This window comes from Sulfitobacter litoralis (assembly GCF_900103185.1).
GTDB lineage: Bacteria > Pseudomonadota > Alphaproteobacteria > Rhodobacterales > Rhodobacteraceae > Sulfitobacter > Sulfitobacter litoralis.
Window position 1 is genome coordinate 1 of record NZ_FNJD01000025.1, and the last position, 55,931, is coordinate 55,931.

The 55,931-nt window shown below is 59.7% G+C and carries 53 protein-coding genes; 27 read left to right on the forward strand and 26 right to left on the reverse strand.

The features are described 5' to 3' along the window. On the forward strand, nt 1–305 hold a 305-nt coding region (locus BLQ98_RS15700; protein ID WP_141135354.1), incomplete at its 5' end, for an IS30 family transposase. 50 nt (nt 306–355) lie between these two features. Continuing rightward, the gene (locus tag BLQ98_RS15705) at nt 356–1,243 is read left to right on the forward strand and encodes a LysR family transcriptional regulator (protein WP_093734198.1); all 888 of its coding nucleotides are present in this window, start codon (nt 356–358) and stop codon (nt 1,241–1,243) included. On the opposite strand, the gene ccoS is transcribed toward BLQ98_RS15705, so the two are convergent. The 13 genes from ccoS to BLQ98_RS15770 form a co-directional block, all read right to left on the reverse strand. Beyond that, on the reverse strand, nt 1,240–1,401 hold the full coding sequence (ccoS, locus tag BLQ98_RS15710; protein WP_093734199.1) for a cbb3-type cytochrome oxidase assembly protein CcoS: 162 nt from the start codon (nt 1,399–1,401) through the stop codon (nt 1,240–1,242). The genes BLQ98_RS15705 and ccoS overlap by 4 nt on opposite strands. A gap of 10 nt (nt 1,402–1,411) precedes the next feature. Then, nucleotides 1,412–3,562 carry a heavy metal translocating P-type ATPase gene (locus BLQ98_RS15715; protein WP_093734200.1) on the reverse strand — a complete coding sequence of 717 codons (2,151 nt, stop codon included), beginning with the start codon at nt 3,560–3,562 and terminating at the stop codon, nt 1,412–1,414. Then, complete coding sequence (locus BLQ98_RS15720; RefSeq protein ID WP_093734201.1) at nt 3,559–4,011, reverse strand: FixH family protein; 453 nt, start codon at nt 4,009–4,011, stop codon at nt 3,559–3,561. The genes BLQ98_RS15715 and BLQ98_RS15720 overlap by 4 nt, the downstream gene beginning before the upstream one ends. A gap of 1 nt (nt 4,012) precedes the next feature. After that, entirely contained in the window at nt 4,013–5,563 is a 1,551-nt protein-coding gene (gene ccoG / locus BLQ98_RS15725) for a cytochrome c oxidase accessory protein CcoG (RefSeq protein ID WP_093734202.1), read from the reverse strand. 159 nt (nt 5,564–5,722) lie between these two features. After that, on the reverse strand, nt 5,723–6,586 hold the full coding sequence (ccoP, locus tag BLQ98_RS15730; protein WP_093734203.1) for a cytochrome-c oxidase, cbb3-type subunit III: 864 nt from the start codon (nt 6,584–6,586) through the stop codon (nt 5,723–5,725). Then, the gene (locus tag BLQ98_RS15735) at nt 6,579–6,797 is read right to left on the reverse strand and encodes a cbb3-type cytochrome c oxidase subunit 3 (RefSeq protein WP_093734204.1); all 219 of its coding nucleotides are present in this window, start codon (nt 6,795–6,797) and stop codon (nt 6,579–6,581) included. The genes ccoP and BLQ98_RS15735 overlap by 8 nt, the downstream gene beginning before the upstream one ends. Before the next feature lie 12 nt (nt 6,798–6,809). Then, on the reverse strand, nt 6,810–7,634 hold the full coding sequence (ccoO, locus tag BLQ98_RS15740) for a cytochrome-c oxidase, cbb3-type subunit II (protein WP_093734205.1): 825 nt from the start codon (nt 7,632–7,634) through the stop codon (nt 6,810–6,812). An 11-nt stretch (nt 7,635–7,645) separates the two neighbouring features. Continuing rightward, nucleotides 7,646–9,244, reverse strand: coding sequence for a cytochrome-c oxidase, cbb3-type subunit I (ccoN, locus tag BLQ98_RS15745; protein ID WP_093734206.1), 1,599 nt, complete (start codon nt 9,242–9,244; stop codon nt 7,646–7,648). Nucleotides 9,245–9,367: 123 nt separating this feature from the next. After that, complete coding sequence (locus tag BLQ98_RS15750) at nt 9,368–9,775, reverse strand: universal stress protein (RefSeq protein WP_093734207.1); 408 nt, start codon at nt 9,773–9,775, stop codon at nt 9,368–9,370. Nucleotides 9,776–9,862: 87 nt separating this feature from the next. Further along, nucleotides 9,863–10,615, reverse strand: a complete 753-nt coding sequence (gene fnrL, locus BLQ98_RS15755) for a transcriptional regulator FnrL (protein ID WP_093734243.1) — start codon at nt 10,613–10,615, stop codon at nt 9,863–9,865. 71 nt (nt 10,616–10,686) lie between these two features. Beyond that, nucleotides 10,687–11,862, reverse strand: a complete 1,176-nt coding sequence (gene kynU, locus BLQ98_RS15760) for a kynureninase (RefSeq protein WP_093734244.1) — start codon at nt 11,860–11,862, stop codon at nt 10,687–10,689. Nucleotides 11,863–11,873: 11 nt separating this feature from the next. Continuing rightward, complete coding sequence (locus BLQ98_RS15765; protein ID WP_093734208.1) at nt 11,874–12,704, reverse strand: tryptophan 2,3-dioxygenase; 831 nt, start codon at nt 12,702–12,704, stop codon at nt 11,874–11,876. Continuing rightward, complete coding sequence (locus BLQ98_RS15770; RefSeq protein ID WP_093734209.1) at nt 12,701–13,471, reverse strand: GntR family transcriptional regulator; 771 nt, start codon at nt 13,469–13,471, stop codon at nt 12,701–12,703. The genes BLQ98_RS15765 and BLQ98_RS15770 overlap by 4 nt, the downstream gene beginning before the upstream one ends. Nucleotides 13,472–13,651: 180 nt before the next feature. Here BLQ98_RS15770 and BLQ98_RS15775 point away from each other — a divergent pair, with 180 nt between their 5' ends. The 5 genes from BLQ98_RS15775 (at nt 13,652) to BLQ98_RS15795 (ending at nt 19,238) form a co-directional block, all read left to right on the forward strand. After that, on the forward strand, nt 13,652–14,602 hold the full coding sequence (locus BLQ98_RS15775; RefSeq protein WP_093734210.1) for a class II glutamine amidotransferase: 951 nt from the start codon (nt 13,652–13,654) through the stop codon (nt 14,600–14,602). A gap of 32 nt (nt 14,603–14,634) precedes the next feature. Beyond that, the gene (locus BLQ98_RS15780) at nt 14,635–15,228 is read left to right on the forward strand and encodes a poly-gamma-glutamate hydrolase family protein (RefSeq protein WP_093734211.1); all 594 of its coding nucleotides are present in this window, start codon (nt 14,635–14,637) and stop codon (nt 15,226–15,228) included. Between the two features lie 150 nt (nt 15,229–15,378). Continuing rightward, entirely contained in the window at nt 15,379–16,329 is a 951-nt protein-coding gene (locus BLQ98_RS15785) for an asparaginase (RefSeq protein ID WP_093734212.1), read from the forward strand. Between the two features lie 162 nt (nt 16,330–16,491). Further along, nucleotides 16,492–17,919: an alanine/glycine:cation symporter family protein gene (locus BLQ98_RS15790; protein WP_093734213.1), complete on the forward strand. Its 1,428-nt coding sequence runs from the start codon at nt 16,492–16,494 to the stop codon at nt 17,917–17,919. 161 nt (nt 17,920–18,080) lie between these two features. Continuing rightward, a complete protein-coding gene (locus BLQ98_RS15795; RefSeq protein WP_093734214.1) occupies nt 18,081–19,238 on the forward strand; it encodes a saccharopine dehydrogenase family protein in 1,158 nt (385 codons plus the stop codon). Between the two features lie 303 nt (nt 19,239–19,541). Here the strand turns inward: BLQ98_RS15795 and BLQ98_RS15800 are convergent, their stop codons facing one another. After that, nucleotides 19,542–20,015, reverse strand: a complete 474-nt coding sequence (locus tag BLQ98_RS15800) for a MarR family winged helix-turn-helix transcriptional regulator (RefSeq protein WP_093734215.1) — start codon at nt 20,013–20,015, stop codon at nt 19,542–19,544. A 96-nt stretch (nt 20,016–20,111) separates the two neighbouring features. Here BLQ98_RS15800 and BLQ98_RS15805 point away from each other — a divergent pair, with 96 nt between their 5' ends. The 5 genes from BLQ98_RS15805 (at nt 20,112) to BLQ98_RS15825 (ending at nt 26,882) form a co-directional block, all read left to right on the forward strand. Further along, complete coding sequence (locus BLQ98_RS15805) at nt 20,112–23,258, forward strand: 4Fe-4S double cluster binding domain-containing protein (protein WP_093734216.1); 3,147 nt, start codon at nt 20,112–20,114, stop codon at nt 23,256–23,258. Nucleotides 23,259–23,376: 118 nt separating this feature from the next. Next, nucleotides 23,377–24,432 carry a methionine ABC transporter ATP-binding protein gene (locus BLQ98_RS15810; RefSeq protein ID WP_093734217.1) on the forward strand — a complete coding sequence of 352 codons (1,056 nt, stop codon included), beginning with the start codon at nt 23,377–23,379 and terminating at the stop codon, nt 24,430–24,432. Continuing rightward, nucleotides 24,422–25,096 carry a methionine ABC transporter permease gene (locus BLQ98_RS15815; RefSeq protein WP_093734218.1) on the forward strand — a complete coding sequence of 225 codons (675 nt, stop codon included), beginning with the start codon at nt 24,422–24,424 and terminating at the stop codon, nt 25,094–25,096. Before BLQ98_RS15810 ends, BLQ98_RS15815 begins: the two co-directional genes overlap by 11 nt. Before the next feature lie 52 nt (nt 25,097–25,148). Further along, entirely contained in the window at nt 25,149–25,925 is a 777-nt protein-coding gene (locus BLQ98_RS15820; protein ID WP_093734219.1) for a MetQ/NlpA family ABC transporter substrate-binding protein, read from the forward strand. 177 nt (nt 25,926–26,102) lie between these two features. Beyond that, nucleotides 26,103–26,882 carry a potassium channel family protein gene (locus BLQ98_RS15825; protein WP_093734220.1) on the forward strand — a complete coding sequence of 260 codons (780 nt, stop codon included), beginning with the start codon at nt 26,103–26,105 and terminating at the stop codon, nt 26,880–26,882. 62 nt (nt 26,883–26,944) lie between these two features. Here BLQ98_RS15825 and rlmF read toward each other — a convergent pair whose 3' ends face one another. Continuing rightward, the gene (gene rlmF / locus BLQ98_RS15830; RefSeq protein WP_093734221.1) at nt 26,945–27,862 is read right to left on the reverse strand and encodes a 23S rRNA (adenine(1618)-N(6))-methyltransferase RlmF; all 918 of its coding nucleotides are present in this window, start codon (nt 27,860–27,862) and stop codon (nt 26,945–26,947) included. Between the two features lie 207 nt (nt 27,863–28,069). On the opposite strand from rlmF, the gene hmgA reads away from it, so the two are divergent. The 9 genes from hmgA (at nt 28,070) to BLQ98_RS15875 (ending at nt 36,985) form a co-directional block, all read left to right on the forward strand. Further along, nucleotides 28,070–29,431: a homogentisate 1,2-dioxygenase gene (gene hmgA / locus BLQ98_RS15835; protein WP_093734245.1), complete on the forward strand. Its 1,362-nt coding sequence runs from the start codon at nt 28,070–28,072 to the stop codon at nt 29,429–29,431. Next, nucleotides 29,428–30,081 carry a maleylacetoacetate isomerase gene (gene maiA / locus BLQ98_RS15840; protein WP_093734222.1) on the forward strand — a complete coding sequence of 218 codons (654 nt, stop codon included), beginning with the start codon at nt 29,428–29,430 and terminating at the stop codon, nt 30,079–30,081. Before hmgA ends, maiA begins: the two co-directional genes overlap by 4 nt. Further along, nucleotides 30,078–31,334, forward strand: coding sequence for a fumarylacetoacetase (fahA, locus tag BLQ98_RS15845; RefSeq protein ID WP_093734223.1), 1,257 nt, complete (start codon nt 30,078–30,080; stop codon nt 31,332–31,334). Before maiA ends, fahA begins: the two co-directional genes overlap by 4 nt. 12 nt (nt 31,335–31,346) lie before the next feature. Further along, nucleotides 31,347–32,297 carry an MBL fold metallo-hydrolase gene (locus BLQ98_RS15850; protein ID WP_093734224.1) on the forward strand — a complete coding sequence of 317 codons (951 nt, stop codon included), beginning with the start codon at nt 31,347–31,349 and terminating at the stop codon, nt 32,295–32,297. A 23-nt stretch (nt 32,298–32,320) separates the two neighbouring features. After that, entirely contained in the window at nt 32,321–33,946 is a 1,626-nt protein-coding gene (locus tag BLQ98_RS15855) for an FAD-dependent oxidoreductase (RefSeq protein WP_093734225.1), read from the forward strand. A 2-nt stretch (nt 33,947–33,948) separates the two neighbouring features. After that, nucleotides 33,949–34,131, forward strand: a complete 183-nt coding sequence (locus BLQ98_RS15860; RefSeq protein WP_093734226.1) for a DUF2783 domain-containing protein — start codon at nt 33,949–33,951, stop codon at nt 34,129–34,131. A gap of 76 nt (nt 34,132–34,207) precedes the next feature. Continuing rightward, nucleotides 34,208–35,227, forward strand: a complete 1,020-nt coding sequence (locus BLQ98_RS15865; protein ID WP_093734227.1) for a TRAP transporter substrate-binding protein — start codon at nt 34,208–34,210, stop codon at nt 35,225–35,227. A 59-nt stretch (nt 35,228–35,286) separates the two neighbouring features. After that, nucleotides 35,287–35,682, forward strand: a complete 396-nt coding sequence (locus tag BLQ98_RS15870) for a TRAP transporter small permease (protein ID WP_237273479.1) — start codon at nt 35,287–35,289, stop codon at nt 35,680–35,682. Then, nucleotides 35,675–36,985, forward strand: coding sequence for a TRAP transporter large permease (locus BLQ98_RS15875; protein WP_093734229.1), 1,311 nt, complete (start codon nt 35,675–35,677; stop codon nt 36,983–36,985). Before BLQ98_RS15870 ends, BLQ98_RS15875 begins: the two co-directional genes overlap by 8 nt. Nucleotides 36,986–37,023: 38 nt before the next feature. On the opposite strand, the gene BLQ98_RS15880 is transcribed toward BLQ98_RS15875, so the two are convergent. The 3 genes from BLQ98_RS15880 to BLQ98_RS15890 form a co-directional block, all read right to left on the reverse strand. Continuing rightward, nucleotides 37,024–38,154, reverse strand: a complete 1,131-nt coding sequence (locus BLQ98_RS15880) for an aminodeoxychorismate synthase component I (RefSeq protein WP_093734230.1) — start codon at nt 38,152–38,154, stop codon at nt 37,024–37,026. Further along, complete coding sequence (locus BLQ98_RS15885; RefSeq protein ID WP_208596082.1) at nt 38,155–38,460, reverse strand: Dabb family protein; 306 nt, start codon at nt 38,458–38,460, stop codon at nt 38,155–38,157. Between the two features lie 301 nt (nt 38,461–38,761). Then, complete coding sequence (locus BLQ98_RS15890) at nt 38,762–39,757, reverse strand: zinc-binding alcohol dehydrogenase family protein (RefSeq protein WP_093734231.1); 996 nt, start codon at nt 39,755–39,757, stop codon at nt 38,762–38,764. A gap of 100 nt (nt 39,758–39,857) precedes the next feature. On the opposite strand from BLQ98_RS15890, the gene BLQ98_RS15895 reads away from it, so the two are divergent. Beyond that, nucleotides 39,858–40,763 carry a LysR family transcriptional regulator gene (locus tag BLQ98_RS15895; protein ID WP_093734232.1) on the forward strand — a complete coding sequence of 302 codons (906 nt, stop codon included), beginning with the start codon at nt 39,858–39,860 and terminating at the stop codon, nt 40,761–40,763. A gap of 16 nt (nt 40,764–40,779) precedes the next feature. Here the strand turns inward: BLQ98_RS15895 and BLQ98_RS15900 are convergent, their stop codons facing one another. Beyond that, nucleotides 40,780–42,186: a dihydrolipoyl dehydrogenase gene (locus tag BLQ98_RS15900; RefSeq protein WP_093734233.1), complete on the reverse strand. Its 1,407-nt coding sequence runs from the start codon at nt 42,184–42,186 to the stop codon at nt 40,780–40,782. After that, nucleotides 42,186–43,574: an NAD-dependent succinate-semialdehyde dehydrogenase gene (locus tag BLQ98_RS15905; protein WP_093734234.1), complete on the reverse strand. Its 1,389-nt coding sequence runs from the start codon at nt 43,572–43,574 to the stop codon at nt 42,186–42,188. Before BLQ98_RS15905 ends, BLQ98_RS15900 begins: the two co-directional genes overlap by 1 nt. Before the next feature lie 201 nt (nt 43,575–43,775). Between BLQ98_RS15905 and speB the strand changes: the two genes are divergently transcribed. Then, on the forward strand, nt 43,776–44,753 hold the full coding sequence (gene speB, locus BLQ98_RS15910) for an agmatinase (protein WP_093734235.1): 978 nt from the start codon (nt 43,776–43,778) through the stop codon (nt 44,751–44,753). 325 nt (nt 44,754–45,078) lie between these two features. Next, nucleotides 45,079–46,533, forward strand: coding sequence for a sensor histidine kinase (locus BLQ98_RS15915; protein WP_093734236.1), 1,455 nt, complete (start codon nt 45,079–45,081; stop codon nt 46,531–46,533). A 146-nt stretch (nt 46,534–46,679) separates the two neighbouring features. Here the strand turns inward: BLQ98_RS15915 and BLQ98_RS15920 are convergent, their stop codons facing one another. From BLQ98_RS15920 to BLQ98_RS15945, 6 genes are all read right to left on the reverse strand, one after another. Beyond that, complete coding sequence (locus BLQ98_RS15920) at nt 46,680–47,327, reverse strand: DUF3726 domain-containing protein (RefSeq protein WP_093734237.1); 648 nt, start codon at nt 47,325–47,327, stop codon at nt 46,680–46,682. Continuing rightward, complete coding sequence (locus tag BLQ98_RS15925) at nt 47,324–49,027, reverse strand: hypothetical protein (protein WP_093734238.1); 1,704 nt, start codon at nt 49,025–49,027, stop codon at nt 47,324–47,326. The genes BLQ98_RS15920 and BLQ98_RS15925 overlap by 4 nt, the downstream gene beginning before the upstream one ends. Nucleotides 49,028–49,098: 71 nt before the next feature. Further along, on the reverse strand, nt 49,099–50,658 hold the full coding sequence (locus BLQ98_RS15930; RefSeq protein ID WP_093734239.1) for a BCCT family transporter: 1,560 nt from the start codon (nt 50,656–50,658) through the stop codon (nt 49,099–49,101). Between the two features lie 47 nt (nt 50,659–50,705). Next, the gene (locus tag BLQ98_RS15935; RefSeq protein ID WP_093734240.1) at nt 50,706–51,713 is read right to left on the reverse strand and encodes a membrane dipeptidase; all 1,008 of its coding nucleotides are present in this window, start codon (nt 51,711–51,713) and stop codon (nt 50,706–50,708) included. After that, nucleotides 51,710–53,170: an aldehyde dehydrogenase family protein gene (locus tag BLQ98_RS15940; protein WP_093734247.1), complete on the reverse strand. Its 1,461-nt coding sequence runs from the start codon at nt 53,168–53,170 to the stop codon at nt 51,710–51,712. The genes BLQ98_RS15935 and BLQ98_RS15940 overlap by 4 nt, the downstream gene beginning before the upstream one ends. 123 nt (nt 53,171–53,293) lie before the next feature. After that, nucleotides 53,294–54,163, reverse strand: a complete 870-nt coding sequence (locus BLQ98_RS15945) for a LysR family transcriptional regulator (protein WP_093734241.1) — start codon at nt 54,161–54,163, stop codon at nt 53,294–53,296. Nucleotides 54,164–54,257: 94 nt separating this feature from the next. Between BLQ98_RS15945 and BLQ98_RS15950 the strand changes: the two genes are divergently transcribed. The 3 genes from BLQ98_RS15950 to BLQ98_RS15960 form a co-directional block, all read left to right on the forward strand. Further along, nucleotides 54,258–54,614, forward strand: a complete 357-nt coding sequence (locus BLQ98_RS15950; RefSeq protein WP_093734242.1) for a RidA family protein — start codon at nt 54,258–54,260, stop codon at nt 54,612–54,614. A gap of 270 nt (nt 54,615–54,884) precedes the next feature. Further along, nucleotides 54,885–55,640, forward strand: a complete 756-nt coding sequence (locus BLQ98_RS15955) for a hypothetical protein (protein WP_208596083.1) — start codon at nt 54,885–54,887, stop codon at nt 55,638–55,640. Nucleotides 55,641–55,654: 14 nt separating this feature from the next. Further along, on the forward strand, nt 55,655–55,931 hold a 277-nt coding region (locus BLQ98_RS15960; RefSeq protein ID WP_208596011.1), incomplete at its 3' end, for a transposase.

A 55,931-nucleotide genomic window follows, 5' to 3' on the forward strand; every position in this document is an offset into this window, starting at 1 on the left:
CCCAAACGGCCCGTAAATCGATCACCTTTGATAGAGGTATTGAGTTTAGGAATTGGCGCAAGCTGGAACCTGGAATCGGAACCGAGGCATGGTTCTGTGATCCGCAAGCCCCGTGGCAAAAGGGTTCCGTCGAAAACCTGAACAAGCGTGCGCGGCGCTACCTACCAAGAGATGCGCCTGTGGCCGCGCTCTCAAATCGAGATATGAAGTCGATTTGCGACCGCTTGAACGGCACGCCCAGAAAGTGTCTGGGATGGCGCACACCAACGGAAGCATTCAGGGAAGAACTCATGAAACTAAGATAGCGGTAACCGTCGCAACGACCCTTGAGAATCCAAACATTTTGGAATGAACCATGTTGAATGCTTCGTGGCTGGAGACTTTCACGACCTTTTGCGACATCGGTCATTTCACGCGCACTGCAGATCGGCTCGCCATGACGCAACCGGGGGTGTCGCAGCATCTGCGCAAACTTGAACAGCAGGTGGGTCAGCCCTTGATCTTGCGGGACGGCAAGTCTTTTACCCTGACCCCTGCAGGAGAGGAACTACTTTCCATCGGCCGCGCGCGCCGGTCAGAGGAACGCGCGCTGCGCGACAGGATGCAGCGCGATGACCCTTTGATAGGCACCGTGAGGATCGGCTGTTCGGGGAGCTTTGCGCTTTGGCTTTATCCGCAACTGATCGCGCGGATGTTGCAGGCACCAAAGCTCGTGATCGACCTAAACGCGGCACCGCAGTCGCAAATCATGGCCGAGGTGGCGGCGGGCAGACTGGATCTGGGCGTGGTGACCCGTGCCCCTGATATGCCGCGTATCACGGCGACCCCCCTGTGCCGAGAAGAGCTGTGTCTGGTTCTGCCAGCCGCTTTCGATACCACTGACCTGACCCTACAGCGTCTTGATGCGTTGGGGTTCATCGCGCACCCCGACGGCAACGCCTATGCGGACGACCTTTTGGCGCGTAATTTCGATGATTACCGTGGGGCAGAACAACTGCGGGTCCGCAGCTCGATCAACCAGATCGGGCAAATTCCCCTGCCCGTCGCCCAAGGGCTGGGCTATACGATCTTGCCACGTTCTGGGGTGGAGGCGTTCCCCAAGCGCGATGCGCTATCGGTGCATGCGCTGCCCGACCGGCGGTTTCATGATCTGTGGCTGATCGCCCGTAAAGACCGCGTCGCGTTCGCCCGCGTCGCCGCCACTGCGGAAGGGATCACCGCGGCCGTTGAAACGCGTGGCTAAGGCCGGCTCTCGGGCGGGGCATCATCATCCAACAAAACCCGCGCCGATGCGCCCTGCGGATCGTCATACTGGCCGGACTTCAACGTCCAGAGAAACGCACAAAGCCCGAGACCGCCAAGGATCACGGACACGGGGATCAGGATGAAAAGCACGTTCATTGCAGATGCCTCATTTCACATATTTCACGCGCATCGCGTTGGCCAGAACGGTCAATGACGACGCCGACATCGCAATCGCGGCCAGCAGCGGGGTGGCATATCCCAGCAGCGCGACCGGAATGGCGATGGCATTATAACCCGCCGCGATGGCAAAGTTCTGACGTGACAAACGGGTCAGAGCGCGCGCGATTACGATCAGCAGCGGGAACCGGTCCAACCCTTCGCGCAGCATCACCACATCAGCCGCATTGCGCGACGCATCCAGCGCCGAGGACGGCGCGACAGAAGCATGCGCCAGCGCCAAGGCAGCCGTATCATTCAACCCGTCGCCGACCATCAACACGCGGTGCCCCTGCGCCTGAAGCTGCGCCAGTCGATCATGTTTTTGCGGTGCGCTTACATCGCCACAGGCCGACTGCACGCCAAGCCTTGCGGCAAACGCCTGTACAATAGCTTGTTGATCGCCACTTAGAATCTGCGGCGTGATCCCTTGGGAGGAGAGCCATGCCAACGTATCTGCGGCCCCCTCTCGCGGGGTCTCTGTCACGGCCAGCGGGACGGCAGGTGCGCTCCCGATGCGCAGACCGGTGCCGGAGAACGCAGCCCCCAGCCATTCGCCACGTCCCAACCGCACAGTCACATCGTCGATGTCCCCCTGCATACCTTGCCCGGCGACTTCGGTGACATCGGCCAGCTCAGCGGGCGTATGAACGGGCAAGGCTGCCAGAATAGCCTGCGCCACCGGATGCGCCGATGCTTGGGCCAAGGCTCCTGCGATGGCAGCTTCCTGGACCGGAAGCTCTGCCAGTGGCGCGGGTTTCCCCTGCCGCGTCAGCGTGCCGGTTTTGTCGAACACGGCCATGTCCACCTCTGCCAGCCGTTCAAGGGCGGTACCTGATTTGACCAGAAACCCCATATCGAACAGTCGTGCAATGGCCGTGGTTGCCACCGCAGGCACGGCCAACCCCAACGCGCAGGGACAGGTGATGATCAGCACGGCAACCGCCACGTTGAGCGCGTGGCGCAGGTCGCCATCATAGGCCACCCACCCGACAAAGGCCGCCAGCGCCAGCAGATGTACCATCGGCGCATAGATGCGCGCGGCACGGTCGGCCAGATTGGTATAGCTGTTGCGGCTGTTCTCGGCCATTTCAACCAACGCGGCAACGCGGCGCAGGGTTGTATCTTCGCCCACGGCAGTCGCTGTCATCTCGAAGGGCGCGCCCAGATTGATCTCTCCGGCCTGAACCACATCGCCAAGGGTCAAGGCGACAGCCGCGCTTTCGCCGGTCAGAAATGACCGGTCGGCCTGCGCCGCGGCACTGTTCAGCACCCCGTCAACAGGCACGCGCATGCCTGTCGGCACCAGCACCGTGTCCCCGACGCGCAAAAGGCCGACCGCAACCCTTTCGACACCGGTTCCATGAATGCGCTGCGCAGTCTGCACCTCGAGCGCAGCCAGTTCCTTTGCGGCGGAATGGACAGAGCTACGGGTCCGGTGATCCAGATAGCGGCCAACCAGCAAGAAAAATGTCAACGACAATGCCGCGTCAAAATAGGCGTGATGCCCGCCGTTCAGAACCTCATACAATGACATCCCCGCAGCCAGCAGGATCGCAAGCGAGATCGGCACGTCCATGTTTAGCCCGCCCCTGCGCACCGCCCGCATCCCATTGGCAAAGAACGGCTGGCCGCAAAACAGCACCGCAGGCAGGGTGATCACGGCAGAGATCAGGTGGAACAATGCGCGGGTTGCATCTGACGCCCCTGACCAGATCGCAACGGAAAACAGCATGACGTTCATCATCGCGAAACCGGCGATGGCAAGCCGGATCAGCAGCCCACGCCCGATGTCGTCTTGCCGGCTTTCCAGCAGGCTTTGGTCCAGCGGATGCGCCTCAATTCCTGCGCGATCCAGCGCGGCGACCGCCTGTTCGGCGTCAAGATCGCTGGCGTGGATCGAGACACGCTTGAGCGACAGGTTGACCCGCGCCGACCGGACCTGCGGCAAGGCGCGCAGGCTGCGTTCAACCGTGTTGATGCAAGTGGCGCAGTGGATTGCGGGCAGTGACAGCACCAGATCCGGCGGGCCCGATTGCGGTGCCGTCTGCGCGATTGCCGGTGCTACAACGCAGCCGGGGCATGCGGCGATGGCGCTCATTCCTTTACCTTTACGATTACACGTTGCTGAAAGAGCGTGCCTTCGGCGTCGCGCAGTTTCAGGCGCAGGTTCCAGTTGCCCGGTCCCGCCACAACAGGCGCGACCAGTGCTTGACCGTCAAAGACGAAAACCGGGGTCTGGTCATTCGCAACGCTGGTCGCCCGTCCGAAAACGGCGCTTGTGACCTGCGGTTCTTGCGGCTCTCCCTCGCGCAGCACCGCGACCCGCAACACGCCCTGCGTGACGGTTGCCGACACCTCCCAGCCAAGCGCCTCTTGCGCCTTGCGGTCCACGTCAAAGCTTTGCGATGCAACGTAAGAGTTCTTGACCTCCAGCCCCGGAAAACTGTGCACGGCATTAAATGCCAACGTCAGGTTCACCGCGATGATCACGCTAAACGCCGCGGCAAAGACGCCGAACACATGCCAGCCTTTGATTTCCTGTACCATTCTAGCGGTCCTTTCCATTGAAACTGGTGGCTTTCGACGCGCGATCGCCGGTGCCGGTATCCTCGACCCACAGCCGCAACTGCGTCATATCAGCGGTCGACGCTTCGGTTTGCGGCGCGGCGGTGACATAGACCCGTTGCAGGATCGTCTGGTTGGCAGGCAGCACGACGGTTGCGCCCGCGTTTCCCTGCCCTTCGAGCGTGACAGTCAGCGCGCTGTCGCTCGTGATCCCAATTTGAACGGTGGCATCACGCCCCTGTTTGTTGCGCAGGCGTACGTCATAGATGTTGCGCACTGCGCCGTCCGACAGGGTGACATAGGTCGGGTTGCGCACGGGGCTGACGGTCAGTTCAATCGCACTGCGGATGAACAGCGCATAGACCAGCGCGACCCCGATCAACGCCCACGCGGCGGTATAAAGCAGCGTGCGCGGTCGCAGAATATGACGCCACAGCGGCTTGGGCGGCTGGCCGGCGCGTTCGGCTGTCTCGTCCGACAGCGCCAGATAGTCGATCAATCCGCGCGGCTTGCCAATCTTGGCCATCACATCGTCACAGGCGTCGATGCACAGGGCGCAGGTGATACACTCCATCTGCTGGCCGTTGCGGATGTCGATGCCCACGGGGCAGACGTTGACGCAGGCCATGCAGTCGATGCAATCCCCTTGGGTGTCTGCGCGCGGAACGGGGGGCAATGCGGCGCGCCCCCGGTCGGGGTATGGGGTAGGCCCGTAGCGCGCGGCCCCCGGCCATGCGGCGGCGATCTGGTCTTGGGCGCGCTGAGCGGCGGCACGTTCGCGTTTTCGCAGATTGCCCTTTCCGCGCGGCTCTCCGCGCCAGTCGCGATAGGCGACCGTGATCGTGTCGGGGTCCATCATCGCGGCCTGGATACGCGGCCAGGGACACATATAGATACAGACCTGTTCCCGCATGAAGCCCCCCAACAGAAATGTCGTGGCGGTCAGGATCGCGATGGTCATATACGCCACCGGAGCCGCGTCGAGCGTGACCAGATCCCGGGCCAGCTGCGGCGCATCGGTAAAGTAGAACACCCACGCCCCGCCTGTCGCCACCGCGATCCCCAGCCAAAGCACCCATTTGGTGACGCGCAGGCGAAGTTTGTGTACGCCCCAGCCCGCGTGATGCAGCCGGACGCGGGCATTGCGGTCGCCCTCGATCCAGCGTTCGACAAGGATGAACAGATCGGTCCAGACCGTTTGCGGGCAGGCATAGCCACACCACACACGCCCCAAAGCAGAGGTAAACAGAAACAACCCAAGCCCCGCCATGATCAACAGACCGGCGACGAAATAGAATTCATGGGGCCAGATCTCGATCCAGAAGAAATAGAACCGCCGATGGGCCAGATCGATCAGCACCGCCTGATCCGGCAAGTTGGGCCCGCGGTCCCACCGCAGCCACGGGGTGAGGTAATATATCCCCAGCGTGACGGCCATGATGCCCCACTTAAAGCGGCGGAAGAACCCGTCGACGCGGCGCGGAAAAACCGGCTCTCGCGGGGCATAAAGTGATGGAGGTGACGTTTGTGTCATCAGATGTATCCTGTTCGCACCGCCACCCTATCGAAGGTCAAGACAGCGCACTTTGATCTGAGTCAAAAACACCCCCGAAAGCGGTTCGTTTTGCGAACAGGACCGCCTTGGGGATGGACAGTGGCGCTCGGGCAGAGCCGCCACCGTCAGCTTTCTGCGCTATTCCCCCCCTCCAAGAGAGTGGACATAGGCAGAAACCGCGCGGATATCGGCCTCTTCCAGCCGCCCGCCCCAGGGGGGCATGACGCCGAAACGCGCCTTCGTCACGGTCTGGGTCAGCGCCTGCCGGTCGCTGCCGTACAGCCAGATCGCATCGCCAATATTAGGGGCACCCTGACTGCGGTCACCCTGCCCCGCATCACCGTGGCAAGCGCTGCAGTTATCTGCAAACACCTCGGCACCCGTTTCGGCCAGCGCTGCGTCAAAGTCCGACGACGAAAGCGAGATCACGTGTTCAACAACCGCCGCGATGTCATCTTTGCCCAATATCGCGCCAAAGGCAGGCATCTGGCTGTAACGCGCATCGGCGTCCTGTTCGTTGCGGATGCCATGGCGCACCGTGTATTCGATGTCCGCCATCGCGCCACCCCAAAGCCAGTCGTCGTCCAGCAGGTTGGGATAGCCCTTGGCCCCTGCCGCGCCCGACCCGTGACACTGCGAACAGTTCGCGCGAAACACCGCCCCGCCACGCGCGATAGCATAGCGGTTGAGGTCGGCATCTTGTGGCAACGCTTCCATATCGGTGCCCAGCAAATCCGTCACCAGCTGCGCGTTCTTTTGCGCGTGCGCGTCGATGTCCTGCGCCACATTGGCGCGGGTGGACCAGCCCAACAGGCCGCTCGTCGCCCCTGAAATCATTGGCCACGCGGGATAGGCCACACTATAGCCGATGCCCCAGATGATCGTCAGATACAGCGTCCAAAGCCACCAGCGCGGCAGCGGGGTGTTCAGCTCTTCGATGCCGTCCCAGCTGTGGCCCGTCGTTTCGATGCCGGTCACATCGTCTTGCTTGTGATCAGTCATTTCGGGCTCCTTTCTTGGCGGCGCAGTCTGCGCCGTTACAGCCCCTGCACGCAGCGGGCGCGTCTTCGCGCAGCGGAATGCGCGCCACGGCGGCATAGGTGTCAGAGCTGCCGGGCCGGAAAGCCCACAGGATCACGCCCACGAAAAAGCTGAACATCGCCAGCAGAACCCAGCTGTCTGCCAGCTGACGCAGGAATGAATAGGTATCCATTGCAAAACCTCCTTATCGGCTTGCGTCGGGGGTAAAGGTCGAGAAATCGACCATCGTCCCCAGCACTTGCAAATACGCGATCAGCGCGTCCATCTCGGTCAGTTCGGGCGCGCCGTCAAAGTTCGACACCGCAGCACCTGGATACCGCGCAAGCATTGCGTCATAGTCGGCATCCGGGTCAGCCTGCACCTTGAAATCCGATGCGGCCTGTTCGATCTGCTCGTCCGTATAGGGGACGCCCACAAAGCGGTGGGTTTTCAGCAGATCCTGCACATGGTCTGCGTCAATCCGCGTGTCGGCAAGGAACGCATATTTCGGCATGATGGATTCCGGTACAACCGATTGCGGATCGGACAGATGGTCCACATGCCACGCATCGGAATACCGACCGCCCACACGTGCCACATCCGGTCCGGTGCGTTTCGACCCCCATTGGAACGGGTGATCATACATGGATTCCGCCGCCAGCGAATAATGCCCATAGCGTTCGACTTCGTCGCGCATGGGGCGGATCATCTGGCTGTGGCATAGATAGCACCCTTCGCGCACATAGATGTCGCGCCCCGTCAGTTCGAGCGGGGAATAGGGGCGCACGCCCTCGACCTTTTCGATCGTGTTTTCAAGCCAGAACAGCGGTGCGATTTCGACGATGCCGCCGATCGACACGACCAGCAGCGACGCGATCAACAACAGCGTCGGGCTTTTCTCGAGGATCGCGTGCCGGTTCACCAATGCGGTGTGATGCGGCAGCTCGTTCGGGATCTCTTGCGGAGCGTCCGACAGGGTCGAGACATTGGGATCCTGCGCGGGATCGGTGATTTTACTGTTACGTGCCATTGTGATTGCCCTTATTCCGCCGGAACGCCAACGGGTGCGGACTGTTTTGCGCCCCCTTTGATCGTCATCCACATGTTCCAGACCATGATCAGCGCGCCGCTGAGATACAAAATACCGCCCATGCCACGCACCACATACATCGGAAATTTCGCCGCCACGGTGTCCGCAAAGGAGTTGACCAAGAACCCCTGATCATCGACCTCGCGCCACATCAGGCCCTCCATGATGCCGGTGACCCACATGCTGGCCGCGTAGAAAATGATGCCGATGGTCGCCAACCAGAAGTGCCAGTTGATCGCCGAGATAGAATGCATCTTTGCGCGCCCCCAAAGCCGCGGCGTCAGGAAATAAAGCGCACCAAAGGTGATCATGCCATTCCAGCCAAGGGCACCGGAATGGACGTGTCCGATGGTCCAGTCGGTATAGTGGCTCAGCGAATTCACGGCGCGGATCGACATCATCGGACCCTCGAACGTGGACATGCCGTAAAAGCCAAGCGACAGTACGAACATCCGCAAGATCGGATCGGTGCGCAGCTTGTCCCACGCCCCTTGCAGCGTCATCAGGCCGTTGATCATACCGCCCCAGCTGGGCATCCACAGGATAATCGAGAACACCATGCCAAGCGTCGACGCCCAGTCAGGCAGCGCGGTGTAATGCAGGTGGTGCGGCCCCGCCCAGATATAAAGAAAGATCAGGGACCAGAAGTGGACGATGCTCAGTTTGTAGGAATAGACAGGGCGGTTCGCCTGTTTGGGCACGAAGTAATACATCATCCCCAGAAAGCCCGCCGTCAGGAAAAAGCCGACCGCATTATGCCCGTACCACCACTGTGTCATGGCATCTTGAACACCGGCAAAAACCTGCACCGATTTCGACCCCCAGAGGCTGACCGGCACTGATAGGTTGTTGACCACATGCAGCATCGCGACGGTCACGATAAAGCCAAGATAGAACCAGTTGGCGACGTAGATATGCCGCTCGCGGCGGATAATAAGCGTGCCCAGAAACACCGCCAGATAGCACAGCCAGATGATCGTCAGCCAGATATCGACGTACCATTCGGGCTCTGCGTATTCTTTGGATTGCGTGGACCCCAGCAGATACCCGGTGGCGGCCAGCACGATGAACAGCTGATAGCCCCAGAACACAAACCACGCGAGGTTGCCGCCAAACAACCGCACCGAACAGGTGCGCTGCACCACATAGAAAGAGGTCGCGATCAACGCGTTGCCGCCAAAGGCAAAAATCACCGCCGACGTATGCAGAGGGCGCAGTCGGCCAAAGTTGGTAAAGGGTTGCCCCCAGTCAAAGTTCAACGCCGGAAAGGCCAATTGGAACGCAATAAACGTCCCCACCAGCAGCCCCGCAATCCCCCAGAACGCCGTGGCAATCACGCCTGCGCGGATCACCCCATCGGCATAGCCGGTGGACATGGGCCGCGGCCGCTCAGGCTCGTCCGTGTGGCGCAGGACCCATAAAAACATGCCCCCCGCGATGCTCATGATGATCAGCGCATGCACCTGATAGGCGATATCACGTGCCCAACTGGCCCCCATCGCAGCGATCAACGGCACCAGCGCCAGAATGACGAGTTTCAAGTAATTCATATCGGACCTCTATGTATGCGCCCGCCCTGATCGGGGCGGCGCTTTCCTGTTCGCGCTTTGGGCGTAAAGGGGCCACGCGAACCGGTCTTTGATCTGGGTCAAGTTTGCCCGTGAGGGTGCCGATTATCTGACGACATGCACCGCGCATTTGGCGTGGCGCACCACATATTGCGCAACAGAGCCAAGCAGGATGTCCGAAAACGCCGGCTGGTGCGACGCGATGACGATGCAGTCCATCCCGTTTTCCTCGGCCCAGCGGGTCACCCGCGGTCCCGCCCGCCCGTCAGCAATGGCGGTGGTACACTCGGGCAGCTCTAGCGCCAACGCCTCCAGCCGCGCCTGCACCGTCTCGCGGGCGACGCTAAAAACGTCGGTAGGAATATAGTCCGCGACATAGATCGGCACTGTTTCAATCACATGAAGCAACGTCAGTTTGGCATCCTTTGACGCCAGCGCCTGCGCCGCATCAAAGGCGGTCTGGGTGATTTCGGGGGTCTCGAAAACGACGGGGATCAGGATATTCTTATACATGCTGCACTCTCCTATGAAGGTGCAGGCATCAAACACTACTGTTTGGACACCCGCGTTGATGCAGATCAAATCAGTAGATAAATATCTTTAGGGGCAGTCGTCACCTGACGCTAGGTGCAGCGCCTCTAGGTCGGTCACGCGGAACCGGCGGCGATCGACGAACTGCACGATACGCTCTTTCTTCATCGCGCCAAGCTGGCGGCTTACAGTCTCGAGCGTGAGACCCAGGTAGTTGGCGATCTCGTGACGTGTCAGGGGCAGAACGAGCTCCTGATCCGTCGCATCGTCAATGGTAAGCCGTTGGCGACGCACCAACATTTCGATGAAGGTCGCGATCTTTTCGCGGGCGGTCTTGCGGCCCAGCAACAGCATCCAATCGCGTGCGGCGTCCAGTTCATCCAGCGCCATTTCCATCAGCCGTTGGGCAATATGGGGCGTGGTTTCGATCAAGGCCTCGAAGGGTTTGCGGTGAAAGCAGCACAGCGTCACATCGGTCACCGCCACCACATCGAAATCAATCGCCTCGCGCCCGGGACGGCCGATAAAATCCGACGGCAGCAGCAAGCCCACCATCTGGGTGCGTCCGTCTTCCATCGTTTTCCCAAGGCTGGCGACGCCTGCCACGACCGACGCGACATAAGTCAGCCCGTCGCCGCGCCACAGCACCTGATCCCCTGCCCTGAATGACTTATAGGTTTTGATCTGTTCAAGCATCAGCAGCTCGTCGTCGTCGCAGCGCGCACAAACGGCACGGTGACGGATCGGGCATTCACTGCATTTCGGACGGGACTGTAGATCAAGCATGGCACAACCATAGCGCCCAACCGCGCGAATAACCATCGCCAAGACGCGCCCCGCCACAGCGCTGCGTCCCGATGTCGCTTGCTGTGGCAGAGCATGGTTTGTGCCGGTCAGGTCACATCGCGCTTTTGATGATACTCGGGTCGGTCCCAGCTACGGGTGTTCAGGATATCGGCCAGAATGTCCACCGCACCGCGCACGTCGGCCTCGTCGATATAAAGCGGCGTGAAACCAAAGCGCATGATGTCGGGCGCGCGGAAATCACCAATCACATCGCGCGCAATCAGGGCTTGCATCACCGCATAGCCATCCTTGGATGCAAACGACACCTGACTGCCGCGGTGGCTTGCGTCACGAGGGCTGGCCAGCGTCAGCTCGGGGCAGTGCTCTTCGACAAGCTGGATGAAAAGTTCGCTCAGCGCGACGGACTTGGCACGCAAGTCAGCCATATCCACGTCGTCCCAAACGCCCAGCGCGTGTTCCAGCGCGGCCAGTTGGATCACAGGAGGTGTCCCGACGCGCATGCGTTCGATGCCGGGTGCCGGACGATAGCCTGTTTCAAACGCGAAAGGCGCATCATGCCCCAGCCATCCAGCCAGCGCGGGTTGGATTTCAGCAACAATATCAGGCCGGGCATAGATGAATGCCGGAGCCCCCGGCCCGCCGTTGAGGTATTTATAGGTGCAGCCAACGGCGAATTCTGCATTGCAGGCCAATACATCGACGGGCACGGCCCCTGCGCTATGCGCCAGATCCCACAGCATCACCGCGCCAGCCCCATGGGCCGCCGCGGTCACCTGAGCCATGTCGTGCATCCGGCCTGAGCGGTAATCGACCTGCGTGATCATCGCAACCGCGACGTCGTCGGTCATAGCACCGGCCACCTCTTCGGGGGCGACGATACGCAGCTCGTAATCCTGCCCCAGTTGGTTGATCAACCCTTCGGCCATATACAGATCCGATGGAAAGTTGCCGCTGTCCGACAGGATCACCCGCCGGTCAGGGCGCATCTTTAGCGCGGCAGACAAAGCCTGAAACACTTTGACCGATAGCGTGTCGCCCATGGTCACCGCCCCCTCGGGCGCGCCGATCAAGCGAGCGACGCGGTTGCCGACCCTTGCGGGCTGGGCCATCCAGCCGTCAAGGTTCCAGCCTTTGATCAGATGCGCGCCCCATTGCGCCTGCACCACATCTTGCACCTTTTCGGCCGTGCCCACAGGCAGCGGCCCTAGCGAGTTTCCATCAAGATAGATCATGCCCTCGGGCAGGGAGAAGCGGTCTTTCATCGGCAGTTGGGTCACAGGGCACCTCGTAAGTTCCAGAGTTCGGGGAAAAGTTCGACTTCGAGCATCCGGCGCAGGTATTTCACCCCCGACGTGCCGCCCGTGCCGCGTTTAAAGCCGATGATGCGTTCCACCGTGGTCACATGGTTGAACCGCCAGCGGCGAAAGTAATCTTCGAGATCGACCAGCTTTTCAGCCAGCTCGTACAGCTGCCAATGGGCGCGCGGGTCTTTGTATACAGTGACCCACGCCTGCATGACCGCATCATCCGCCGCATGGGGGGTGTCCAGCGCATAGACATGCGTGTCAAAGCTTTGCCCGGTCGCCTCTGCCAGCAGGTCAAGCGCCACGTGATACAGCGATTTTGTGTCCAATTCCTGCGTCAACATATGGTGCAGTTCCGGGCGGTGTTCATGCACCTTCATCATCGCGCGATTGCGGTTGCCGAGGATGAATTCGATCAGCCGGTATTGATGCGATTGGAACCCCGACGACGCACCAAGGTCATCGCGGAAATCAGTGTATTCGCTGGGGGTCATCGTGCGCAGCACATCCCACGCGCTGTTAAGCTGTTCAAAAATGCGCGCCACACGGGCCAGCATCTTCATCGCGGGGGCGAAATCGCCTTGCGCCAAATGGGTCCGGGCAGAGGAAAGCTCGTGCAGGCACAGACGCATCCACAGCTCTGACGTCTGGTGCTGGATGATGAACAACATCTCGTCGTGGGCGTCTGATTTGCAGTTCTGCGCCCCAAGGATCGGGTCAAGCGACAAGTAATCGGTATAGGACATATCCTTGGCAAAGGACATTTGCGCGCCCTCGTCAGCGGGGTTGTAGCCGGTCATGCGGGGTGCTCCGATTGGGGGCCGAGGGTCTTAGCAAACGGCGAATGGGCAGGCATCAAGGTCGATAGCTCCTCGAAGGCGGCGATACTGAGGCCGGTGTGATGGCGAAAAGCCGCAAGCGCCTCAGCCGGGTCGTGATCAAGTGCTGCCTGATACAGCGCACGGTGCGGTTCCAGCGCCATGCCAGCAGCAGAGACAGCGGCCGCTTTGGTCGCAAGCGATGGCGCGGTTTGGGTCAGATCGCGCAGGCCTGACTGAATAAAGCGGTGATAGCGGCCCAGCTGATCCTGCAACTGCCCCGCAAACCGCGCCATCCAAGGCGACCGCGCACCGGCGACCAACGCTTGGTGAAAGGCCAGATGCCGCCGTGTCCATTGGGCAAGCGCGTCATCTTCATGAATCACCGACGGCACGGGCGTTTGCGACAGGTGTTGATAGGCACCTATAACCCCTGCCTCCCATGCGTCATCGGCCTGGCTGACGGAATGGGCCAGCATCGCCCCTTCGACAGCGTCGCGGCTGCGTTCTAGGTCCAGAAGGTCGGCGCGGGTCAGTGGGGTGACGCGAAAGCCCTTGTTATGCTCGGGCACGACCAGCTGTTCCACCGCAAGCCGGTTCAGACATTCGCGCAGGGGCGTCAGCCCGATGGCATAGCGTTCGGACAAGGCAGGCAGGCGCAGGACCATGCCAGGCGGCAATTCCAGCGTCAGGATGTCTTGTCGGAGCCTGTCGAACAGGATGTCTGATTTCGATTGCCGAAGTGTCATAGGCGCGCCCCTCTACCCACTCATTCTGCCAAATAAATACGATCAAGTAAATCGTATACTATTAATTCCGCCAGTGATCTGGCCTTTGATCGGCAACGCTCTACCTGTCCTGCCACAAAGACACGGCGCAGCGCTTTTGCCCTGATGCTCGTGATCGCCCTTTGAAGAGATAGGAAACCTATGTGTCGCGTTCTCGCCTATATCGGGCCCGAAATTCCGCTTGAAAGCCTGCTCACCAAGCCGGAAAATAGCCTGATCAACCAGAGCCTTGATCCCGAACTGCACCCGAACCTGCAACTCGCGGGCTGGGGATTTGGGTTATGGAGCGCGCATCTGCTGAAACCAGAAGAGCCGCTACTGTATCATCGCCCGCTGGCAGCGTTTCATGACGACAACGCCCCCGGGATCATTCCCAGTCTTCAAGCCAGCACCATGCTCGCCCACGTTCGCGCCGCGGCCTATGATGCGCGCAACGTGTTGGCCGATGAAAACTGCCACCCCTTCTCGTTCAAGGGCACGCCGTGGATCATCGCACAGAACGGGGCCTTGCCCCATTGGCGGCTGCTGCAACGCGAATTGCTGACGCTGTGCAAAGACGAATACCTGCGCCAGATGAAGGGCACAACCGATACCGAATTCTTCTATGTGCTGCTGCTGTCTCTGATGGAGGGCGACGGCGATGACGATGTGCAAGCGGCGTTTGAAAAGCTGCTTGGCGCGGTACTGGAGGCGATGCGCAAACTGGACTTGGTGGCCCTCACCAAGCTCAAGATCGCGCTGGTGTCCCCCGACCGGATCATCGGCGTGAACTATGGCGCAGGTCACAAGGGCGAAACAGCGCCCAAGGGTGACTGGAAAGAGCTGCGCAAGGCAGGCCCCGGCACCGACGACTATTCTTTGTCGATGCTACTGGAACCGATGTACCTGCTGATGGGTGAAAATTATCAGGACTACGCCGACAGCTACAAGGTCGACAGCAGCGCCGAAGGGGAAGCGACCTCGGCCATTTTCGCGTCTGAACCGCTGACCGAAGACGGCGATGACTGGTTGCATATCCGTTTTGGAGAGATGGTCGCCCTGCGCCGTACAGATGGCAAAATCTCCAAGACCGTGACCAAGCTGGACGTATAGCCGCCCCCCTCTGCACGCTGGAAAGGACATACATGGCCGACCGATATCCCGATTTCGCCACGCTTGCCGCCGCGCATGAGGCAGGGAAAGATTACCAGATCACAGTCAAGGATCGCGGCACGCCCGTTGTGATCCTTGCACCACATGGGGGCACGATCGAGCCCGAGACGGCGCAAATCGCGCAGGCGGTGGCGGCGGATGATCTGTCGTTCTATCTGTTCGAGGCGCTCCACCCCGGTGCCCATGGCGATTTCCACATCACCTCGCACCGGTTTGATGAACCCAACGCGCTGACATTGGTGGCGCGATCTGTCACGTCGGTCGCGGTGCACGGGCGCAAGAACGACGGTACCGACGCGGTCTGGCTCGGGGGGCGTGCCGAAGGCCTGCGCGACGCCATTGGCGACGCCCTGCGCGACGCGGGGTTTGCGGCCGAACTGAACACGGCGTTGCCCGGCGTGCATCCGACCAACATCTGCAATCGCACCCTCAGCGGCGCGGGCGTGCAATTAGAACTGTCCCGATCCCTGCGCCACGCGTTGTCTGAGGATACCGCGATGATGGATCGCTTTAGCGCCGCGCTTCGCAAAGCGATCACGAAGGCCGATACCTTTGACAGGGCCTGACTGTCACCCTGTGCCGGTACTCTGATCGGGTCCGCCCGACGCATGACAATCTATCCCGCCTGATGCCGGCTTGACAGCAGCGGGCGCATCTGGTCCGCGTGCGGCACCAACAGAGGCCTTTGCAGGGGCAATCAGCACAAAGGGTGCAGCATGGCGATATTATTGATCCATACCGGTGGCACGATTGGCATGGCCCAGACCCCCGACGGATTCGCACCGCGTGCGGGCGTGGTCGAAGACGCCGTGGCTGCCTTGGTTGCCAGTGGTGCCGTCGCAGACACGGTGAAGGTGCTGCGGCTTGATCCCTTGATCGATTCCGCCCAAGCTACGCCGCAGGACTGGCTGCGCATCGCTGAAACCATCCACCAGCACCGTGATCGCTTTGACGGGTTTGTTGTAACCCATGGCACGGATACGCTGGCCTATACCGCCGCTGCGCTGTGCCTTGCGCTGCCCGGACTGGCACGCCCCGTGATCGTGACCGGTGCCATGCGCCCGCTGACCGTGCCCAACACCGATGGCACTGCAAATCTAATCGATGCGCTGACCACTGCCCGTACGGCGGCGGCTGGTGTCTGGGTCCAGTTCGGCGGCAAAAAATTACACGGCGCACGCGTGCGCAAGGCCCATTCGCAAGCGCTGGACGCCTTTACCGCCGCGCACACCGACTGCGTGCCGCGCAGTGCAGCCCCTGCCCCCGACCTTAGCCCGCTGCGCCCGCATGAGATCGCAGTGCTGACCGTCACCCCCGGTTTCAGCGCCGCCTTGCTGGATCACGCTGCGGGCACCTGCGACGGGATCGTCCTGCGTTGTTTTGGGGCGGGTACGGTCTCGGATAGCCCTGCCCTGCGCGCCGCGCTGCGCAAGGCCCAAGACGGAAACGTTCCGGTGGTCGCCGTCAGCCAATGTGCCGAAGGCGGCATGCAGATCGGCACCTATGCCGCGGGAAAGGCGCTGCGAGACAGCGGCGCGGTCGATGGTGGCCAGATGACACCTGAAATGGCCTTTGTGAAAATCCAGTTCGCGTTGAGCCAGCAAAGCGATTTCGACGCGCTACAACGCTATCTGGCGACAGACCAATGCGGAGAGATGGCGGTTTAACCCCCCAAATAACCACTCCGTCCCTCGTTTGCCTAAAAATTAAGCCCATAAGTTTCAATGCACTAGATGCGACAGGATTGGCCCATCCATCTTGCCGCGTCATTCGGCTTTACGCTTTGGGCACGATCGCCTTAAAACGCGGCAAAACATAGGGACATAATTATGGAATTTCTTGAACTTCTCTTCGGCTGGATCGGAGACTTCACCTGGGGATGGTCGCTGATCCCGATCCTCGTCATTTTCGGTATCTTCATCACCATCGCGACCGGTTTCGTGCAGATTGAATACTTTGGCCGCATGTTCCGCGTCCTGTCGAACAAGAATAACGCGGATGATTCCAATCAGATTTCGGCACGCGAAGCGCTGCTGGTGTCGGTCGGCGGACGTGTCGGCGGCGGCAACATCGCGGGCGTCGCGGTTGCGATCACCCTTGGCGGTCCCGGTGCTGTCTTTTGGATGTGGGCCATCGCGTTGGTCGGCATGGCCACCAGCCTTGTTGAATGTTCGCTCGCGCAGCTCTTCAAACGCAAAGTCGGAGAGCACACCTACCGCGGCGGTCCGGCTGGCGCGATCATTCACGGGTTGGGTAAAGAATACCGCTGGCTGGCCGTGGTTTACGCGATCTGCCTGATTGCGGCCTTCGGCCTCGGCTTCAACGCGTTCCAAGGCAACACGGTTGCAGGTTCTATGCAGGACAGCTTTGGCATTGACCGCATCTGGACTGGTATCGCGCTGGCGGTCATCTCGGGCTTTATCATCTTTGGCGGCATCCACCGTATTGCCAAAGTGTCGGATGTTGTCGTGCCGATTATGGCCATCGGCTATCTCGCAATGGCGCTGATCGTAATCCTGCTCAACATCACCAGCTTGCCCGGCGTGATCTATGACATCGTAACCAATGCCTTCGGCCTGCAAGAAGCCGTTGGTGGCGGTATGGGTGCTGCGGTTGCGCAGGGTCTGCGGCGCGGTCTGTTCTCGAACGAGGCGGGTCTGGGCTCTGCCCCGAACGTCGCGGCCACCGCCGAGGTACGTCACCCCATCAGCCAAGGCATCACGCAGTCGTTTTCGGTCTTTATCGACACGATCCTCATCTGCTCGTGCACGGCGTTCGTGATCCTGCTGGGCGATGTCTATGTTCCCGGTGCCGAAGGCATCGACGGCGTGGCGCTGACTCAGCAAAGCATGGTGTCGCATCTGGGCACATGGGTGCAGTACTTCCTGAGCGGCGCGATCCTGCTGTTCTCGTTCTCGTCGATCATCTACAACTACTATCTGGGTGAAAACGCGATGACGGTACTGACCAAAAGCCCCTTGGGTATTCTGGGTCTGCGGATCGCGATCATCGCCATTGTCTTCCTTGGGGCGACAGCACCGGCGGCCACTGCGGTGTTCTTCTTCTCGGATCCGATGATGGGAATTCTGGCGCTGGTCAACTTGCTGGCAATCATGATGCTGTTTCCTGTGGCCATGCGCCTGCTGCGCGACTTCCGTCAGCAGCTTAAGGCCGGCATCGAACGTCCTGTGCTGAACCCCGATGACTATGCCGATCTGGACATCGACCGCGACGCGTGGAAGCTCCCCGCAGAGTGATCTGAACGCAGCTTACTGACTTCGAGACGGGCCGTAGCATCTGCTGCGGCCCGTTTCTTTTGCACCCCGACGCAGCGTTCCCAAACTCGGTGATGGTCAATTCCGCCTGCCTCGCCCCATAGTTGCGCAAAGACATGCAACCAATCGGGGAGGAACGGCACATGGCTGAATTCGATATCATCATCTACGGCGCAACTGGATTTACGGGGCGGCTGGTCGCGGAATACATCCACGCGACCTATCCAGACCGCCCATGGGCCATGGCCGGTCGCAGCGCGTCCAAGCTTGCGTCGGTGCGCGACGAAATGAGCCTGCCTGCCGATACACCCCTGATCGAGGCAGATGCCTCTGACCCGGCGTCGCTGGACGCGATGGTCGCACGGGCGCGGGTCATCATCACCACGGTTGGCCCCTATCTGCTGTATGGCGAACCGCTGGTCGCGGCTTGTGTCAAAGCCGGCACCGATTACGTCGACCTGTCGGGCGAGCCGCCCTTCATGTGGGACATGATCGAGAAATACAACGATGCCGCCAAAGCCAGCGGTGCGCGCATCGTGCATTCATGTGGCTTCGACAGCATTCCCTTCGACATGGGCGTCTATTTCCTGCAGCAAGAGGCACAGAAACGATTTGGCGCGCCGCTGAAAGACGTCAAAGGTCGGGTGCGCGGCATGAAGGGGACCTTCTCTGGCGGGACAGCCGCGTCGGGCAAAGAGACGATGAAGCTGGCCATGGGTGATCCCGATGTGATTAAACGCTTGGTCTCATCCTTCGCACTGACGCCGGGGTTTGAGGGGCCGACACAGCCTTACGGCAACAAGCCCTACGAAGACCCTGATTTCGGCATCTGGGTCGCCCCCTTCGTGATGGCATCGATCAACACCAAGAACGTGCACCGATCAAACATGTTGATGGGCCACCCCTACGGCACGGATTTCACCTACGAAGAGATGATGTTCACCGGCAAAGGCGAGAAAGGCGAAGCAATCGCCAGCAGCATCGCCAAATCCAACCCCATGGGCGACGGTGATATCAAACCCGGCGAAGGCCCCTCGAAAGAGGAACGCGACAACGGCAGCTATGACCTGATGTTCACCGGCGTTTCCGACGGGGGCGAGCGGCTGACTGTCGGCGTCAAGGGCGACCGCGATCCGGGCTACGGGTCTACCTCCAAGATGTTGACCGAAGCCGCTATCTGCCTGATCGAAGAGGCCGCATCCGCCCCCGGTGGCGTGCTGACGGCGGCACCCGTCTTTGGCAGCGCGATCATCGACCGGCTGACCGCCAATGCGGGGCTCAGCTTTGACGTAGAAAGCTGACGAAAGCTTCCCTCGCGGTGATCATCACTGCGGGGGCTTCGCATGCTGCCTCTTGAACCGGCGCAGCGGATCGGCAACCGTACTCTGTGCGCCACCCCCACGATGGTGAAATCCTGCGGGTCGAAGCCGACGGGGCGATCAGCGTCTTTACGCAAACCGACGGTCGCCCTTTGGGGATAGAATGTAAGCGGCGGCACGCTTTTTGTAGCCGACGCCTCTCGCGGCATCGCGTCGATTGATTGCAGTTTTGCCTATGGGGTACTGAAGCAGCCGAACGTCTTTCCCGTGGTGACCTAAACCACCCTACGGATCGTCGAACCGGTCGTGCACACCTTCCAGCAGCGTATCCAGTGCGGACAGAAAATGCGCGGCCGCTTGGGGGTCGAGCTTGTCCAGAAACCGCGCCTGATGCGCGTCGACCAGCACCCGCGCACGTGCCAGCAGGTCTTGCCCCGCGTCGGTCAGCGTGATCGCACGGGCGCGCCCGTCCCCTTCTGTCAGGTTTTGCACCAGCCAACCTTTGTCGCGCATCTGCTTGAACGTCCGCGACGCCGTGGGGCGGGTGATGCCGATATTCTCGGCGATACCAGAGGGCGCGGTGATGCCTTCCAGCGCGATGCTTGCCAAGACGCACCATTCCAAACGTGTCAACCCAAGCTGCGACAGCTCTTTGTCCAGACTGGCGCGCATAATTGCCGCCAGCCGCGACACGCGAAAGCCCAGCCTGTCGTGCAGGCTATACGGGGCAGAGGCAGAGGTGCTTTCGGATCCGGTCATAACGCATGAATACTTCATTTTTGCTGCACCGCTACTGTTTGCTTGCAAAATAGTTGATACATGACAACTATAGCGGCGAATTACGAGGCAACACCCATGACCCCACGGCTGCGTTCACGCAAAAACCGCCCCATCCATATGGGTGCCTATCCGACCGAAAAGCTGCAGCGCGCAGATGGTGCGGCAGGGCCTGTGCCAGCTTTCAAAGCTTTGGGGCCTGCGGAGGATGACCGCCCTCTGGCACAAGCTACGCGGGATCACCGCGCTATGCTGGATGCGATCCGCGAGGGTCTGGTGAACAAGGCCATGGCCGAGATCCCCGCCGATCTGACAGAGCGCGCGCAGCACCTCAAGGCGTTTGCCTATTTCAACGACGCGACGATGGTGGGGATTTGCAAGCTCGCTCCTGACCACCATCTGGCACAGCCCCTGCGCAATGCGGATGTGGCGCGGCTGGCGCAGGATTTGCAGACGCGTCAGGTCAAGACGCTGGCCTCGGGCGTGGATGCGATCATGGCGGACCTGCGCGATTCAGCCTCGGCACCAGAGACGGACATCAACGGGCATACCCACGCGCTGGTGGTCCTGTTTGCGCACCCCCGCGCCGTTGAGCAGAATGAACCAGGTGCCGCGTGGATTGCGGGGATGGAGGAACACCGATCCTCTCTGCTGGCCGCTGAATCGGCGGCGGTGCTGTCAAATTACATTCGCCTGCTGGGGCGTCCGGCGCGCGGGCATACCATGACGGCAAGTGATGTGGACCTGAGCCAGCTGGCGGTGGCGGCGGGGCTCGCCCTGCCCCAAGACGGCCAGTTGACTGCCCCCTTCGTCGGCACGCGGTTTTCGCTGGCCGCGATCACCATGGCAATGGATGTGGCCTGCGACCGGCCCTTGGCCGCCACAGCCACCCTGCCCCGCACACCGCCCGCCTATGCGACGCGGCGCTTTGCCGATGGCGCGCAGCCGTTCGAAAAGCTTAAACGGGTGGGCAGCCCCACGACCTATATGGATGAGCCCCGCATCCCGCGCCTGCCCAAACGTACCGATATGTTCAGCCGTGCGCTGTTCGGCGATATGGGCAAGAAACTGCAAGACGGGGCCACCGGCGGGCGGTACATCCGCAAAACGCCGACATCCATGGCGCAACGGCGTGCCTTGGGGGCTTTCTGCCTGCTGCAGGATGGCAAGGCGGCCGAGACACAAACAGCCCCAGCCCCTCAGCAAGCCGCAGAGATGGTCAAAGCCGTCGCCTATTTTCTGGGGGCCGATGCCGTGGGCGTTAGCCGTTGTCCCGATTGGGCGTGGTACAGCCATGACGCCACCGGCACCGCGATTGACCCGCCCCATGATCAGGCGATCAGCCTTGTCATCGATCAGGGATTTGACACGATGGAGGGGGCCTCGGGCGATGACTGGATCAGCGTGGCGCAATCCATGCGGGCCTATTTGCGATTTAGCCTTGTGGGCGGCGTGCTGGCGCGGTTGATCCGCGATCTGGGCTATCCGGCCAAGGCGCATACGGTGATGGACGGCGATGTGCTGCAACCGCCTTTGCTGTTGCTGTCGGGCTTGGGCGAGGTCAGCCGCATCGGCGAGGTCATCCTGAACCCCTACCTTGGCCCACGTCTGAAATCGGGGGCGGTAACGACGACCCTGCCGATGACCCACGACAAGCCGATCGATTTCGGCCTGCAGAAATTCTGCGAAAGCTGCCAGAAATGCGCCCGCGAATGTCCCTCTGGGGCGATCACGGCGGGGCCGAAGCTGATGTTCAACGGCTACGAAATTTGGAAATCCGACAGCCAGAAATGCGCCACCTACCGGATCACGACCGAAGGCGGTGCCATGTGCGGGCGCTGCATGAAGACCTGCCCGTGGAACCTTGAGGGGATCTTGGCCGACAGCGTGTGGCGCTGGACCGCGATGAAGCTGCCCGCCACGGCGCCCGCCCTTGCCAAGCTGGATGATCTACTGGACCGTGGCGACATCAACCCCGTCAAGAAATGGTGGTGGGATCTGGAGGTGCAAGACGACGGCGGCTACCGCCCCACCGACAAGCCGGTGAACACCCGCGGTCTGCAAAAAGACCTGAAGCTGCGCGCGCAGGACCAGACGCTGGCCGTCTACCCTGCGCCGCTCGCCCCGCATCCCTACCCCTACCCCGACCCGATGGACCGCGAGGCCGGTATCCGCGCCTATGGCGAGATGATCCCTGCCGCGACGCACCGCGCGCGGGTCGCACGCGGCGAGACGCAAGGATTGGTGCCCGCGCTCAAACCGCTGGCCGACAGTCCGGTGCTGGCGCTGACCGTCACGTGTGCTGACGTGCTGAGCGACGGGATCACGCGGTATGAACTGCGCGACCCAGACAGGGCGGATTTGCCCGCGTGGCAGGCAGGGGCGCATCTGGATGTGGTGATCGCGCCCGAATACCTGCGCCAGTATTCCATGTGCGGCGATCCGTCGGACCGGTCGCGCTATGTCATAGCCGTCCAGCGCGAGGATCAGGGCCGCGGCGGCAGCGCCCTGATGCACCGTATCTTTAGCCAAGGCCGCAAAATTTTCGCCGCGCGTCCGATCAACCATTTCCCCCTGACCGAAGACGCCCCCTTCAGCGTGTTGATGGGCGGCGGCATCGGCGTCACGCCGATGATCGCCATGGCGCACCGGCTGCATCAGTTGGGCCGCCCTTTCGCGCTACATTATTCCGCCCGCACCGCCGCTGATCTGGCCTTTGCGCCCGAGATCGCTGCCGCACCTTGGGCCGCCCAGGCCGTGCTGCACATCAGCGATCAGGGCAGTCGGGCAGCGTTTGATGCAATCTTGTCAGATCACCCTAAGGGCAGCCACGCCTACGCCTGCGGCACCCCGGCCTATATGGAGGCCGCAATGAACGCCGCCGCTTGCGCAGGCTTTGCCGAGGATCAGTGTCACATCGAATATTTCGCCGTCCCCGAAGCCCCCCCGCGCGAAAATCACAGCTTTACGGTCCATCTGGCCAAGACCGGCAAGGACATCCACGTGCCCGCCGACCGTAGCCTGTCCGATATGCTGACGGAGGCGGGCGTGCCGGTGGATGTGAAATGCGCCGACGGGATCTGCGGGGTCTGCGCCTGCGGGCTGGTCGAAGGCGACGCCGACCACCGCGATTATGTGCTGTCACAGGCGCAGCGTGAAACCACCTTGATCACTTGCCAGTCGCGTGCGGCGGCAGCGGACGGGCATCTGGTGCTGGACCTCTGAAAATATAGCGTTCGACACCTCAGTAAAGGCAGGGCGGGTATGCGAAAACTGCGCTTGCAATACCCCCTGCCTTTCTGTCTACGGGCGCCACCGCAACCGACCGCAGGCTGGACCGATCATGACAGAACCCAATGGCGCATCGATCACGTTTGAGGACGTGGGCAAAGCCTATTCGAAATCCGGCGGCACGACTGTCACGGCGCTTGAAGGCGTCTCTTTGGCGATGGAGCCGGGATCAATCACCGGCATCATCGGACGGTCGGGGGCTGGCAAATCAACCTTGCTGCGCATGGTCAACGGGATCGAACGTCCCACGACGGGTGCGGTGCTGGTGGGTGGACAGAATGTCGGGGCCGCCAAAGGGGCCAAGCTGCGCGCAATCCGTCGCGATGTGGGGATGATTTTTCAGCACTTTAACCTGCTGGCCTCGCGCACCGTGGCGGGCAACATCGCCCTGCCGCTGGAAATCGCCGGTGTGCCATCATCGCAAATCAAACCACGTGTCGCCGACCTGATCGAACGGGTCGGGCTGACCTCGCACGCCACACGCTATCCGGCAGAGCTTTCGGGCGGGCAAAAACAACGGGTGGGGATCGCGCGCGCACTGGCCACAGGCCCCAAGGTGCTGCTGTCGGACGAGGCGACATCCGCGCTAGACCCCGAAACGACGCAAACGGTGCTGTCGCTGCTCAAGGACATCAACCGCGACCTGGGGCTGACCATCCTGCTGATCACCCACGAAATGGCTGTGGTCCGTGACATCGCCAGCCATGTCGCCGTGATCGACGGGGGTCGCATCGTCGAACATGGCGAGACTTACGATATTTTCACCGCGCCACAGCATCCGACCACACGGTCCTTCCTGTCGGGGGTGACGGGCGTTACCCTGCCCGCTTTCGTCAAGGACCGTCTGATGCCAAACCCACCCGCGCAGGGCGGCGAAGAGGTGATCCGCGTGACCTTTGCAGGCCAGCATGCCACCGACCCGATGCTGGCGCGGCTGACGCAGGACGTGGGCATTCCGGTCAATATCCTTGCCGGTGCGGTCGAGGAAATCGGCACGCGCCCCTTCGGCAACCTGCTGGTGTCGCTGCCTGTGGCTAAGGCCGCAGAGGCGCGTTCATTTTTGGAAAGCCACAGGCTTATGACGGAGGTGCTTGGCTATGTCGGCTAACCTTATCAACCTACTGATCGAGGCCACGGGCCAGACGCTTTATATGGTCGCCATCTCGGCGCTGCTGGGAACGCTGCTTGGCCTGCCCTTGGGGCTGTTTTTGGCGACATCGCAACGCGGCGAGCTGTTGTCGGCACCGTGGGTCAACAAAATCCTCGGTCTCGTCGTCAATGCCACCCGGTCGGTCCCGTTCATCATACTGGTGGTCGCGATCATCCCCTTCACGCGGATGGTTGCGGGCACGTCGATCGGCACGACAGCCGCGATTGTGCCGCTGACGATTGCCACCGTGCCCTTCATCGCCCGGCTGGTCGAAAACGCGATCCGCGAGGTCGATTCCGGCCTGATCGAGGCGGCGCGCGCCATGGGGGCGACCCCGTTGCAGATCATCCGCAAGGTGCTGCTGCCCGAAGCGCTGCCCGGTATCACGCTTGGCCTTACACTCGCCATCGTTAGCCTAATCGGCTATTCCGCCATGGTCGGCGCCGTGGGCGGCGAAGGTTTGGGCGATCTGGGCATTCGCTATGGGTATCAACGGTTTATGCCCGATGTTATGGCGGTCGTTGTGATCATCCTCATCGTGCTAGTCCAGCTTGTGCAATCGATCGGCGAACGCATCGCAGCCGCTGTCGACAAACGCGCCACCAAAAGCGGCGGGCAATAGCGTCCCGTCGCCTCCTCCCCCTACTTCGTTTCCCAGTTAAAGGAGCATACACATGCTACGTCTTGTAACCCTGACATCCACACTTGCCCTGATGGCTACATCCTTGATGGCCGAGCAGATCAAAGTCGGCGTTTCCCCCGGCGAGCACGCCGAAATCATGGAAGAAGTCGCTCGCGTTGCAGAGCCGATGGGCCTTGAAATCGACGTCATCGAATTCTCTGACTACGTTGTGCCAAACCAAGCGCTGGCCGATGGCGACATCGAGGCGAACTCCTTCCAGCACGTGCCTTACCTTGAAGCACAGATGAAAGACCGCGGCTTTGCGCTGGCGGTTGTGGGCAACACGATCACCACGCCCATGGGCGTCTATTCGGACAAGATCACCGACATCGCCAACCTTGAAGAGGGCGCGACCTTTGGCATCCCGAACGATCCCACCAATGGCGGCCGTGCGCTGCTGGTCCTGCAACAACTTGGCATGATCAAAGTCGATCCCGAAGCGGGTCTGGTGCCGACGGTTCTGGACATCATCGAGAACCCCAAAGACCTGTCGTTCAAAGAACTCGACGCGGCGCAGCTGCCCCGTTCGCTGGCGGACCTTGATGCGGCGCTGATCAACACCAACTACGCGATTGCCTCGGGCCTCAGCCCCAAGGAAGATTCCATCGCGATGGAAAGCGCCGATAACCCTTATGTGAACGTGATCGCTGTGCAGAAGGGCAACGAAGACGCGCCTTGGGTCAAAACCCTGCTAGAGGCGTATCATTCGGACGAGATCAAAGCGTTCATCGACGAAAGCTACCACGGGACTGTGATTACATCCTGGTAAGCTAAATGTCGGATACCGCCTGTTGCACGGGCGGTATCCGACGCGGTTGTGCATGGTTCGCAGTGCCCACCGGTGACAGCGCAAACGCAAGCCATTGATATTGGCGGCAGTTGCGCCAGTTTGACATGCAGCGGCATGTCGTGTGACCGTCCCCGAAACCAATAACAAGTTGACCCGATGGACGATCTTCGCAGCACGCTTAAATCTTTGTACGACGGTCGCAGCGCCCGCGCGCGGCGATTCCGCTATGGGCTGATCCTGTTTGATTCAATCTCGATCGTCTACTTTATCACCACTGCGGCCCTTACTGCGACGCCCCTTTTCGTCACGCTAAACGCGATCTTTGGCGTGTTCATCGTTCTCGATCTTGCCGCGCGTCTGTGGATTTCGACAAACCTGCGCAAAGAGCTGATGCGCATCTATACGCTAGCCGATCTTGTGGTGGTGATTTCGCTGGTGCTTGCGCCGCTGATGGCCGAAAGCTTTGCGTTCTTGCGGGTGCTGCGCGGGCTTCGACTGATCCATGCGTACCATCTATTGTACGATCTCAGGCGTGAAAGCATGTTCTTTCGCAAACACGAGGATGCGATCCTTGCGGCGGTGAACCTGCTGGTCTTTATCTTTGTCATCACGTCGCTGGTTTTCGTCCTGACCTTTGATGGGGATGCAGGCATCGCGGGCTATGTCGATGCGCTCTATTTCACTGTGGCAACGCTTACAACGACAGGCTTTGGCGACATCACATTGACCACGACGGGCGGCAAGCTGTTGTCGGTTTTCATTATGGTGGTCGGCGTCGCGCTTTTTGTGCAGCTGGCGCGTACAATCTTTCAGCCCGCCAAGGTGAAACACACCTGCCCGGAATGCGGGCTAAGCCGCCACGAGTCTGATGCTGTACACTGCAAGCATTGCGGCACCACGCTCAAGATCGAGACCAAAGGCGACACCAGCGGTTAGGCAGCGCAGGTCGAACGGGCAGCGGGTTCGACCCGACCGTACGGCGCTCCCCCCTATCGCCTTTAAGCTTTCATAAAGGCTGGGCGTTGGTCTTTTCTGATAAAGGACCACGCGATAAACCGACTTGTTTTCTGCCCCTGCGCCATCTCGACAACGTCGCAGTTGGCCACTTTGGCCTTTTTCAGGATTTTATACAGCGTTTGCACATTGTCCTTTTTCGACACGAGCGACGTGAACCACAGACATTGATCGGCATAGGCTCGGCTTTGGTCGACCATATTGGCGATGAACTTTATCTCGCCGCCCGGGCACCAAAGCTCGGCGTTTTGTCCGCCGAAGTTGAGCTTGGCAGAACGTCCCTTGCCAAGATTGGCCCATTTTCGCTGGGTGCCTCTGGCGGCTTTTTCCATCGAGGCGTGAAAAGGCGGGTTGCACAGGCTGACGTGGAAACGGTCGTCGGGCTTTATCACACCGTTAAAGACATCTTCACGGGCAGGTTGCAGCCTCAGGTCCACATCCAGAGTGTTATCGCGGCAAATCTGATGCGCAGATTCAAGCGCCACAGGGTCGATATCCACGCCGGTAAAGTGCCAGCCGTAGGCGCTCTGCCCGGTTAGGGGGTAGACCAAGCTGGCACCGGTCCCGATATCCAGCGCCTTGATCTTCGCCCCGCGCGGAATTTCGTTCCCGTTACTGCGCGCCAGCAGGTCCGCCAGATGGTGGATATAATCGACACGCCCCGGAATCGGGGGACAAAGATAATTGGCGGGAAGATCCCAGACCTCGACATCGTAGTGCGACTTGAGCAGCGCCCGGTTCAGCATGCGAACAGCTGCCACATCCCGAAAATCAATGGTGGTCTCACCCGCGGGGTTGCGGGTCGTGAAGGGCTCCAATTCAGGGAGGCAAGCGACCAAGCGCGCGAAATCATAGCCCTCTTTATGCGGGTTACGGGGGTGTAGATTGGTCTTGGTGGCCATCGAGAAGCCTTTTTTGAAGGGGTGGGAAAGAAGCAAAGCTCTGCGCCCGTCTTACGCCCATGCGCCCCCAGAGTAAAACCAAAGCGAAAGCCCCCGCCCCTCGGGCAATCCAGCGGGGCAATTATTTTTCACTCTCCCCCAAAAAACCGTTGTTAGTTACAAACGCAACCTTTACGCAGTCGAAGAACCGGACCCATGGAGGCGACGATGACTGATAAAAAATATCCAGCCCGCATGACCCAGGCCCCCTCCCTTGCAGGGCCGCACGCGGGATACATGCCCGGTTTCGGCAATGATTTTGAAACCGAAGCGCTGCCTGATGCCCTGCCCCAAGGGATGAACAGCCCACAAAAATGTAACTATGGCCTGTACGGCGAACAGCTGAGCGGGACGGCCTTTACCGCACCGAGCCATCAGAACGAGCGCACGTGGTGCTACCGTATTCGTCCATCGGTCAAACATTCGCATCGCTACGAGAAGATTAATCTGCCGCATTGGAAATCCGCACCCAATATCGTGGACGAGGTGACCAGCCTTGGCCAATACCGCTGGGACCCGCTGCCGCACAGCGACACGCCGCTGACATGGTTGACGGGCATGCGCACGATGACGACCGCAGGCGATGTCCACACACAGATTGGCATGGCGACGCATGTGTATCTTGTGACAGACTCCATGATCGACGCGTATTTCTTTTCCGCCGACAGCGAGATGCTGGTCGTCCCGCAAGAAGGCCGTTTGCGTTTTTCAACCGAGCTGGGAATTATCGACGTCGCGCCGCAAGAGATCGCCATTATTCCGCGCGGGTTGGTTTACCGTGTCGAAGTCCTTGAAGGTCCGTGCCGCGGGTTCGTCTGTGAAAACTACGGGCAGAAGTTCGAACTGCCCGGGCGGGGGCCCATCGGTGCCAACTGCATGGCCAACCCGCGTGACTTCAAGGCCCCCGTGGCCGCGTTCGAAGACCGCGAAGTACCATCGACCGTAACTGTAAAATGGTGCGGCGCATTTCACGAAACCAAGATCGGACAATCGCCGCTGGATGTGGTGGCGTGGCACGGAAACTACGCGCCGATGAAATACGATCTGCGCACCTACTGCCCCGTAGGCGCAGTGTTGTTCGATCATCCTGATCCTTCGATTTTCACCGTTCTGACCGCCCCGTCTGGGCAAGAAGGCACCGCGAACATCGATTTCGTCCTGTTCCGCGAACGCTGGATGGTCGCCGAAGATACTTTCCGTCCTCCTTGGTACCACAAGAACATCATGTCCGAATTGATGGGCAATATTTACGGCCAATACGATGCCAAGCCCAAAGGGTTCATCCCCGGCGGCATCAGCCTGCACAATATGATGTTGCCCCACGGGCCGGACCGGAACGCCTTTGAGGGGGCGTCCAACGCGGTTCTCAAGGCCGAAAAGCTCGATAATACGATGTCGTTCATGTTCGAGACCCGTTTCCCGCAGCAACTGACAAAATTCGCCAGCCATGAGGCACCGTTGCAGGATGACTATATCGATTGCTGGGCCGACATCGAAAAGAAGTTCGACGGGACGCCGGGTAAGAAATGAAACTCTATTCCTACTGGCGATCGACCACATCCTACCGCATTCGCGCAGCGCTGAACCTTAAGGGGCTGGCGTATGACGCGGTGCCGGTTGACCTCGTTGCTGGCGATCAGCGCGCGCCCGATTATGTTGCGTTGAACGCCGGCAAGGGCGTGCCAACCTTGGTGCTAGAGGACGGCACGGCGCTGACCCAGTCGATGGCGCTCCTCGAGTATATTGATGCGACATGGCCCGAACCGCGCCTGATCCCCGCTGATGCTTTGCTGCGGGCGCAGGTAATGGCGGTGGCACATACTGTCGCGCTTGATATTCATCCTGTGAACAATCTGCGTCTGATCGGGCAGCTCAGGACCCGTTTTGGTGCGACGCCCGATCAGGCGACCGATTGGATGTGCCACTGGATGAACGAAGGGTTCGCAGCGCTCGAGGCCATGCTGCCAGCCGGCGACAGCTTTGCCTTTGGTGACGCCCCCAACATCGCCGATATCTGCATCACGGCTCAGGTCTATAATGCCCATCGTTGGGGCGTTGACCTGACGCACTTCCCCAAAACCGCGCGTATTGAAAGGCTTTGCCTGAATATCCCGGCCATCGCCGATGCGCATCCCGACACTCAGCCCGACAATCGGACCGACGCGAAAGTAGCCACATGACATTGATGAAAAGCTGGGTAACCAGCGCAAACACGCCCGACACACCCTTCCCTCTGAACAATCTGCCCTACGGCGTATTTTCGGTCGGCGACGAAGACGCCCGCTGCGGGGTCGCGATTGGCGATATGATCCTTGATATGGCAGCGCTTGAAACAGCAGAGTTGATCCATCTGGACGACGACGCCGCCTTCGACCTGCCATTCTGGAATGATGTGATGGAGCTGGGCCCCGACATCTGGGCCAAGCTGCGCGCACGGCTGCACGAAATGCTGGCCGAAGGGTCGGCGGATCAGGCGGCGATTGAACCCTACCTTGTGCCGCTTGCGGATGCGCGACTGCATATGCCGCTGATGGTATCCGAGTACACCGATTTCTATGCGGGCCGTCAGCACGCACAGAACATGGGCGCGATCCTGCGCGGGTCGCCAGATCTGCCGGCCAACTGGCTGCACATTCCGGTGGGCTACAACGGTCGCGCATCTTCAGTTGTTGTTTCTGGCACCGACATCCATCGCCCCAATGGCCAATCCAAGGCTCCTGACGCCGATGTGCCGTCCTTCGGCCCCTCTAAACGGTTGGATATCGAGCTTGAGATGGGCGCGATCGTCGGCACGTCTTGTGAATTTGGCACCCCGATCACGGTCGATCAGGCGGATGCGATGATCTTTGGCTATGTGCTATTGAATGACTGGTCTGCCCGCGACATTCAGGGCTGGGAATATCTGCCGCTTGGCCCGTTTCAGGGCAAGGCCTTCGGCACGTCGATCTCTCCGTGGATCGTCACTGCGGCGGCACTTGATCCCTTCCGGACGGCGACACCAGCGCGTGAAAAGGAACTGCTGCCGTATCTCGACAGCACCATCGACGGCTTGTTCGACATCGAGCTTGAAGTTCTGATGCAACCCGAAGGGGCCGCCAAGGCAACGTCCCTGTCAAAAACCAACTATAGCCGGATGTATTATTCCGCCGCCGAACAGCTGTGCCACCATGCCAGCGGCGGCTGCGGCATGAACTCTGGTGATCTGCTGGGCTCCGGTACGATCTCGGGGCCAGATAAATCCGAATACGGGTCCCTGATGGAGCTGAGCTGGGCGGGGCGCGACCCCTTCACGCTCGACACCGGCGAGACCCGCACATTCATCGAAGACAACGATACGTTGATCCTGCGCGGTGGCGCGAAGGGCGATGGGTATCAAATCGGGTTCGGCACGTGCGAAGGCACGATCCGTCCCGCCGTTAAATTCCCCACATAAAGGACCAAAACAATGGCAAAAGCATTCGCATCCCAAGGGGATCTGTCCGAAAAGAAAATCACCTTCGACGAAGTCGGAGAGGGTCTGTGGGCCTTCACAGCCGAGGGCGACCCGAACTCGGGCGTCATCATCGGCGACGACAGCGTCATGATCGTCGAAGCGCAGGCAACGCCGCGCTTGGCCAATAAGGTCATCGAAAAGGTGCGCGAAGTCACCGACAAGCCGATCAGCCACGTGGTGCTGACCCACTATCACGCCGTGCGCGTGTTGGGTGCGTCGGCTTACGGCGCGGATCAGATCATCATGTCGGACGCCGCCCGCGCCATGGTCGAAGAGCGCGGTCAGGAAGATTGGGACAGTGAATTCCAGCGTTTCCCACGTCTGTTTGAAGGCCATGAATCAATCCCCGGCCTCACCTACCCGACGACCACCTTTAACGACAGCATGACCGTTTATCTGGGCAAACGTCGCGTTGATATCAAACACATCGGTCGTGCGCATACGGCAGGTGATGCGGTTATCCACGTGCCCGACCAGAATGTGATGTTCACCGGCGACATCGTCGAAGACCATTCCGCGTGCTATTGTGGTGACGGGTATTTTGGCGATTGGGGCCAGACGCTTGATAATATCAAAGCCTATGATGTCGATGCCATCGCACCGGGTCGCGGGGCGGCATTGATCGGCAAAGACGCTGTTGAACGGGCGATTGAGAGCACGCGTGACTTCGTCGAAAGCACATACAAACCCGCACAACGGGTCGCCATGAAGGGCGGCACATTGAAAGACGCATGGGATGCCGTGCGCGCCGAATGTGATCCGAAATTCCACGACTACGCGATCTATGAACACTGCTTGCCGTTTAACGTAAGCCGCGCCTTCGACGAGGCCCGTGGTATCTGGCACCCCCGTATCTGGACCGACAAACGCGATCTGGAAATGTGGGCGCAGTTGCAGGGCTAAGGCCAAGTCTGGGAGGATTACTCATGGTCGACGTCCGCTACGACATCGCGTTCAAACTGTACCCTTACGAAAAGGTCGCAGATCAAGATCTGGCACCTCGACGACACCCTGTGGTGATCGTCGGGGGCGGGCCTGTGGGGATGGCAACGGCCCTTGATCTTGGGCGCAAGGGTACACCTGTTCTGGTGCTCGATGACCACGAAGGCGTCGGGCAAGGCAGTCGCGCCATCTGCTTTGCCAAACGCACGCTTGAAATCTGCGACCGTCTGGGGGCAGCCAAGGGAATGGTCGACAAGGGCGTCGTGTGGAACGTCGGCAAGGTGTTCCACGGCGACAAACGCGTGTTCGAATTCAACCTGTCGCCCGAAGACGGGCACAAGGCACCTGCGTTTATCAATCTACAACAACCCTATTTCGAAAAACACCTCGTAGAGGAAATTCGCGTGGCACAGTCGCAAGGCGCGCCCATCGAAATCCGCGGGCGCAATGGGGTCACTGGTATGTCGCAGCACGGCGATCATGTGCTGATTGACGTCGATACGCCCGATGGCCCCTACCAGCTTGAGGCGGATTGGGTGATTGCCTGTGATGGGGCGCGTTCGCCCACACGCGACATGCTGGGGCTCAGCTTTGAGGGGCGCGTCTTTGAGGATAACTTCCTCATTGCCGATGTCAAAATGAAGGCTGATTTTCCGACCGAACGCTGGTTCTGGTTTGCCCCCCCTTTCAAAGACAGCGGCGCCTCTGCCCTGCTGCACAAACAGCCCGACGATATCTGGCGTATTGATTTCCAGCTTGGGTGGGACATTGACCGCGCCAAAGAGCTTCGCGTTGAAAACATCCGTGCACGTGTGGATGCGATGCTGGGCGAAAATGCCGAGTACGAACTGGAATGGACCTCGATTTACACATTCCAATGTCGACGCATGGAGAAGTTTCGTCATGGGAACGTGCTGTTCGCGGGCGATAGCGCGCATCAAGTGTCGCCGTTTGGCGCACGCGGCGCGAATTCCGGCGTGCAGGATGCGGACAATCTGGCTTGGAAGCTTGATCTGGTGGTCAAAGGTCTTGCCCCCGATACGCTGCTGGACAGCTATTCAGAAGAACGGGTCCACGGTGCAGATGAAAACATTCTGAACTCGACCCGAGCGACCGATTTCCTGACCCCCAAGACCGAGATGAGCAAAATCTTCCGTGACGCTGTGCTCGAGCTTGCCCATGACCATTCTTTCGCGCGGGTTATGGTGAATTCCGGTCGACTGTCGCTGCCTTGCAGCTATGAACGTCTGTCGTTGAATGGGCCCGATGCGCTGAACGGCCCGACGGTCAGCCGGGTCGGTGCAAATTGCAGTGACGCCCCCCTGAAAGACGGGTTCTTGCTGGATGTTCTGGGGGGCGATTTTACCGTTCTGGCGATCGACACAGAGGTGCCGCAGCTTGCGGATGTTGACGGGATCACACTGAAAACCGTGACGTTGGATACCGGCCGCGACGACGTAAGCGGCGCGATCGCCGCGCGCTATTTGGGCGAAGCCCCCAGCGGCATTTATCTGATCCGCCCGGACCAACATGTCGCGGCCCGTTGGGCAGTAGCCAGCGCTGCCGACATCCAGTCCGGTGTGCGCATTGCGACAGGAAGAGGGCAGTGAACATGGTACTCAATCTGAACCCGAATATCAAAGATCCCGACGGATTTTATGATGAGCTGCTTGGGGCGCACAGCGGGCTGAGCAAGGACGAAAGTGACGCGTTCAATGCGCGGCTGATCCTTATTCTGGCCAACCACGTGGGCGACAGGGCGATCCTGCGCGCCGCGTTGAACGCCGCAAAGTAACACCGTTCGAAACATCGGACATCGCAACATCGCGGCAGGGAGGCCGCGTTGAAACAACCCAAAGGGGGGAATACTCATGACTAAATTCACATCCATCGCGCTGATCAGCGCATTGCTATCGGGCACAGCTGTTGTGCCAGCCTTCGCGGATACCGAACTGGTGTTGTCCAGCTGGCTGCCACCGCGCCACCCGATCGTGGTCAACGCCATCAAACCTTGGGCCAAGGAGGTCGAAGAGGTCACACAAGGCCGTGTTACCGTGCGGGTTCTGGGCCGTGCCTTGGGCAGCCCACCGGCGCATTTTGACATGGCGAAAGACGGCATTGCCGACATTACCTATGGGCTGCACAGCTTTAGCCAAGACGATCGTTTCGATGCGTCCCAGGTCGGACAGTTCTCCTTTATTGGTGACGACGCCGTGACCGCATCGCAAGCGTTCTGGACCGTCTACACCGAAGATCTGGGCGCGCGCGACGATCACGAAGGCACCCATCTGCTCAGCCTGTTCGTCCATGGCCCCGGACTACTGCACAACAACGTGCGCCGCATTGAAACGCCCGAAGATTTTAGCGGCCTGAAGATGCGCGTCCCCGGCGGCTATATTGCCGAATTCGTGGAAGACCTCGGTGCGACGCCGTTGTTCATGTCCTCTACCGAGGTCTACGAGAAACTGTCGCGCGGCGTGATCGACGGCGCGGCCTTTACCTACGAGGCCCTGACCGCATTCAACCTGACAGACGACATCAAGTATTCGATGACCGTTCCGGGCGGGATCTATAACACGTCGTGGTTTCTGGTGATGAACGAAAAGAAATGGGACGGCATCGGCGCCGAAGATCAAGCCGCGATTGACGCTATCTCGGGTGTTGCTTTTGCAGAGCGGGTTGGCGCGGCATGGGACGCGGCGGACGCAGCGGCCGTGGTCGAGATCGAAGAAGCCGGTATCGAGGTCTATGCCGCACCTGACGCGGTTCTTGACGCTGCGCGCACATCGGCAACCGCCCTAGAGGCAACATGGGCAGAAAGCCTTGGCAGCGAATTTGACGGGCGCGCCGCGTTGGCACGTCTGCGCGAAATCTCTGGTGTTGCTCAATGATCATGCGTTTGTTGGGCCGGGGACTTGAAGTGTGTTCAATCGCACTTCTCCTTGGTCTGATGACCGTCACGGGCCTTGATGTAATTGGTCGATATTTCTTGAACGCGCCCTTGAAGGGGGCGTTCGAACTGACCGAAATCCTATTGGCCGCCCTCGTATTCACCGCGCTGCCACTGGTAAGTCGCGCGGGGGAACACGTGGATGTCGACATCGCCACGAGCTTCCTGCCTGCCCGGCTGCAACACGCGCTTTCGCTGGTCATCGCGATCTTGTGCGCGGGGACCTTGCTGTTCTTTGCGTGGCGCTTGGGGCTGCTCAGCCAAGCGCAGGCAAGTGATGGTGCACGGTCGGTGGCCTGGGGCGTCCCCTATGCGCCGCTTGCGCTGCTTGGTGCCTTCATGTGTCTGCTTGCGGCGACCTATGGGATCATAAAAGGGACTGCCAAGAATGATTGAATCGACCGTCGGGATCCTGGTTCTCCTGGGTCTCATCTTTTTGCGGATGCCGATTGCCTTTGCGATGTCGCTGGTGGGCGGCATCGGTTTTGGCCTCATGCGTGACTGGAATGCCGCTGGCGCCATGGTGGGCAATGCGGTGTTCGAAACCGGGCTCAGCTATTCGCTATCCGTCGTGCCCCTGTTCATCTTTATGGGCAATATCTTGGCGCAATCGGGCATCGCGCACGGGTTGTTTGCCGGTGCTGACCGGTTGTTCGGTCGTATGAAAGGCGGGCTGGCCCTTGCCACGATCCTAAGCTGCGGCGGGTTTTCTGCGGTCTCGGGATCATCACTTGCGACCGCAGCCACGATGAGCCGCGTCGCCATGCCACCGATGCGAAAATTCGGCTATTCCGATAGCCTCGCCTCCGGTGCGATCGCTGCGGGCGGGACGCTCGGGATCCTCATTCCGCCTTCCGTGATCCTGATTATCTACGGTCTTCTGACCGAAAGCGACATCGGCAAGCTGTTTATTGCGGGGCTTCTGCCAGGGCTGCTCGGGATCATTCTGTATATGGCCGCCGTAGTGGTCGCCGTCAGGCTAAAGCCCGATCTTGCCCCGCCTGTGACGCAGTCGAAACCGATGACGAAACAGGATCGTATCGGCGTATTTGGCACATTGGGTCTGTTTGTCTTCATCATGGGCGGCATCTATGGCGGGTTCTTTACCCCGATCGAAGCCGCTGGCATGGGGGCCATTTTCTCGCTCGTCCTTGCGTTGCTTATCCGGGGACTGAACTGGAGCGGTTTCGTCGATGCCTGCCGCCAGACCGTGTCATCGTCGGGTATGATTTTTGCGATCATCATCGGTGCCGAAATTTTCTCGGCGTTTGTGAACTTTGCAGGGTTGCCCGATGGTTTGGTCGATCTGGTCTACACGTATGACCTGTCCGCATGGGGCGTAATCTTTATCATGGTCGCGATCTATCTGATCATGGGCTGCGTCTTTGAAAGCCTGTCGATGATCTTGCTGACCGTTCCTGTGTTCTATCCGGTTGTGAGCCAGCTGGACTTCGGCGGCGGTGTATTGGGCGACCCAGAACTTGTTCTGATCTGGTTTGCGGTGATCGTTGTCGTCGTGACCGAGATCAGCTTGATCACACCGCCTGTCGGTATGAATGTCTTTGTCCTGCGTTCTGTCCTCAAGGACGTTTCGCTGAGCACAATCTTTCGCGGCGTATTGCCGTTCTGGATTGCCGACATCGTACGACTGGCGCTGCTCTTGGCGGTCCCGTCGATCTCGCTTGTCCTGCTGACCTAGCCTGCCTCAAGCGACAAGGCACGGGGCCGCTAATCGCCCTATAGCTGGGCGAACCGCGATTTCAGCAGCGCTTCGTCATATTCGCTTTGGGCGGTGCTATCGTACACGACCCCGCCGCCGACATTCAGCTTTGCCTGACCGTCGGCGGTGCAGGCCAAGGTCCGGATGGCGACATTGAATTCCATCGACCCATCGGGCGCAATCCATCCGATCGTGCCGCAATAGGCATCACGGGCCGTCGTTTCGAGATCCGAAAGGATCTCCATCGCGCGGATTTTTGGCGCACCTGTAATTGACCCGCAGGGGAAAACAGCCGTCAGGATATCAGTCAGTGTGCAGTCGGGACGGATCGTCGCCGTCACCTCCGAGATCATCTGATGCACTGTCGCATAGCTTTCGATCTCGAACAGGGCCGGCACCCGAACGCTGCCTATCTCTGAAATACGGGCGAAATCATTTCGCAAAAGATCCGTGATCATCAGGTTTTCGGCCTGATTTTTCTCGGACGCACGCAGCCACGTCTTGAGCGCTTCATCTTCTGCAGCATCCGCGCCACGGTTGACCGTCCCCTTCATGGGACGGGTGCGCAGCTGGCCTTGGGCCGAAAGCGAGAAAAACAGTTCCGGCGAACGACACAACAGCTTTGCGCCGCCAAGATCAACAAAGGCACCGTAGGGCACGGGCTGTTTTTGTTTCAGTTGCTCATAAAGACGATCAAGACGGCCCTCGTAAGTCGCCGTCATAGGGAACGTCAGATTGGCCTGATAGATATCCCCGTCGCGCAAGTAGCGCTGAATGGTATCAAACGCCGTCTTGTAGGTTGGAAAATCCCACTCCGGTTTGAAACGTCCAAGGCTGGCGTCGCCTGTCGCAACCGGCGCGGGCGGCGTATCAAACCGATCAAAGACGCCAAAGCGCAGCAACGGTTCACCCAGGTCTGCCGGCAATCTGCCGCGCAGTTTCGGAATGAGCGCATAGCCCAGTTCGTAGGACGCGGTCCCTGCGAGCCATTTTCCGGCTTTGTGTTCGGTCTCTACCGCGCGCAGGGCATCGGCCACCTCGTCGGGGTGCCACGCCTCGATGATATGTGCCGGTCTATGAAACCAAGAGCCGGTTCCAAGTGGCCCTCGGTCAAACAGGATCGACGGACCTTGCGCGGAATGTGCCATTTAGAAATCAGCTGCGATACGCATTTCACGCAGCGGGCGGACAATGTCGATACAGTCTTGGTATATCTGATGCGCCCGATACGCCTTCAACGCAGCCTCATTCTCGAACTCGGCATAGACGATCACATCAACATCATTGGCAAAGCGATCTTCATTCCGGTTCCGCGAAACCTCGAAATGCTTCACTGATGGGATGGTGCCGAGCATGGACAGACCTTCGACAATTTGGTCAATATCTTTGGCGTCTTTGCTGCTGAAAAACACGACATGACGAATGATCTGGCCGTTAGATTTCTTGTCTGACATTTGACTGTTCCTATGCACGGTTAGCGGTGGGACTTCGGGTGGGGTACATGCTGTTCCCGTCGCTGCTGCTCATCTCACGAGACCATCGGCAACACAATACTGGCAGCCGCCACGCATGCACCCATCATTGCGCGCCGCAGCAAACGCCTGGACCGTGGCCTCGCGATGCAAGGCCATAGGCCGCATATTACCCACGTGCCCCCTTGACCAGTTGCGATACGGCTCAAGGCCGTGACATCACATCACGGCCTTGTTCAGGGGCATCGGGTTCCAGCACCCCTGCCCTTCAGTCAGTGCCGACTTAGAAGCCGCCCAACACCTGCTTACCGATCACGCGGCCGCTTTCTTGCTTCAGATGGGCGGCCCGCAGGGCGTCAACGGTCAGGTTGTCTCCTCTTTCGGTGACGGTGGATTGCAGGGTGCCTGCATCGATCATCTCGGCGACACGGTTCAACAGGTCCCGCTGGGCACCGATATCTTCAGTGCCGAACATCGAGCGGGTGAACATGAATTCCCAGTGGATGCTTAAAGCCTTGGGCTTTGCCGCCTTGATGTCGAGAGCTTCGGGATCATCAATCAAGGCGATCTGCCCGCGAGGGGCGATCAGGTCGATGATCGCGGGCCAGTGCTGGTCCGTCGCGGTCAGCGCGGCGACATAGGTGGGGACAAGACCAAGGTCAGCCACCTGCGCAGCCAGATCGCCACGGTGGTCCACCACGTGATCCGCTCCCATCTTGCGCACCCAGTCCTGCGTTTCGGGTCGCGAGGCAGTTGCAATAACCGTGAGCCCCGTCAACGCCTTGGCGAGTTGGATCAAAATCGATCCCACCCCTCCGGCACCGCCGATGACCAGTAGCGTCTGGCCACTGCCGCCCCCCTCGGTCAAGCGAAAGGCGTCAAACAGCATTTCCCAAGCGGTGATGGATGTAAGTGGCAGTCCGGCGGCCTCGACGAAATCAAGGCTGGCAGGCTTGCGCCCCACGATCCGTTCGTCCACCGCATGAAATTCGGCGTTGGTACCGGCGCGGGTGACATCACCAGCGTAATAAACCGCGTCGCCGACCTTGTAGCCTGTCACCTCATTGCCGATTTCAGTGACGACGCCAGCCGCATCGAACCCAAGCACGCGCGCAGCGCCTTCAGGCTCTACGCCGGCGCGCAGTTTGACGTCCACCGGGTTGACCGAGATCCCCTCGACCGCGACCAAAAGATCGCGTGGTCCGACCACTGGCTGGTCCATTTCAATAATTTCGAGCGTGTCTGCGTTGCCCGCCGCGTTGTAGCCGATGGCTTTCATGAGTTGATCCTTTTTTCTGCTGAAAGACAGATAGCCCTTGCGAAACCGTAAAAATACAGCAGTTTTCAGAGTTAATTATTCTGATTCTGGAGATAATGCCGTGGACACTGATAACCTGCGCCTTTTTGTGATGGCCGCCGATAGGTTGAATATCTCTGCCGCTGGACGCGATCTTGGTCTTGCGCCGGCGGTGGCCAGCGCACGGCTCGCCAAATTAGAGCACGAGCTTGGTGTCGAGCTGCTGCACCGGACCACGCGCAAGGTGTCGCTGTCCCTCGAGGGGTCCGATTTCCTACCCTATGCACGCGAGATTCTGGCGCAGGCAGAGGCAGCCAAAGCCGTCCTTGGCGGCAGTGAAACCAGCCCGAAGGGCACGTTGCGCTTTGCCGCGCCGAGCAGTTTTGCGCAGCGGCATATCATGCCATTGTTACCCAGGTTCCACGCATTATACCCCGATTTGACGCTGGACCTCCGCCTTTCCGACACCCGTTTCGATGCGATCGAGGGCAGCTTTGACCTTGCCCTTCGCAGCGCGCCCCTGACAGACAGCAGCCTCAAGGGGCGCAAGCTGGCGGAGGACACCCGCGTATTATGCGCCTCCCCTGAATACATCGCAGCACATGGCGCACCGCAGACCCCGGCAGAGCTTGAGGGGCATCGTTTTACCGCTTGGAAAGACCTAGAGCCACGCGAACTGATCGGGCCCGAGGGGGCGACCGCGCTTCTTGATCCGACATGTATGAACTGCCGCACCATCGTAGACGACGGCGACGCGCAGCGCGAAGTGACCCTTGCGGGTGCAGGCGTGTCAATCAACTCGCTCTGGAGCGTCACTGACGAGCTTGCCTCGGGCCGCCTGATACGGATGTTGCCGAAATGGAAGCTGAACGACAATTCGGTTTTGTGGCTGGCCTATCCCCGCTCGAACGTGCTCACCCCGAAAACAAGGATCTTGATCGACTTTTTGATCGATAGTTTAGCCATCCGCACCGAGTGGGGCGACTGACCGCCGAACCTAAGGGTCAGGCCCCCGGTGGATCGTCGGACCCACGTCCGCTTGGCGGGGCGGCTGGCGTTGCGGCACAGATCTCGCGCAGCGCCGATTTCAGGCCTTCCTCAAGGGTTGGGTGGTAGAAGGGCATATTCAGCAGGTCGCTTGCCGTCTCGCCACGCTGGATCGCGTGAACAAGCAAATGCGCCATGTGGTCGGCACCGGGGCAAAACAATTCGGCGCCGGTCAGACGCCCGTCAGGCGTAGCATAAAGCCGGACAAGACCCTTCGCGCGCGCTTCGACTTTGGCACGGCCCTGATCTGCATAGGAGGCACAGCCGGTTAATGTGTCCTCATCCGGACCCTCGCCGAGTATGGCGAGCGGCGGATCGCTAAAGGTTAGCGTGAAGGTCGGCATACGCGGGTGGGCATTTATCGACGGATAGGCAGCGGCGTTGCTCCCTGCCACGTTTCCCTCGTCACTTGCCTCGTGCAGCACGGCCGCGTCAGCGTTCACGTCACCCGCGATAAAAACGGACGTGTCGCCGCATTGCATCGTGGTGCGGTCAAAGACCGGCACGCCATGTTCATCAAGCTCAAGCCCTGCCGCGTCAAGCCCGAGTCCCTCAAAGGCAGGCGGACGGCCTGTCGCGACGAGAACGCGGTCGAACGCGCGCTTGCCGCTAGAGGCACCGGACCACGACAGTTGCACGCGACCATCGAGTTTTTCGACATTCAGGTCGACGCCAAGATGGAGCGGAAGCTCCTCCCCGATGATGTTGACAACTGCGGCCTGCACGTCTGAATCCCGCGCGCCGCCGAGTGTATCGCCTTGATCAAAAAGGACCGTTTCGACACCAAGCCGCGACATAGCCTGCGCCAGCTCCAGCCCGATCGCACCGCCCCCGATCACAGCAAGCGAGCCGGGGAGATCATTCATCTCGAACACGCTCTCGTTGGTGAGGGCAAGATCGCCGAGGCCTTCGAACGGCTCGGGGATGCGCGCATAAGATCCGGTCGCGATCACAATCGACTTGGCGCTTACCGTGTCACCGTTGTCGAGGGTGAGTGCGTTCAGACCGGCAAGATGCGCGCGCGCCTGAATGCAGGTTCCAGCCGGAAGTTTGTCAAACGAAGCACGCGTTGCTTTCACAAATTTGTCGCGCTCGCGGCGGACGCGTTCTAGCACCGCCTGCCCGTCGACCTCGACGTGACCCACATTAACACCGAATACGCCCGTGCCATGGGCATTATGCGCCGCGTTTGCCGCAGCGATAAGAAGCTTGGACGGCATGCAGCCCGTATTTGCACACAGCGTGCCACGGAAGGCGTCGTCAATCAGGAGAGTGCGCGCGCCATCGCGACGCGCGCTCCGCTCGGCAGCGAGGCCGGCAGTGCCGGCCCCGATGATGGCGACATCGGTGTCATGATGCGCCATCACTTCGCCTCTTGATCCGTCATATAAATCGATTTGGCGTTGACGAACTCCTTCATGCCAAAGCCGCCATGCTCGCGCCCGTAGCCCGAGTTTTTCACACCGCCGAATGGCATGTTCGGAAGCGCAATATTGTACCCGTTGAGCGTGATCATACCGGTATCGAACTGCTCGCTCGCCAGCTTGCGTGCGCGCGCCTCGTCACGGCTGAAGATACCACCACCAAGGCCATAGCGACTGTCGTTGGCGATGCGCATGGCGTCTTCGTCGTTCTCGGCGCGGATCACGGAAGCGACGGGACCAAACAGCTCATCGTCATAGGCGGGCTGGCCAGGCTTCACGTCGACCAGCACGGTCGCGGGGTAATAGGCACCCTTGCGGTCCGGTGTCTCGCCTCCGACCACGGCGCGCGCGCCTTTTTTGATGCTTTCTGCCACCTGCTCCGCCAGCTTGTCACGCAGATCGTTGCGCGCCATTGGTCCAAGACCGATGTCGGCGTCCGTCGGATCACCCATCTTGATCGCTTTCATCTTCTGGGTGTAGCCCTCGACAAAAGCGTCGTAATTTTTCGCCGTGACGATAAAGCGCTTACCGTTCACGCAGGTCTGGCCGTTGTTGTAGATCCGCGCCGTGACACAAGTATCCACCGCGAGATCGATATCGGCATCGTCCAGAACGATGTAAGCGTCGTTCGATCCAAGTTCGAGCACGGACTTTTTCAGCTGCTCCGCCGCTTTCTGCGCCACGGTCCGGCCAGCGGTATCGCTGCCTGTCAGGGTCACGCCGCGCACCAGATCGTTTTCAATAACCAGATCGGACTGGTCGTGGTCAATCAAGAGCACCGTAAAGAGGTTCTTTGGAAGGCCTGCTCGCTCCATCAGATCACGCAGGAAAAGCCCCGACCCGGTACAGTTTTCCGCGTGCTTGAGAAGCACCCCGTTGCCGGTCATCAAGTTGGAGATTGCATAGCGCACCACCTGATAGCAGGGGAAGTTCCACGGCTGGATACCGTAAATGACACCCAGAGGGGCATAGTGGACGACACCCGTGCCACCGGGAATATCGCGTTCCTCGTCGGCCAGCGCGTCAGGTCCGTGATCAGCAGTGAAGTTACAGATTTGCACGCACAGATCGATTTCGTCGCGGCTGTCGCCGATCAGCTTGCCGACCTCGCGAGTCATGAGCTGGGCAAAATCTTCTTTGCTGTTGGAAAGTTCCTTGCCGATAGCTCGGATGATCTCGGCGCGATCCTTTGTCGATTTCAGCCGCCAGTCGAGGAAAGCATCATGGCAACCACGCACGGCGTCTCGCGCTTCATCGTTGGTCATGAGGGTGTAGGTTTCCAGAGTTTGCTCTGTCGCTGGATTGATGGTGGTGATCTGGCCGGTCATGAATGCCTCCGCAGTAATTTCAAATGAATTGTATGGAAACAACGTGTCCTGTCTGCTTTCGTTCCTTGTGTGCGACTATGCTGCGCGCACATTATGGAGAGCAGATTGAAACCTCCGAGGGTTCCGGCCCTGTTTTGGTGGAAGCGATATATGATAAAACGCACGGCCCTTTAAAAACAAACAATTGAAGGTGAATAAAATATGTCATCACATGGCTATGAAACGGGGCGGCTCGACCTGCCTTTTGTCGGGATCGCAACTTTTGGCAAGAAGCCCTACGTGCAGGATTGGGACAAGATCGACGCTGATGTTGCGGTACTAGGAGCACCGTTTGATTTCGGGTGTCAGTACCGCGCAGGGGCGCGGTTCGGTCCGCGTTCTATTCGTGAGGCATCCACGCTTTTCAGCTTTGGTCATGCCGGTGCCTATGATCACGAAGACGACGCGACGTATCTGGATGCGTCTGTGCGGATCGTCGACATCGGGGATGCCGATATCATCCATACTAAAACTGACGAAAGCCACGCCAGTATTGCCTATGGGGTTAAGAAAATTCTCGACGCTGGTGCCCTGCCCGTGACCATTGGTGGCGACCATTCGATCAACATTCCTTGCATCAAAGCCTTTGAAGATAATTGTGCCGAAAACGGCCCGATCCATGTGGTGCAGATCGACGCTCATCTTGATTTCGTCGATGAACGCAAGGGCGTAACCGACGGGCACGGCAACCCGATGCGCCGCGCTATAGAAAGGGACTATGTATCCGGCATGACCCAATTGGGCATCCGCAACGTGTCCTCCACCGCAAGAGAAGGCTACATTGATGCGCGCGCACGGGGATCCGATATCCTATCTGTGCGACAAGTGCGCGCGCTTGGCACGCAGTCGGTACTCGAGCGGATTCCGGAAGGTGCTCGCTATTACGTCACAATTGATATTGATGCGTTTTGCCCGTCCATCGCGCCGGGCACGGGCACCCCAAGTCATGGCGGATTCCACTACTATGACGTATTAGAAATCCTTCAAGGTCTCAGCAAGCGGGGCGATGTGGTGGGCATTGATCTGGTTGAAGTCGCCCCAGCTTATGACCCTTCTGAAAGCACGCAGATCTTGGCCGCACAGCTTTTGCTGAACTTCATCGGGTTCATTTTCCACAATAAAAAGCAGACATCAGCCTGATGGACCGCCCCTGATATATCTAGCTTTCAGCGGCTAGAACGATCCCCTCACGACTGAGATGCTGAGTTCCAGCCCACAACCGTTCTCAGATCCGCTGATATGACAGCTCGCTGACCGCGGGCTGTCCATGTCAGCGTGTCTGGTGGAGCGCAGGATCCACCAGATGCCCAGAGTAAGCACCTAATGGGCCTCAATTTTGCCTAATTCGCCTACTAGCAAAAAAGCTGGTTAAGTTACTTAGTAGCGCAGAAGCGTAAAATTTTATGCTAAACGGCAGGGCTTTGAATTCCCTTCAAAAGCGACGTTTGGACATCAGGAAAAGTGCATGAGAAAATCTAACAGCACTCCCCACAGCGCAAACGGCCTTACGGCCCCAACAGCACCTGTGCCCGCACGTATTGATCCGAAAGCCATCATAGCCGTTACTCTTGGGTTTTTTATCTTATTGGCGTTCATGACCTATCAGATCGCCATCGTTATGGTTCACCATGGGGTGGAACGTGATGCGTCCCGGCGGTCGCTCGAGTGGGCGGAATTTGCGGTAAAGCAGGTTCCAGAAATAGCTGCCTTGGCTGACGGGCAGCGGATTGAACCGGAACATTGGGATGCGTTCCGTGATCTCGCCAGCTTTGGCGGTGTCTTCCGTTTCAAAATTTTCAGCCCCGATGGTGTGCTCCGCTTTGAATCCGATGATCCCGCCGCCACAGGTGAAAGTCTGGGCAAGCACAATGCAATTGCCGCATCCGTTGTGAAAACCGGCGAGGCCTATACTACCGTAGAGAACGGGCGGTCGAAGCCCAATCGCCCCGATTTATATAGCGAAACCTATTTGCCAGTATATGACAGCGGGCGATTGGTCGCGATCGCTGAGACCTACATGGACCAAACAAGCAAAACGGCGGCTGTGCGCGTTGAATACGCCTTCGTCGCTGTGCTGATGGCCGGTATGATCCTGCTGGCACTCTCCATCCCATCGGCTGGCTTATGGCTTATGTTCCGGCGGCTTAAATACAACAATGAACGATTGAGGCTCGCCCAGATACGCGCAATGGCCTCTGACAAAAGCAAGAGCGAGTTTATTTCGACGGTCAGCCATGAATTACGGACGCCTTTAACATCGATAAAAGGCTCCCTTGAAATGCTGAAATCTGGAAAAATAATTGAATTGTCGGCCCCCGCAGAAAGATTGGTCGCGATGGCAGCAAAAAATTCGAATATTTTAAATTTGCTCGTGAACGATCTTTTGGATTTCGAGAGAATAGATACAGGAAACCTTGAGGTGTCCAAGCGCCCTTCGGATATCGTCACCATCGTAAAAGATGAAATCGAGACCATGATGTCCTATGATACGGAACAAGAGGTAGAGTATTTCTATACAGGGGATGACGGACCGATTATCGGCAATGTGGATCCTGACAGAATAGCCCAGGTGGTTCGCAACTTGCTTTCAAACGCTGTCAAATTCTCACCGAGAAATGGAGGGGTTTTCGTGTCGGTCAGAGCGGAAACCGGGGCGGTGCGGGTCGTTGTTGCGGACTCTGGCTGCGGCATCTCACCAGACGACTGCGCGAGAATTTTTGACAAATTTACCCAAGTCGATTCATCAGACACGCGAAAACACCGCGGAACCGGACTGGGTTTGGCCATTTCCAAGGGCATAATCGTGGCCCACGGCGGCGATATCGGCGTGACCAGTGTCGAGGGTGTCGGAAGCGAATTCTACTTCGTCGTGCCTATCGGCATCGAAGATAAGCGGCTGCCGTTGCAAGACGCCGCCTAATCCTTCTCTTTTCGATCACGCGGCGAGCCCTAGCGCGGCGAAAAAGACGTAAATAAAACCGCCTGATTGCTATGGCTGGTCCCCATCGAAGGTGGAAAGGTTGCCCCCGCACCCCATGTCCGCGCAATTGCCCCGCGAGAACACTGCTAGTCGCTCTCTTGCCCGGCCCCCGCCCCGGCGCGGCTTTCGGCAGTGGCAGGGGCATAGGTGCGCTGCGCGTAGTTTTCCAGCGATTGCATTGTCTCGCTTGATACATCCCGATCAGAGCATGGCCGAACCGTCCCGTCTGCCGGTCGAATGGCGCGGGACAAGGTGACCGTTTCTGTGGAAGCCACGCGCAAAGCAGCCTCAGCACCTTCCCCACCAGGCGCGGCACCGCCGAGATTGAGCTTCACCCCGCTCCATTCCAACGCAATGCTGACCCCGGCGGAACGGGCGGCTTCGCTGGCAAAGGGGGCCAACAGCAAAGGCACCGCGACATTGCCAAGCCGCAATTCTGCCCCGCCCTTCAGATCGTCGGCCTGATCGCAGATCAGTGCCCCGGCGATGATCGGACAAAGCAGACCGCTTTGCGCGCGGAGAACACCGTCATTCCCCTGCTGCACCGCAAGTTCGGAATAGGTTTTACCATCGTTCTGCCGCAGCAATTCAGCAAGCAACGACGGCCCCGGGAACCCATTATCGCTGAGCCAGCGCACGGCCTTGCCGGCCTCCTCGGCAAGCCCCCAGCTCATGCCGCCGCCCCGCGCGGCCTTGCGTGCGAGGGCTTCGATTTCATTCAGCGAGCAGATCATACCGGCACCTCCACCAGAGCAGGATAGGTCCAGCCCGCGAACTCCATCTCGGCCAACTCATGCGGGAATGGCGCATTGCGGAACATATTGATCCGAACCCACCGGTCTGAGCGCGGGTCGAAATGGCAGGCCCCGAAAAAGGACAGTTTGGCGCGCAGCAAGTCGATGGGCAGGATATCAGCGCTGACGGTGTTGTCACGGATCTCGGCATAGGGATGGCGGGCGACGATCTGCACGCGGCGCAGGATGTGACGATGCTCCGGATGGCGCAGCAGAAAATCCGCCACGCGGGTCTGATCGGCCTCATCGTCAAGTGCCCTGAACAACAACGCCGCATCCCGTCCCGGTGCCAGTGGTTGTTCATAGGGGGCGACCGGCTCCAGATGCCGCTCACCAAGGCGCGGCTCGAGCTTCTCGATGGAGACATACCATGCCTTGGCTTGGCTCTCGGGGCTGTCCCAGTCGATCTTGAGCGCCCAAGCATAGTCACGCTCAAGGATGCCGCGCAACTGGGCCGCGGTCATGCTGCCGTCGATGCGGAACCCAGCGCCCTCATCCGCGCTCATCTGGTTGGGCAGATCGTCGACAAGTGCACCGTAAGGCTCCATCATCAGCGCCACGAGAAGCTCTTGCCCCTCAAAGCTCAGCGCGCCCTCGGCCCAGCGGTAGAGCGCATCCCATGGCATGGGCGCCGTGAGCGCGCCGCTGGCCAGATGTGCGTCAAGCCGATCAAGGTCAGCCTTCAGCCCATCAATCTTGTCGCATTGCAACGGATGCTCGGAATGCCAGTCGTCCACATTACGCCGGCCGCGGCGGAGCATGGTCAAAAAGGCCTCGGTTTCCGTGGTAGAGATGACCGGCAAGGAGCGCACGCGGGCCAGTGCGGTCTCGCGGGCCTTGATCCAGTTGTTGAGCAGGATGGGGTGGTTCAGTAAGAAAGGCGCCATACCAAGGCCGGTGGAATTGCCGATGCCAAAGTGGCGGCGCATGGCAGGATCGAGCTTCACGGCCCCGGCCCCGCCCTTGCGCGCAGCGAGATGTTCAACAAGGTCCAGCACGAAGCCTCGAATCAAGAAAACAGTCAGCATTTCGGCTTGGAAGGGCGCGGCGAACTCAGGGCGATCGGCGATGCTCTCGCGGTCGGCAGCACCAAGCTTGCCGGAGCCGTAAACCGCCGTGGTTCGCATCAGATAGCCCACCGCGTCGACATCCGCCGCTTCCGGTTGTTCGCCCCGGCTCAGACAATCAACGACGTGATCGAACAGCCGCACCGAACGGTTCGCGCGGGAGACTGTGAGCTCGGAGGTTGTGACGCGCCCAGCCTCTTGCAGCGGGACATTCTGTGACAGGCGGGTGATGTCGGCCTCAGTGGGCAGGCCATCAAATAGGGCAAAGGTCGTGTCCCAAGCGGTAGCGATCACACGGTCGGAACGTTGCTCGGGGGGCAGATCATGGGCAAAAGCGACAAGGCTGTAGCTGTGTGAAGGTCCGTGCATGGTATAGACCGCATGGCCAACACTGTTCTCGTCGATCTCGAAGGCGCGGCGCTCAAAGCGCCAGTTCTCAGCCTTGAGCCGCCGCAGGAGCACCCGCATGAAGGACAGCCGTGATTGGTGAAATGATCCCATCCGCGCCAGTCGCATCACGGTTTCAGCCGGGCGCAAGGCGACGCAATCGGGGTTAAGCTGGTCATGTTTCATCACGTGCCTCCTCCTGGATGATATCATAGTCTCATGCCGGGCGCCCCTTTGCGGGCCGCCCGGCGGTTTTCTCAGGCTTTAGTATCGCGTCCCTTTGCCAGCGTGATGCGCAGCGCATCCCAAAGCGAGGGCAACAGCACCAGCGACACCGGCACCGCGGTAACGACGATAAAGCTTTGTAGCTTGCCGACACCGCCAGCGCCGAGCGAGACGAGGATGATCGCCACCAGCCCCATGCCGATGCCCCAGAACACCCGGACCGGCATCGAAGACATATCCTCGTCCGACATGGCGACCGAAATCACATAGGTCATCGAGTCGCCCGTCGTGGCCACGAAGATCGTGGTCAGGATCAGGAACAAGAGCGATATGATAAAGCCCATAGGCAGTTGCTGCGTGATCGCCAAAAGCGCCGCCGGCAGGTTGAAGCCTTCAAAGGCGGTCGAGACCGAGCCAGTGTTGCCAAGCTCGAACGCGATGCCCGTGCCGCCGATGATGGTGAACCAGAAGGTGGTGATGATCGGTGCAACCAGCGACAGCATGATGATGATCGACCGGATCGACCGCCCCCGCGAAATACGCGCGATGAACATCGCCATCAGTGGCCCGTAGCCCATGAACCAGCCCCAGAAGAACACGGTCCACCAGCCGAGCCAGCCCGGCTCTCCAAAAAGCCCAGCCTCGCCGCGATAAAGCGCCATACCGAAGAAGTTACCAAGGTAGGAGCCAAGGCCCGCGAAGTAGCTTTTGAAGATAAAGACCGTCGGACCGAACACCAGCATGAACAGCAGCAAGCAGGCAGCGAGGATCACGTTGATCTTGCTCAGCAGCTGGATCCCACGGGTCAGCCCGGTCATCGCCGAGATCGTATAGAGTGCAACCAGCCCTGCGATCACAATGGCCTGAGTGGCAAAGCTGTCGGGGATACCAAAGAGCGTGTTGAGACCATAGCTGACCTGCAACCCAAGGAAGCCGATTGGCCCCACGGTGCCCGCAACCACGGCGATGATGCAGGACGCATCCGCTGCCAGCCCGATCGGCCCTTTGATCGCACGCTCGCCGAACAGCGGATAAAGCAGCGTGCGCGGGGCCAATGGCAGGCCTTTTTCATAGTGGTAATGCATCAGCATCACCGTGGTCAGCGCGCCAAGGATCGCCCAGGCGAGGAACCCCCAATGCATAAAGCTTTGCGCCAGCGCGGGCGCGACAGCTTCGGGTGTGCCTGCTTGGGCACCAAAAAGCGGCGGCGAGGACAGGAAATGCGCCATCGGCTCACCCGCGGCCCAGAAAACGCCGCCCCCCGCAAGCAGGGTACACATGATCATCGACCCCCACTGGAAGGTCGAGAATTCCGGCAGTGCCAGCCCGCCCATGATCGCGCGGCTGCCCGGCAGGACGATCAACACCAAGCCGATCAAGAAAGTGGCCAGCAAAAGCACCTGCCAATAGAGGCCGAAGTACTTGGCCGAAAAGGCAAAACTGCTGTCGACAATCACCGAGAGCAGCTCTAGGTCAAAAAGACCCAGAAGACAGAAGGCCGCGATGAAGCCCCCCGTGATGGCAAAGAGGGGCTTGTTGATATGCCCGGCACTTGGCGTTTGCGCCGCCGGGCTTTGAGTTTGGTCCGTCATTCAATCCTCCCTAAAGGACTATGGTCGTGATGAATCGGACTAACGGATCATTCCGCAGCCCAGTGGGCCTGCGTCTTACGCACAGTACCAAAGCTCAAGTCGAAAAATTGAAGCCAGTTCTCTCCCATGATCCCGGCCACTTCCTCCGGGTCGAAACCTACCGTCCGCAGACCAGTTTCGAGGTTGCCGAAATCGCGGTTGTCGCGGAACCAGTCGGGCATGTCAGGGAAGCCCGGCGCGGCTGCCGAGCCTTCGCCGTAGTCGACCCGTTTGGTCCAGCGCCCCATGCGCATCCAATCAACGACGCTGTCGGGGTGGTCTTGGCAAAGGTCCGATCCGATCCCGAGGCTGCTGCTGCCGAACTTTTCGGCGGTGCGTGCCACCATTTCGCAAAAGCTATGCAACGTGCAGGCGCTCTTGTCTTTCAAGTGATGCGGATAGAGCGAAAACCCGATCATGCCGCCGCTTTCGGTCAGCGCACGGATCACCGCATCGGATTTGTTGCGCCGTGCTGGTGCCCATTGTGCCGGGTTCGCGTGGGTAATTGCGATGGGGCGCGTGGAATGCTCAATCGCCTCCAACGTGGAGCGGTCCGCCGAATGGCTCATATCAACCACAAGGCCCACGCGGTTCATCTCTTCGATCACCTCGCGACCCATGCGGGTCAGGCCCGGGTCTTCGGCCTCGTAGCAGCCCGTCGCCAGCAGGGACTGGTTGTTGTAGCTCAGTTGCATGAACCGCGCGCCGAGGGTGTGGACGATCTCGACGAGGCCGATGTCATCCTCGATCGGGCTGGGGTTCTGGAAACCAAAGAAGATCGCCGTGCGCCCCGTCTCCCGCGCAAGCCGCACGTCATCGCCGGTCCGGCCCTGAAAAATCAGATCCGGGAATTGTTCAAACCAGCGGTTCCAGGCTTCGATGTTCAGCACCGTCTCGCGGAAGTTTTCGTGGTAGGCGATGGTGACATGCACCGCATCCACACCGCCCTCGCGCATCTGGCGAAAGATCTTCTCTGACCAGTTCGCATATTGCAGACAGTCGATGCGATAGGTCACGCCAGCTCCTCCGGCGTGCCTGCCGCGATATAGGCGGTCTTGACCGTCGTGTAGAATTCTGCGGCATAAGAGCCCTGCTCGCGCGGGCCGTAAGACGAGTTGCCGCGCCCGCCGAAGGGCACATGATAGTCGGTGCCCGCAGTGGGCAGGTTGACCATGACGCAGCCGCTGCGCGCGTTGCGGCGGAAATGCGTGGCCCGCGCGATGGAGCGGGTGACGATGCCCGAGGTCAGGCCAAATTCGGTGTCGTTCACCACCTCAAGCGCTTCGGCATAGCTGCCGACTTTGATGACACAGGCGATGGGGGCGAACATCTCTTCGCGGTTGATGCGCATGTCATTGGTCGTGCCGGTGAAAACTGCGGGTGACATGTAGTAGCCCTCGGTTTCCATGCTCAGCCGCGTGCCACCACATTCCAGCACCGCGCCTTCGGATTTGCCCAGTTCGATGTAGCCTAGATTGGCTTGAAGCTGCTCTTCGCTGACCACCGGACCGATCTGCGTGCCGTCCGCCAGCGCCGGGCCGACCTTCATAGCCTTGGCCCCCGCGACCAGCTTCTCGACAAAGGCGTCATGCACCGCCGCGTGGACCACCAACCGCGAAGACGCTGTGCATTTCTGCCCCGAGCCGCCAAAGGCACCGCCAAGTGCCAAGCTCACGGCGAGGTCGAGATCGGCATCATCCATCACGGCCAGCGCGTTTTTCGAGCCCATCTCCATCTGGATCTTTGTGAAATTCTGCACGGCGGCAGCGGCTATGCCGCGCCCCACTGGAACTGAGCCCGTGAATGAAATTGCATCCAGCTCGGGGCTCTCCACCAGCTTTTGCCCAATCTCGCGGCCTGCGCCCATGACGAGGTTGAACAAACCATCGGGAATGTCTTGGCGGCTGATGATCTCGGTCAGTGCCACGGCTGAAGCGGGGGTTACATTGGCGGGTTTCCAGACCACCGCGTTGCCATAGGCCAGCGCCGGGGCGATTTTCCAGCTGGCGGTCGCCGTGGGGAAGTTCCACGGGCTGATCACAGCCACCACACCCACCGGCTCGCGGCGCACGTCAATCTCCACGCCTGCGCGTACGCTGTCGGCCGTGTCACCGATTTGGCGCAGGCATTCAGCGGCGTAGTAGGTAAAGAACTGCCCGGCGCGGTAGACCTCGCCCTTGCCCTCGGCCAGTGGCTTGCCCTCTTCGCGCGACAGAAGTTCGCCCAGTTCGGGGGCGCGGCGCATCATTTCGGTGCCAATGGCCATCAACACGTCGTGCCGACGCTCGGGGCCGTAGCCTGCCCAGATCGCCTGAGCCTTCCGTGCCGCGCTGAGCGCCTCATCCAGCTGCGCGGCGCTGGCCTGTGCGTAGCGACCGACCACCTCGGACACGTCGGATGGATTGTGGTTTTCGATCTCGCCGCTGCCCGCAACCCATGCGCCTGCGATGTAATTGCGGTTTAGGTCTGTCATGACGTTCATTGGGCTGTCTCCTGTCTGGCCGGGGTGTCCCGGATGCTTGGCGACAGTAAGCCTGAACATGGCTCTTCAATCAAATTCGATTAAATTGAATTTACTACAGGAAAACTGAAATTCCTACCCGTCCTGCTCGGCTTCGAGCGCCGCCAAGAATGCCTCCGCGGCTGGCGGTAGCAGACGGCGGGGTTGTGAAACGAGGTAAAGATGACGCTGTGCATTGCTCTGCGCGAGCGGCAGAAAGACCAATCTGGGATCGTCCTCTGGCACCGCACGGCGCGGCAGAAGGGTAAGGCCGACCCCACCGCGCACCAGCGCCAGCAGCGACGCGGTATTGGGCACCGACATTGTCGCGGCCTCAAGAATGGGGGCAAACGCCACGTCATCAATCAAGTGGCACAGCCCATGTGTGATGAAATCAACTGCAACGAGGTCAGCCCAGGCCACCGTCTCTGCGCGCAGGGCCAGCGGGTCTTCCGGCGCGCAGACCACGCCGAAAGGATCAGAGAAAAGCAGCTTGCGATCAAAGTTCGGTCCGCCCGCAACGCTGCCCAGCCCGATGTCGGCCCGCTCGGCCTCCATCTCGCGCTGCACGGCGGCGCTGTCCATGTCGCGCATGTCGATCCGTACTTTTGGATGATCACGACGGAACCGCCGGATCACAGCAGGCAACACCACAGTCGCGACCGAAGGCGTCACTGCCAGCCGCACCAGCCCTTCTTCGGCGCGCGACAGCCCTTCAATGGCTGAGACAGTCCGCCCGAAGTGATCAATTTCGCGCCGCGCCTCGCTATAGATCATCTCACCCAATTGCGTCAGCCGTGCTTTCCGTGCCGTCTCGAACAGGGCCGCGCCGATATGTTCCTCAAATTGCTTGAGCATCATCGAAACCGCCGAAGGCGTGCGCGCCAATTGTAATGCGGCATCGTTTAGATTGCCTTGTTCCACCACTGCGCAAAAGCAGCGTAGCATTTCGATCTTGATCGCCAATTTCAAACTTCCTGAAGTAGATTTCAGATAATGAACTTTGCCTGAACATAGCCCCCCTGTCTACATGGCTGCAGATAGTTGTAAGGAACATCCAATGACAGACAGCCTCAGAAAAATCGGCGGCTCGGCCCGCTTTTCCGCGATTTCCATTCACAACGGCCAAGTGCATCTTGCCGGACAGGTTTCGCAGTTGAAAGATGGTGATATCACCGCCCAATCCCGCGATGTCTTTGCTAAGGTCGATGACCTTCTTGATCAGGCGGGCACCACCCGCGAAAACCTGATCTCGGTGCAAATTTGGCTCGCGAATATGGATAACTACGCCGGGATGAATGCGGTTTGGGACGAATGGGTCGCGCCTGTAACGCCCCCCACCCGGGTCTGCGTCGAAGCGCGCATGGCGCAGCCGCATTACCTGATCGAGGTGCTGGCCATCGCGGCAGCGGACTAAGCGCTCGGTACGCCCGCACCCCCCTTACTGTACTAAGGTCGGACCCTCCTGTGACTACCGGAAGGTCCACTGCCTGATTGCTGCGCCTCGCCGTGCCGGAATGCGAAGCTGTCGCTGTCACCGGCGACCGCGTCATCAAGCGGTTCACGACGTCGAACAATATCCGCAAGCTTTTTATGGAACACAGCGGCTATTAATCGATTGTTTCCCATGCACGAGACGTGCGAAAGCCAATTCGTAAAATGAAACCAAACATAAGGGAGAGACCTTATGAACTATACAAAAACACTCTTGGCCGGCGTCTCCGCCGCAGCCCTTTTCGCAGCTGCTCCGGTGTTGGCTGAAACGCACTCCGCCGATCCAAGCAAGAACGCTGAAGAGAAAATCGAACGTTCAGAAACCGGTGTTGCTGCGGCCGCGGACGTGGCCGGCGGCAAGGTCGTTGTCGAGCAGAAAGATGCGGAAGTCGACGTTAAAGTACCCGAGCCAGATGTGAATGTATCTCAGGATGCGCCTGTCGTGACTGTTGAGCAAGGTCAACCAGAAGTGACCGTACAGGTACCTGAGCCAAACGTACGTGTGCAGCAGCAGGCTCCGATTATCACCATCGAACAGGCCCAGCCACAAGTTACCGTTCGCATTCCCGAACCGGTCGTCACCGTGCAAGTGCCGAAGCCAAAGGTCGACGTGAACACCGGTGAGCCGATTGTTGATCTGGATCAGCCCGAGCCCGTCGTAAAGTTTGTACGCCCCGAGCCCAAAATCACCATCGAGGAAGCAGAGCCGAAGGTGACCATCGAAAATGCTGAAGCTGATGTGAACGTAGACGAAGCCGGCGAGGCCAAAGTCGCCGTTCAGCAGAAAGAAGCCAACGTCAATGTGCAGCAAAGCGACGATGCGAATGTGGTTGTCGAAGAAGCCAAAGATCCAACGGTGAATATCGAAGGCTCCGAAGCTGCTGATGTTGAAGTCGAGCAGAGAGTGTCCGATCTTCTGTGTAACTGCGATCTGGTCCATGCTTCCTGAGAGGAGCAAGGACGATGACCATATCCGAGGAACTGCTGGACGAACTACTGAAGGGCTGCGAGCGGCCTGAAGATCTGCTTGGCGATGCCGGGCTAATGAAAGAGCTCAAGATCAAGCTGATGGAGCGAATGCTCGGTGCTGAGTTGACGTCACATTTGGGCTATGAAGACGGCAAGGATGCCCCGCCTGATCAGACCAACCGTCGCAACGGGTCATCCGCCAAGAGATTGAAGGGGCAAGACGGCGAACTGCCTATCGCTGTGCCACGGGACCGGGACGGTAGCTTCGAAC

Coding starts and splice junctions, on each gene's coding strand:
- BLQ98_RS15705 (WP_093734198.1), top strand. CDS start 356: ATGTTGAATGCTTCGTGGCTGGAGACTTTCACGACCTTTTGCGACATC.
- ccoS (WP_093734199.1), bottom strand. CDS start 1,401: ATGAACGTGCTTTTCATCCTGATCCCCGTGTCCGTGATCCTTGGCGGT.
- BLQ98_RS15715 (WP_093734200.1), bottom strand. CDS start 3,562: ATGAGCGCCATCGCCGCATGCCCCGGCTGCGTTGTAGCACCGGCAATC.
- BLQ98_RS15720 (WP_093734201.1), bottom strand. CDS start 4,011: ATGGTACAGGAAATCAAAGGCTGGCATGTGTTCGGCGTCTTTGCCGCG.
- ccoG (WP_093734202.1), bottom strand. CDS start 5,563: ATGACACAAACGTCACCTCCATCACTTTATGCCCCGCGAGAGCCGGTT.
- ccoP (WP_093734203.1), bottom strand. CDS start 6,586: ATGACTGATCACAAGCAAGACGATGTGACCGGCATCGAAACGACGGGC.
- BLQ98_RS15735 (WP_093734204.1), bottom strand. CDS start 6,797: ATGGATACCTATTCATTCCTGCGTCAGCTGGCAGACAGCTGGGTTCTG.
- ccoO (WP_093734205.1), bottom strand. CDS start 7,634: ATGGCACGTAACAGTAAAATCACCGATCCCGCGCAGGATCCCAATGTC.
- ccoN (WP_093734206.1), bottom strand. CDS start 9,244: ATGAATTACTTGAAACTCGTCATTCTGGCGCTGGTGCCGTTGATCGCT.
- BLQ98_RS15750 (WP_093734207.1), bottom strand. CDS start 9,775: ATGTATAAGAATATCCTGATCCCCGTCGTTTTCGAGACCCCCGAAATC.
- fnrL (WP_093734243.1), bottom strand. CDS start 10,615: ATGGTTATTCGCGCGGTTGGGCGCTATGGTTGTGCCATGCTTGATCTA.
- kynU (WP_093734244.1), bottom strand. CDS start 11,862: ATGAAAGACCGCTTCTCCCTGCCCGAGGGCATGATCTATCTTGATGGA.
- BLQ98_RS15765 (WP_093734208.1), bottom strand. CDS start 12,704: ATGACCGGCTACAACCCCGCTGACGAGGGCGCGCAAATGTCCTTTGCC.
- BLQ98_RS15770 (WP_093734209.1), bottom strand. CDS start 13,471: ATGACACTTCGGCAATCGAAATCAGACATCCTGTTCGACAGGCTCCGA.
- BLQ98_RS15775 (WP_093734210.1), top strand. CDS start 13,652: ATGTGTCGCGTTCTCGCCTATATCGGGCCCGAAATTCCGCTTGAAAGC.
- BLQ98_RS15780 (WP_093734211.1), top strand. CDS start 14,635: ATGGCCGACCGATATCCCGATTTCGCCACGCTTGCCGCCGCGCATGAG.
- BLQ98_RS15785 (WP_093734212.1), top strand. CDS start 15,379: ATGGCGATATTATTGATCCATACCGGTGGCACGATTGGCATGGCCCAG.
- BLQ98_RS15790 (WP_093734213.1), top strand. CDS start 16,492: ATGGAATTTCTTGAACTTCTCTTCGGCTGGATCGGAGACTTCACCTGG.
- BLQ98_RS15795 (WP_093734214.1), top strand. CDS start 18,081: ATGGCTGAATTCGATATCATCATCTACGGCGCAACTGGATTTACGGGG.
- BLQ98_RS15800 (WP_093734215.1), bottom strand. CDS start 20,015: ATGACCGGATCCGAAAGCACCTCTGCCTCTGCCCCGTATAGCCTGCAC.
- BLQ98_RS15805 (WP_093734216.1), top strand. CDS start 20,112: ATGACCCCACGGCTGCGTTCACGCAAAAACCGCCCCATCCATATGGGT.
- BLQ98_RS15810 (WP_093734217.1), top strand. CDS start 23,377: ATGACAGAACCCAATGGCGCATCGATCACGTTTGAGGACGTGGGCAAA.
- BLQ98_RS15815 (WP_093734218.1), top strand. CDS start 24,422: ATGTCGGCTAACCTTATCAACCTACTGATCGAGGCCACGGGCCAGACG.
- BLQ98_RS15820 (WP_093734219.1), top strand. CDS start 25,149: ATGCTACGTCTTGTAACCCTGACATCCACACTTGCCCTGATGGCTACA.
- BLQ98_RS15825 (WP_093734220.1), top strand. CDS start 26,103: ATGGACGATCTTCGCAGCACGCTTAAATCTTTGTACGACGGTCGCAGC.
- rlmF (WP_093734221.1), bottom strand. CDS start 27,862: ATGGCCACCAAGACCAATCTACACCCCCGTAACCCGCATAAAGAGGGC.
- hmgA (WP_093734245.1), top strand. CDS start 28,070: ATGACTGATAAAAAATATCCAGCCCGCATGACCCAGGCCCCCTCCCTT.
- maiA (WP_093734222.1), top strand. CDS start 29,428: ATGAAACTCTATTCCTACTGGCGATCGACCACATCCTACCGCATTCGC.
- fahA (WP_093734223.1), top strand. CDS start 30,078: ATGACATTGATGAAAAGCTGGGTAACCAGCGCAAACACGCCCGACACA.
- BLQ98_RS15850 (WP_093734224.1), top strand. CDS start 31,347: ATGGCAAAAGCATTCGCATCCCAAGGGGATCTGTCCGAAAAGAAAATC.
- BLQ98_RS15855 (WP_093734225.1), top strand. CDS start 32,321: ATGGTCGACGTCCGCTACGACATCGCGTTCAAACTGTACCCTTACGAA.
- BLQ98_RS15860 (WP_093734226.1), top strand. CDS start 33,949: ATGGTACTCAATCTGAACCCGAATATCAAAGATCCCGACGGATTTTAT.
- BLQ98_RS15865 (WP_093734227.1), top strand. CDS start 34,208: ATGACTAAATTCACATCCATCGCGCTGATCAGCGCATTGCTATCGGGC.
- BLQ98_RS15870 (WP_237273479.1), top strand. CDS start 35,287: ATGACCGTCACGGGCCTTGATGTAATTGGTCGATATTTCTTGAACGCG.
- BLQ98_RS15875 (WP_093734229.1), top strand. CDS start 35,675: ATGATTGAATCGACCGTCGGGATCCTGGTTCTCCTGGGTCTCATCTTT.
- BLQ98_RS15880 (WP_093734230.1), bottom strand. CDS start 38,154: ATGGCACATTCCGCGCAAGGTCCGTCGATCCTGTTTGACCGAGGGCCA.
- BLQ98_RS15885 (WP_208596082.1), bottom strand. CDS start 38,460: ATGTCAGACAAGAAATCTAACGGCCAGATCATTCGTCATGTCGTGTTT.
- BLQ98_RS15890 (WP_093734231.1), bottom strand. CDS start 39,757: ATGAAAGCCATCGGCTACAACGCGGCGGGCAACGCAGACACGCTCGAA.
- BLQ98_RS15900 (WP_093734233.1), bottom strand. CDS start 42,186: ATGGCGCATCATGACACCGATGTCGCCATCATCGGGGCCGGCACTGCC.
- BLQ98_RS15905 (WP_093734234.1), bottom strand. CDS start 43,574: ATGACCGGCCAGATCACCACCATCAATCCAGCGACAGAGCAAACTCTG.
- speB (WP_093734235.1), top strand. CDS start 43,776: ATGTCATCACATGGCTATGAAACGGGGCGGCTCGACCTGCCTTTTGTC.
- BLQ98_RS15915 (WP_093734236.1), top strand. CDS start 45,079: ATGAGAAAATCTAACAGCACTCCCCACAGCGCAAACGGCCTTACGGCC.
- BLQ98_RS15920 (WP_093734237.1), bottom strand. CDS start 47,327: ATGATCTGCTCGCTGAATGAAATCGAAGCCCTCGCACGCAAGGCCGCG.
- BLQ98_RS15925 (WP_093734238.1), bottom strand. CDS start 49,027: ATGAAACATGACCAGCTTAACCCCGATTGCGTCGCCTTGCGCCCGGCT.
- BLQ98_RS15930 (WP_093734239.1), bottom strand. CDS start 50,658: ATGACGGACCAAACTCAAAGCCCGGCGGCGCAAACGCCAAGTGCCGGG.
- BLQ98_RS15940 (WP_093734247.1), bottom strand. CDS start 53,170: ATGACAGACCTAAACCGCAATTACATCGCAGGCGCATGGGTTGCGGGC.
- BLQ98_RS15950 (WP_093734242.1), top strand. CDS start 54,258: ATGACAGACAGCCTCAGAAAAATCGGCGGCTCGGCCCGCTTTTCCGCG.
- BLQ98_RS15955 (WP_208596083.1), top strand. CDS start 54,885: ATGAACTATACAAAAACACTCTTGGCCGGCGTCTCCGCCGCAGCCCTT.